This is a genomic window from Pseudaminobacter salicylatoxidans, assembly GCF_003148475.1.
GTDB classification, from domain to species: domain Bacteria; phylum Pseudomonadota; class Alphaproteobacteria; order Rhizobiales; family Rhizobiaceae; genus Pseudaminobacter; species Pseudaminobacter salicylatoxidans.
The window spans coordinates 112474-168691 of the sequence record NZ_QGGG01000011.1; the positions used below are offsets into that span (position 1 = coordinate 112474).

A 56218-nucleotide genomic window follows, 5' to 3' on the forward strand; every position below is an offset into this window, starting at 1 on the left:
CCCTCGCGCCCGCCCCACAGCACATAGTTCTCGCCGTTCAGGCGCTTGGTGACGTCGATACAGTGCTTGACCGTCGCGGCGGCATAGGCAAACACATCCGGGTCTGGATTGGTCGCCGCGCCCGCCATGTAGCGGCGGTTGGAGAAGAGGTTGGCGGTACCCCACAAGAGCCTGACGCCCGTCTCGCTCATCTTGCCGGCAAAATAGTCGGCGATCTCGTCGAGGCGCGCAGCACTTTCGGCGAAGGTATCGGCCTCGGGGCGCACATCGGCATCGTGGAAGCAGAAATAGGGAGCACCGAGCAGCGAGAACATCTCGAAGGCGACATCGGCCTTGCGCTTGGCCTGCTCCATCGTGTCGCCGAACCACGGGCGCTCGAAGGTCTGCCCGCCGAACGGATCGCCGCCCGGCCAGGTGAAGGAATGCCAGTAGGCGACAGCGAAGCGCAGATGGTCCTCCATGCGCTTGCCGAGCACGATCTCGTCGGGATTGTAGAAGCGATAGGCCAGCGGATTGGTGCTCTCCGGGCCCTCATACCCGACAGGCTTGATGTCGCCGAAAAATCCGGTGCTCATGACAAAACTCCTCCCTCGCTCGAAAAGCTCACATCGTGCTCCTGACCGCCGGATAGAGGGCGCGATAGCGCCCATAGGCCTCGGCATAGGTATCGGCCAGCGCCGTGTCGGGCTCGATGGTTTCGGCCGTCGCCGGCGCGGTGCAGACCGCAAAGGGGTCGGCGGCCTCGGCCGCGATCAGGCCAAGCCGCGCCGCACCGAAAGCCGCGCCGAAATCGCCATCGGCCGGAAGATCGACCGGAAGCCCGAGCGCGGTGGCAATCGCCTTCAGCCAGTAGCGCGAACGCGACCCGCCGCCGATCGCCGTCACGCGCGTCAGGGTCGTGCCGGCTGCGGCCAAGGCTTCAAGGCTGTCGCGGAAGGCGAAGGCAACGCCTTCCAGCACCGCCTGGGTGAGCGCGGCACGGTCGGACTCACGGTCGAGTCCGCTGAACACGCCACGGATGGCCGCATCATTGTGCGGCGTGCGCTCGCCGGAAATATAGGGCAGGAAGGTAACACCCGAAGGCGCGTGCAAGGCATCGCCAAGCTCGCCGGTCAGTTCGCTTGCGCTGCGGCCGATGATGCCGGCCAGCCAGTTCAGCGAATCCGTCGCGGCGAGGATGACGCCCATCTGATGCCAGGTCTCCGGCAGCGCGTGGCAGAATGTGTGCACCGCACTTTCCGGATTGGGCAGATAGGCTCCGTTGGCGGCGAACAACACGCCCGAGGTGCCGAGCGAGGCAAAGGCATGGCCGGGCCTGACCGTACCCATGCCGCAGGCGGAAGCCGCATTGTCGCCCGCGCCGCCGGCAATCACCACGCCCGAGCCCATGCCCCATTCGGCCGCCAGCTCGGCGCGAAGCTGGCCGGCCCGTTCCGACCCTTCGACCAGACGCGGCATCTGTCCCTCGTCCAGATCGGTCGCGGCCAGAAGCTCCGGCGACCAGCGCCGCCCCGCGACATCCAGCCATGAGGTGCCGGCCGAATCCGACATTTCAGAAATGTGCTCGCCCGCCAGCCACAGCCGCAGATAGTCCTTCGGCAGCAAGACCTTGGCCACCTTGGCGAAAAGCTCCGGCTCGTTGTTCTTCACCCATGCCAGCTTGGGCGCGGTGAAGCCGGGAAACACGATGTTTCCGGTGATCTTGCGAAAGCGCGGATCGGCATCGAGTTTTTCGGCTTCGGCAAAGCTGCGCGTGTCGTTCCACAGAATGCACGGGCGCAGCACTTCATCGCGCGCATCGAGCAGCGTGGCGCCATGCATCTGGCCGGAAAGGCCGATGCCCTTCACCGCCGCCAGTTCCTGTGGATGTTCGGCCTTGAGCGCGGAGACGGCCTGCCGGGTCGCGCGGATCCAATCGGCCGGCGCCTGCTCGGACCAGCCCATATGCGGGCGCGAAACGTCGAGCGCGCCATTGGCCGAGCCGACGATGCGCTGCGCATCATCCATCAGCAGCGCCTTGACGCCGGAGGTGCCGATATCGAGTCCCAGATACATTTCATTTCCCTCCCGGTCTCTGCTTCATAACAAATATGGCAGCGCAGGAAAGGTATTTTTTCGGAACTCGTAAAAAATAGAGTGCTGTCCGGCGTGCAAAGCCATGCCGGACAAAATCACATGCCGGACAAAATCAATTGCCGGAACGAACCGCCACGGTGGCAATGCCGGCGCCGACCAGAAGCGTACCGCCGGCCTTGTTGAAGAAGCCGATGGCGCGCGGATTGCGCACCAGTTCGCGCGCCCGCGCGGCCACCAGCGCGTAGCCGAAGGCATTGAGGAAGGCGAGCGTCAGGAAGGTCGCCTCGAAGATCGCCATCTGCGTCCAGAAATCGGCATGGCGGTCGATGAACTGCGGCAGGAAGGCCACGAAGAAGGTGATGCTTTTGGGATTGAGCGCCGTGACCAGCCAGGCATGCGCCATCATGCGGAGCGATGACGCGGCCGTCTTGCGCGGCTCTGCCTGCAGCGCACCGCCAGCGCGAAACAGCTTTATGCCGAGGTAGATGAGATAGGCGGCACCTATCCATTTCAGCAGGGTGAAGACGGTGGCCGAAGCCGCCAGCAACGCGCCGATGCCGAGCATGGACAGCGTCATGGCGGTGAAGTCGCCGAGCGCGACCCCGACAGACATCGGCAGGGCGGTGCGCCAGCCCTGCCCGAGCGCATAGGAAACCACCAGCAGGATGGTGGGTCCGGGGATGATCAGCAGGACCGCCGATGCGACTGCGAAAGCTGCCCAGGTTTCAAGCGGCATGGATGTCTCCTTTGCTCAAAGGAAAGGATAAATCCCTGCCAGCACGGCGAAGTAAAGTACAAAGTTTGCGGCGCCTCGGAGGCGTGCCGGGGCCGCGTCGTCATGATGCCGCCTTCGTCAAGATCGTGAATATGGTGCGCATGAAAATCCCTCTCGAACTGCGCTTCGGGAGCTATGCGAAGGGCTGGTCGAGATTGTGACCCAGGCGCGCTCTTGTCGCGTTCGCCTCCGGTTAAAAGCCGGTCATCCACAGGCCGTCCAGAGCTCGATCCCGCCAAGCCATTGCAGACAAATCGCTTTCGGCGGTTCACGCTTTATCAACCATGATTGCGGAAAATACGAATGGCGTGATCGCAGGGTTTTCGCGATTGCCGAAACGCTTCTGGTTCAACCATGGAATCGTATCCCGTGTCGCAAAACCCCGCATCGATCGACACCGTCTCCGGCGAGACGGAACAACCCGCCCAAATCTCACGTCGCACTGCCCTGCTCGGCCTCGGCTCGGCCCTGCTCGGCACCGCCGGATGCTCGCGGTCGATCGACCTTGCCGCAGTGCAGGTGGACGACTTCACCACCGGCTCGATCCGGCCGCGCATCAGCGTCGACAAGCAGGTGACGACACCCGATCTGATGTATGCCTCCCTCACCGACAGCGGCTATGCGCTGCCCGAGGTTCCCTTTGCCAAGATCAATCCGAAATTCCGCCGCCAGATCGTGGTGGATCCGACCGGCGAGCGGCCGGGCACGATCGTCGTGCATCTGCAGGAGCGCTTCCTGTTCCTCGTTCAGCCGGGCGGCGATGCCATCCGCTATGGCGTCGGCATTGGCAAGGAGGGCTTCGTCTGGTCGGGCCGCGCCAACATCCAGTACAAGAAGGAATGGCCGACCTGGACGCCGCCGGCCGAGATGATCGCCCGCAAGCCGGAGCTGGAGAAATATCGCGGCGGCCAACCGGGCGGCCTCACCAACCCGCTCGGCGCACGGGCGCTCTACATCTTCAAGGACGGTCGCGACACGCTGTTTCGCGTTCATGGCTCGCCCGAATGGTGGTCGATCGGCACGGCCGTCTCGTCGGGCTGCGTGCGCATGATCAATCAGGACGTGATCGACCTCTATAGCCGCGTGCCATCGGGAACGCCGATCGTCGTGGTGTGATCGGCTGGAAAGCCGCCTTCGAACCCTCAATTGAAAAGCGCCCGGCCGAGCTTCGACCGGGCGCTTCCTTTTTTCAGCTATCCCGCAAGCCTCAGGCGTTGGCCGCGACCAGCGCCTTCTCCAGCTTGGCCATGCCCTCGTCGAGCAGCGCGTCGGAGATGGTGAGCGGCATCAGCAGGCGTACGGTGTTGCCGTAGACGCCGCAGGACAAGAGCACCAGCCCCTCGGCGAGGGCTGCCGCCAGCACCCGCCTGGTGGCCTCGGCATCCGGCTCCTGGCCACCGCGGCTCTTTACGATGTCGAAGGCGATCATGGCGCCGGGACCACGGATGGAGGCCATCGCGACAGTGTCGTTGCGCTGGGCAAAGCGCGTCAGTTCGCCCTTGATGCGGTCGCCCAGCGCATTGGCGCGCTCGATCAGCTTCTCATCCCTGATGACGTCCAGCACGGCCAGCGCCGCCACGCAGGCAAGCGGGTTGCCGGCATAAGTGCCGCCCAGGCCGCCCGGCTCGGGCGCATCCATGATCTCGGCGCGGCCGACCACGCCCGAAAGCGGGAAGCCGCCGGCAAGCGACTTGGCGATGGTTATGAGGTCGGGCTCGACGCCGCTGTTTTCGATGCCGAACATCTTGCCGGTACGGGCAAAGCCGGTCTGCACCTCGTCGGCGATGAGCAGGATGCCGTGCTGGTCGCACAGCTTGCGCAGCGCCTCCAGCAGCTCGACCGGAGCCGGGTTGAAGCCGCCCTCGCCCTGCACGGGCTCGATGATGAAGGCTGCGACATTGACCGGATCGACATCGGCGCGGAACAGATATTCGATGGCCTTCAGCGTATCGGCGACCGTCACGCCGTCCTGCGGCATCGGGAACGGCACGTGCCAGACGCCGGCGGGCATCGGGCCGAACTTCTTCTTGTAGGGCGCGACCTTGCCCGTCAGCGCGCTGGTCATCAGCGTGCGGCCGTGGAAGGCGCCGGTGAAGGCGATGACATTGGTGCGGCCGGTGTGGGCGCGCGCGATCTTGACGGCGTTCTCGACGGCTTCGGCGCCAGTGGAGAACAGGATCGACTTGGCCGGCCCCTTGAACGGCGCGATCTCGTTCAGGCGCTCGCACAGCGCCACATAGGGTTCATACGGTACTATCTGGAAAGCGGTGTGGGTGTAGGCATCAAGCTGCTCGCGCACGGCGGCGATGACCTTCGGGTGGCGATGGCCGGTGTTGAGCACGGCAATGCCGCCGCCGAAATCGATGTAGCGCCTGTCGTCGGCATCCCACAGCTCCGAGCCTTCCGCGCGCTTGGCGAAAACCGGGTTGGCGGTCGATACGCCGCGCGGAATGGCCGCGACACGGCGCGACTGGAGGGAAGCGTTGTTTGTCATCTGAGGGGTCCTCACGCGAGACTGATTATGCGTCATCTATCCGACAAAAACAGGGTCGCAGCAACGCAATCGGCTGCAGCCAGAACGAAAGATCGCATGGCTCAGCCGCCTGTGCATGGCCACATACGAACACCGCGCCATATTGCACGAAAGCGATGGGTACGCATAAAAGCGACAACGCATGCGGAGGGAAGATCAGCCATGACAACATTCGTGATCGCGCAGGGCGGCGGGCCGACCGCCGTCATCAACCAGACGCTGGCGGGCGCGGTGCTGGAAATCCGCAAGCGGCACAAGGGTGCGCGCGTGCTTGGCGCGCGCTTCGGCGTGCGCGGCATTCGCGACGGCGACTATGTCGATCTGTCGGCGGTGCCGGAGGACGAATTGCGCCTCGTGGCGGCCACGCCGAGCGCGGCCCTCGGCAGCACGCGCGACAAGCCGGACGCGGCCTATTGCGCACAGGTTCTTGCCGGCTTGAGGAAGGAAGGCGCGGACGCCTTCATCTATATCGGCGGCAATGATACGTCCGGCACGCAGGAAATCCTCGCCGAAGCCTCGGGCGGCTCCATCGCCTTCGTGCATGCGCCCAAGACCATCGACAACGATCTGGTGGAGAACGACCACACGCCGGGCTTCATCTCGGCCGCCGATTTCGTGGCCGGCGCCTTCCTCAGCGTCGACCTGGATTTCCGCGCCCTGCCCGGCGTCTATGTCGGCATCGTCATGGGCCGCAATGCTGGCTTCCTCACCGCCGCCTCGGCCGCGTGGCGTCTCGACGACGAGAGCGGCCCGCATCTGGTCTATGTGCCTGAACGGGCATTCTCGGTGCCGCGTTTCATCGACGATGTGCGCGCCACGCTGGACAGGCACAAGCGCTGCATCGTCGCCGTCTCCGAAGGCGTGACGACGGCGGATGGGAAGCCGCTGGTGGAAAGCCTCGTATCGCCCGACCGGCTGGAGCGCGACGCGCATGGCAATCTGAAGCTTTCGGGCGGCGATCTCGGCATGGCCTTCGAACAGGCATTGCGCGACGGCCTGCCCGGCAAGCGCGCGCGCGTCGACACGCTGGGCTACATGCCGCGCGGCAATGTCGCCACGATCAGCCCGGTTGACGCCGCCGAAGCCTTCCAGGCGGGCAGCTACGCGGTCGATCTCGCGGCACGGGGCGGAGGCTCGGTGGCCTTGCAGTTCGACGGGGAAAAGACCGTCATGCGGCGCGTGCCGCTGGGCGACGTGGCCGGCAAAACCCGCCACATGCCGGACGATTTCCTGGAGCCCAAGGCAAACCGGCTTTCGCGGAAGGGCATGGCCTATCTGGAAAGGCTCGTGCCGAAAAAATTCAAGGTCGGAAAACCCTTCGTTTGACGCGTCGGGCGCGCCCCCGCTGAAGCGGCAAGCCGCGCGGGCGGCGCCGACAACACCGGACTCAAGGCCGCAGGGATCATTTCGCCTTATGCACAGCCAGCCAATCCTGAAGCTGCCTGATCTCGGCTTCCTGCGCCTTGATGATCTCCTCAGACAGCTTGCGGATTTCCGGATCCTTGCCATATTCGAGCTGCACCCTGGCCATGTCGATCGCCGCCTGATGATGCGGGATCATGCCGATGGCGAAATCGACATCCGGGTCACCCGTATATTCAGCCTTGCCCATCGCCTCGTGCATCTTGTCCATGGCTTCCGTATAGCCCTTGGCGGCGGGTGAGGACGCTTCCTTCGACATGCTCATGCCGCTCATGTCATGACCGCTGTGACTTTCCTGCGCCATCGCGATACCTGTGCTGCCGACGCCCAGGATCAAGGCCGCCGTGGCGACCGCAAGCTTGCGTTGAAGGGTCATTTCACGTTTCCTTTCTGTGGCGGGGGGATTTATGCGACGACGGGTTGCTCGCGTTCACCGGCCAGTTCCTCCAGGATCGGGCAATCCGGGCGATGATCGCCGTGGCAGCTTTTCACCAGATGGCGCAGCGTTGCGCGCAGGCTCTGCAATTCGGCGATCTTGCGGTCGATCTCGGTCAGCTTGACCTGCGCCAACGCCTTGACGTCGGCGCTCTCGCGATGCGTGTCGCCATAAAGCGACAGCAACTGCCGGCATTCCTCGACCGAGAAGCCGAGGCTGCGCGACCGTTGCAGAAAACGCAGACGATGCACGTCGCTCATCGAATAATCGCGATAGCCGTTCTCCGAGCGATCGGGTTTCAGCAATCCGATCTCTTCATAGTAGCGGATGGTCTTGGCCGGCAGGCTGGAACGTTCGGCCGCTTCACCGATATTCATGAAAAATCTCCCTTTGGATGGCAATTGTCGCCATGCCATCGACTCGTTTCCCCCTTCATATGGAGACTCAGACTAGGGTTTCCAGCAACTGGAAGGTCAAGGCACGGTTGACAAAAAGGACAACTTGCCTCTTCCAAGGAGAACCTCAAATCACCCGCGGCGCGGCCGGCCGGCGCATCAGCCTCTTGTCCGAACGTGCCCGCGCGATCTGAATTCAGCGCAGATCGTCGCTCTCAAATCTCGCGGGTGAAACGCTGGGAAAGGAGTGCCGATGAAACGCGTCGAGCTGCTTGCTCGCCTCAAGACCGCGCAGCAACACGATCTGATCAGGGGCAGGGACATCACCACCCTGACCGCCTTCATGAACAACACGGCGCTCGAAGAGCACGTAGAACACTTCGAGCAGATCATCGAAGAACATCGGAAGAAGGCGCAGGGCGGTTCGTTTTCCACCGCGTCCCACGCCAACTGAGGCTCCGCTGATCTATGCGGGGCAGCGCCTCCGTCAGGTAACGGCGGCGCGCACCGCAAAGCGCGTGTCCTGCCAGGCGCCGGTCGCGAGGATGTCGCGCAGCGTCGCCACGGCCTCCCACACGTCGCGATAGCCGACATAGAGCGGCGTGAAGCCGAAACGCATGACGTTTGGCGCGCGGAAATCGCCGATCACGCCCCGGTCGATCAGCGCCTGCATGATCTCGTAGGCGTTCTCGTGCGAGAACGAGACCTGGCTGCCACGCCGGTTGGGATCGCGTGTGCCTTCGAGCTTCACGCCGAACTCGCCGCAGGTCGCCTCGACCAGCTCGATGAACAATTCGGTCAGCTCGATGCTTTTCTTGCGCAGCGCGTTGAGATCGACCTCGTCCCACACGTCGAGCGAACCTTTCAGTGCCCTCAGCGACAGGACCGGCTGCGTGCCGCACAGGAAGCGCGTGATGCCGGCGCCGGGCTCATAGCCTTGCGTGAAGGCGAAGGGGCGCGCATGGCCCCACCAGCCCGACAAGGGCTGCCGGATCTGCTCGTGATGACGCCTTGCGGCATAGATGAAGGCCGGCGCGCCCGGCCCGCCATTCAGATATTTGTAGGTGCAGCCCACCGCCATGTCGGCATTGGCGGCGTTGAGTTCCACCGGCAGGGCGCCGGCCGTGTGGCAAAGATCCCAGACGATCAGCGCGCCGGCCGCATGCGCCTTGGCGGTGAGCGCCGCCATGTCGCGCAATATGCCCGACTTGTAGTTGACGTGGTTGACCAGAACCACGGCAACGCTGTCGTCGATCAGGTCCTCGATATTGTCGGCATCGACGCCTTCGAGGCGGATTTTCACATCCGGCCGGGTCGAGGCCACGCCCTCGGCCATATAGAGATCGGTCGGGAAGCTGTCGCCCTCGGCCACGATCACCGAGCGCCCCGGACGCATCGAAAGTGCCGCCTGCAGCGCCTTGTAGATGTTGGTGGAGGTGGTGTCGCACACCACCGTCTCGCCCGGCCCGGCACCGATCAGCCGGCCGACCTTGTCGCCCAGTTGCAGGGCGAGGTCGAACCAGCCGGCGTGGTTCCAGCTCCGGATCAACCCTTGCGCCCACTCCTCCTTCGCCGCCTTGTCAAGTTCGGCGAAGGCTTCCTTCGGTGCCGCTCCCAGCGAATTGCCGTCCAGATAGATCACGCCTTGTGGCAGCACGAAACGGTCGCGCATGTGGCGCAGCGGGTCGGCGGCGTCACGCGCCTCGATGGCGGCAAGGTCTGGCATGGCTGTCATGGTCTGCAATCCTTGGACATTATTCGCGGAAGGCTTCGCGGGCCGGGGCGGCAGCGCCGCGGCTGCGGCGCAGGCTCGGCAAGGCCAGCATGGCCAGCACGAACAGGCCCGTCGCCAGCTTGAGATCCGGGGGCGGCATCCCCGCGGCAAGGCAGAGCGAGACGAGCTGGTAATAGACGATGGCGCCGACGAAGGGCGCCAGAAGCTGGCGAAACACCGTCTGCTTGCCCACCAGCGCCTCGCCGATCATCAGCGCCGCCAGGCCGTTGATGAGGATGCCGAGGCCCATATTGACGTCGGCAAAGCCCTGCGACTGCACCATCACCGCGCCGCTGAGCGCGGAGAATGCACCCGCCAGGCCCACACCGCCGATGGTCGCGGCCCAGACATTGATACCCTGCGCCTCGGCCATGTCGGGATTGGCGCCCACGGCGCGCACGGCCGTGCCCTGTTCGGTCTTGAAGAACAGATTGAGCACGATGAACACCACCAGTGCGATCAGGCCGGCGGCCATGATCTTGCTGACCGGGAAGCCCGGCTGCACGAAGGGCACCCAGTCGAACACGGTGGGCGCGCCGAACACCGACAGGTTGGACTTGCCCATGATGCGCAGGTTGATGCTGTAGAGCATCGTCATCATGAGAATGCCGGCCAGCAGCGTGTGGATGCGGAAGCGCAGATGGATAAAGGCCGTGCAGCAGCCCGCCACGAAGCCGGCGAGCAACGCGACCGCGATAGCCACCACAGGCGAAGCCCCCGCCGCAAGCAGCACGCCGCACACGCAGCCGCCGAGCGGGAACGCGCCTTCGCTGGTCAGGTCGGGGAAGCTCAGCATGCGGAACGGGATCATGATGCCGAGCACCACGAAACTGAGGATCAGGCTCTGCGCGAGCGTGACCGGAATGAGCGAGACGAAGCTCGCGAAAGTGGTTTGAACGAAATCCATCATCGGTCAACTCGCCAGAAGCATACGGTCGGTCTTGACGGCGAAATGGCCGATGAGGTCGGCGACCGTGGTGTTCGCCTTTTCCTCGCCGGCGATCTCCAGGCGCACCTTGCCGGCATCCAGCATGATGACGCGATGACCGAAATCGACCGCGTGCTGCATGTTGTGGGTCACCATCAGCGTGGTCAGCTTCAGCGCCTCCACGGCGCGCACGGTTGCGGCCATGACGATGTCGGCCGTGCGCGGATCGAGCGCTGCCGTGTGCTCGTCGAGCAGCAGCAGGTCGGGCGAGCCGCCCACCGCCATGATAAGCGACAGCGACTGCCGCTGGCCGCCCGAAAGCAGCTCGACGCGGGTGTCCATGCGGCTTTCAAGCCCCAGCCCGAGAATGGCAAGACGCTCGCGGTAATCGGCGATGCGGGCAGGCGTGAGACCACGCCGCAGCGTGCGCTTGCTGCTGCGCAGTTCTGCCAGCAGCATGTTTTCGGCCACCGTCATCGAGGCGGCGGTGCCCTTCATCGGGTCCTGGAAAACGCGTGCGAGCCGCACCGCCCGCTTGTGGACGGGCATGTTCGACACGTCCTGGCCGTTGACGAGTATCTGCCCGGAATCGAGACTCAGCGAGCCGGAAATCGCGTTCAACATGCTGCTCTTGCCGGCGCCGTTGGAGCCGATGACGACCCCGAACTCGCCGGTGGCAAGCTTGAGGTTCAGCCTGTCGAGGGCAATCTTCTCGTCTGCCTGGCCGCGGTAGAATGTTTTTTGCGCCGACCGGATTTCCAGCACGGGCACCTCCCTTAGACCATGATGCCGAAAAGTGTGAAGCGGTTTTCGGATGACATCGTGGTCTATCTAATTGATTTTGCTGCATGTGCGGCGGCGCGAACCGCGCCGCCGCACACTGTTCGATGGCGACTAATCAGTCGACGAAGCAGTTGCAGTTTTCGAGATCCGCCGGCAGTTCGGCGCCAAAGGCCTTCAGCGTGGCCTTGTTGATCAGCGGAGCATGGTCCTGATAGGCCGGCTTGCTCGGAGCGATGGTCTTCGGGTCCGCACCCTTCAGGATCTCGACCGCGATCTTGCCGGCATTGATGCCGACCTGCGTGTAGTTGACGGCGAAGCTGGCCGGCACGATACCCTTGCGCACGGCGTCGTCGTCTGAGTTGACGATCGGGATGCCGGCCTGACGGGCGGCGGCGGCGACGGCCGGGATCGCCGGCTGCAGCAGGTTGGACGCGGGCGTGTAGATCACGTCGGCCTTGCCGGCGAGGGAAGCGATGCGCTGCTGGATGTCGTTGACGTTGTCGACGCCGACCGGAACGACTTCGAAACCGGCGGCCGGCGCGGCTTCCTTGACCTTGTCGAGCAGGGCCACGTCATTGGCCTCGCCCGGATTGTAAGGCTGGCCGAAGCGCTTGGCGTTGGGTAGCAGTTTGTGGGTGAATTCCATGACCGCGGCGATGTCCTGCAGGTCGGTGGCGCCCGTGATGCCCTCGTCGCCGGCATCCCACGACGGGACCAGCTTGGCCGCGACCGGATCGGTGACGGCAGTGAAGACAATCGGGATGCCGGAGCCGGCAAGCGCCTTCTTGGCGATCTGCGAAACCGGCGTGGTGACGGTGTAGACCAGCTTCGGGTTTTCCGCCTGCAGCTTGGCGATCATCTGCGGCACCAGCGAGGCGTCGAAATTGGTGTGGCTCTCGGTGTAAACGACGTCCTTGCCTTCGACATAGCCGGCGTCGGTCAGCGCCTTCTTGAAGCCGTCGATCGAGGCGTTGAGCTGAGGATGCTCGCCGAAATTGGCGATGCCGATCTTGATCGGGTCGGCGAGAGCGGAGCCCATACCCGCCACGAAAACGCCAGCCGCGACGATGCCGCGCAACCAGCCGGTCCTTGCCTTGTTCATGTCAATCCTCCCAGTCCTGAGACATGCCGCGACGAGCGCGGAAACGCAGCGCCCTGCTGCGATTGGGAAGGGATCATAACCGGAGCAATTTACCTGTCAAACAATTATATATAATTCTTGCGAAGAGGCTCCATGATATATAACCCTTGCTGTCGAAGGATCGTCCCAGCAAGGAGCGAGCCGGATGCAGAACGGCGAACACACGACCAAGACGGAGACCGCCTACCGCACGCTTCGTCGCGACATACTGGCGACGCGCCTGCGTCCCGGCGCGCCGTTGAAGCTGGGCGATCTGCGCACGGCCTACGGCCTGGGCTGGACGCCGCTGCGCGAGGCGCTGTCGCGGCTGGAGGCCGAACGCCTCGTCACCGCCGTCAGCAATCGCGGCTTTGCCGTCGCGCCCGTTTCGCGTGCCGAACTGGAAGACCTTACCCGCGCCCGACAGGTCGTGGAAGTCCCGCTTTTCATCGAGTCGATCGAAAATGGAGGCAGCGAATGGGAGGAGGCCGTGGTGACGGCGCACTTCCGGCTCTCACGCTGCAAGCTTGCCGTGGACGACCCCTCCGATGCCGCCGTCAACGAATGGGATGAAAAGCATCAGGCCTTCCACGCCGCGCTGCTGAGTGCCGCCCGCTCGCGCTGGCTGCTGCGCTTCCGCGAGACCATTGCCGACCAGTTGCGCCGGCACCATCGCTTCCTCGGCCTTGCGCCGACGCTGCGGGCTGCCGCCGGGCTCAAGACCGGCTATGAGGAGGCCGTGGCGGCACTGCGCGAGGCCATGGCGCTGGAGCACCATACCGCCCTGATGGAAGCCGCGCTCGACCGCGACGTGGAGCGCGCAAGCGCACTGATGGCCGAGCACATCGGCTATACGCTTCATGTCTATGTCCATGCAGAGGAAGAGCACGCCGTCGGCGCGCCCGCCCCCGCGGCCGAACTGACGACGCTCAAGGCATGACCGCGCCACGCCACCCGACCCTCGACGAAATCCGTGCCGCGCGGCAGCGGCTTGCGCCGCTTCTGGCCCGCACGCCGCTGGTGCATTTCGACCTCGGCCTGCCGGACCGGAAGATATTCCTGAAACTCGAAACCTTCTCGCCCATCGGCGCCTTCAAGATCAGGCCGGCGCTCAATGCGGTGCTGACGCGCGATCCGGCAGCGCTGCGCAATGGGGTCGCCACCATCAGCTCCGGCAACATGGCCTATGGCATGGCCTGGGCCGCGCGCCACGTCGGCGTGCCGATGGCCGCCTACATGTATGCCGATGCGCCCAGAACGAAGATCGAGGGCGTGCAGAAGCTCGGCGGCGAAGTCCGCTTCATCTCGCACGAGACCTGGTGGCAGTACATCACCGATGCTGAGCGCCCCGATATTTCCGAACTCGTCATCAACCCGGTGACGGACCAGGCCGTGCTTGCCGGCAACGGCACTATCGGCATGGAAATCGTCGAGGACCTGCCGGATGTCGATTGCGTGCTGACGCCCTATGGCGGCAGCTCACTGACCAGCGGGGTTGCCAGCGCGGTGAAGGCGATACGACCGCAAGCAAAAATCCTTGCCGTGGAAGGCGAGCATGCGGCGCCGGTCACGGCTTCGCTTGCCTCGGGGCGCGTCGAGGAGGTCGAGACAACACCGGCCTTCATCAAGAGCATCGGTGGCCCATCGCTGTTGCCGCAGATGTGGCCGCTCGTGCGCAGCCTGATCGACGGCGCGGCCGTGGTGACGCTCGCCCAGGTGGTGGAAGCCATGCAGCTCCTGTTCACGCGGGCCAAAGTCGTTGCCGAAGGCGCGGGTGCTGCGTCCCTTGCCGCGGCGCTGACGAGCCCGCACGCAACCGGCAATGTGGTCTGCGTCATCTCGGGCGGCAATATCGATGCCGAGGATTATATCCAAGTGCTGCGCGGCGAGATTCCGCCGCCCTGACCGCCGAGGCCACGGCTCAGGACATCAGCATCCGGCCGGCCGTTATCGCCAGGAAGAATGCGAAGGCCAACCGCAGATAACGCGCGTTGAGCGCGTGGGCGAGCCTTGCGCCATAAGGGGCCATCAGGAAGCTCGCCGGCGCAATGATGAGAACCGCCGGCAGGCTGACGAAGCCGAGGCTGAACGGCGGGCGGTCCGCCACGCCGACCCCGGACCAGATGAAACCCGCCGCCCCCGGCAGCGCGATCAGCAGACCGAGCGCCGCCGAGGTGCCGACGGCACGGTGAACCGGATGGGAAAAGGCGGTCATGGTGGGAACCCATAGCGTGCCGCCGCCGATGCCCATCAGCGAAGAAATGAAGCCGATGACCGATGCCATCGTCCGGTTGATCCAGCCGCTGCGGGGCAGGTGATCCGAAACCACCAGATGCCTGGGGCTCGCCATGTTCACCGCCACGAGCAGCCCGACCACACCGAAGATGGCGCGCAGCCCGCCGCCGGAAATGAAGCTGGACATGATACCCCCAATCAGCGCGCCGGTGAAAACGGCCGGCCCCCAGAGCTTCACCAGCGAACGGTCCACCGTGCCGCGCCGCGAATGCGCGCGCATCGACGAGATCGAGGTGGGGATGATGACCGCCAGCGACGTCGCCACCGCAAGATGGCTGATGATGGCGGGTGGAAAGCCGAACAGGAGCAATCCCCAATACAGAACCGGCACGATGACGATGCCGCCACCGACGCCGAGAAGCCCGGCAAGGAGGCCGGACAGGGCACCGGTGAAGCCGAGACCGGATATCAGGGCGGCAATCGTCCATCCGTCGAGCATCGACAGATCAAGCGCTGGCTGCAAAATCATATTCCTTCAGGGGATTGTACGGGAGGGCAAAACGCCGCCCGCGTTAAACGGCAGCCCGTCCCTTTGCAACAGCGGCAGGCGCCGTGCGCGCCAAAGTCACACCCCTGGAGCGCGCCGCAACTCCCCGGCGCCACTACATTGTGTGACTGGAACGATTGCCGGAAAAACTCTTCGAGGGCGCATTGGCCTCAGAGACAAACTGCCGCGAGATTTCCGCAACCCAACTCTGTATATCCGGCAGACATGAATGTCAGGCAGGATATACATAATTCCGACATCCCTGTTCTGTGCCGCTCTTGCGAAGTGCGCCACAAGGGGGTCTGCGGCGCGTTGAACGCCGACCAGCTCGTGACGCTGAGCAAGCACTCCTCGAAATACCGGGTTGCTGCCGGCGAGGAGCTGGTCGCCGACAGCGAGCACGTCAGCACCTATTCGAACGTTCTGGCCGGAGTGGTGAAGCTCAGCAAGATGCTGTCCGACGGGCGCCAGCAGATCGTCGGACTGCAGTTCGCGCCAGATTTCCTCGGCCGCCCGTTCCGCACGGAAAGTTCGCTGAACGCCGTGGCGGCGACGGAAGTGTCGCTCTGCTCCTTCCCGGCTTCGGTGATCGAGCGGATGATGGAGGAAGTGCCGGAACTGGAGCGCCGCCTGCTCAAACAGACGCTCAACGAACTCGACGAGGCGCGCGACTGGATGCTGACGCTGGGCCGCAAGACGGCGGCCGAAAAAGTGGCGAGCTTCCTGCATCTGGTCGCCGTCAATATCGATCCGGAAGCCTCGGTCGGCCGCGGGCCGGTTGCCTACGACCTGCCGCTGACGCGCGCCGACATCGCCGATTTCCTCGGACTGACCATCGAGACGGTGAGCCGGCAGATGACGAAACTGCGCAAGGAAGGCGTCATCGAGATCGAGCACAACCGGCAGATCACCATTCCCGACATCGGCAGGCTGGGCCTGCACGCCAATATCTGAAGCGCCGGCGCGGCTCAGGCCGTGGCGCCGGACAGCGACAGCATCGCCTCGCGCTCGGTGGCGATGTGGCGGCGCACGCCCGCAAAGAAGCCGCGCAGCATGTAGGCCAGCGCCTCGACATTGAGCGGGGCAAGCCCCTCGCCGATCCGGCGCAGGCCTTCGCACAGTTCGGCGGCGAATTCGGCATCCTCGATATGCTCGGCCTTCAGGCGTGCGACCAGCTCGCGGGCATGCGCCGCATGGCCCGCCGCTTCCAGACAGGCCGGAAACAGCACCTGCTCCTCATAGACATGAACGGCCTGAACCAGCGGCTCGAGCCGGCGCGACACGGACAGGCACCGATCGCGGTCGAGGCCCTCGGGCAGGCTGTCCGCGATTTCCTCCAGCTCGTCGCAGATCGCGAGCTTCTCGCCGTGAAGCAGCGCGAAGGTTTCGGAGATGGGTAACTGCCCCTCCCCGCCGTAGAGAACGGGCGGAAGCAAGGCATCTTCCGTTCGCCGCAATCGATACCCCATGAAAAGCTCCTCCTAAAGCCGGTTGGTGCGCCTTATGGCGCAAGTCTGCGTCAAAATGCACCCCCTTCAGCTTCTTCTCTTTGATCCAGATCAAGGAGCTTTGCCGGGCGGCAGCACAGTGTCCGGCCGAGAAACCGTGGGCGCGGCTTGCGGATTCGAAGCCATTTTGCCTCACAAAGGGGACCGTTCATGAAATTTGGTGTCGAAATCGTCGGCGTCACCGCCGCCGCCTTTCTGGCGCTGTTGGGGGCCGCCTTCGCGGGCGATGACCTTTTCCGCTCGCATATGTGGGTGCTGTTCTTCGCTCTGACGGGCGGCGCCATCTTGCTCATGCGCAAAACGCGCTTCGGCGCGCAAAGCGTCACGGCGCCGGCCGATCCGTCCGAATATCTCGACGGGCCGATCCGCTACGGCATGATCGCCACCGTGTTCTGGGGGGTCGTCGGCTTCCTGGTCGGCGTCATCGTCGCAGCACAGCTTGCCTTTCCCGATCTCAATTTCGAGCCGTGGTTCAATTTCGGCCGGGTGCGGCCGCTGCACACTTCGGCCGTCATCTTCGCCTTCTGCGGCAACGCGCTGATTGCGACGTCGTTCTATGTCGTGCAGCGCACCTCGCGCGCGCGGCTGTTCGGCGGCAACCTCGCCTGGTTCGTGTTCTGGGGCTACCAGCTCTTCATCATCATGGCTGCCAGCGGCTATCTGCTGGGCATCACCCAGAGCCGCGAATATGCCGAACCGGAATGGTATGTCGATATCTGGCTGACCATCGTCTGGGTCGCCTATTTCGTCGTGTTCCTCGGCACCATCCTGAGGCGCAAGGAACCGCACATCTACGTTGCGAACTGGTTCTACCTGTCCTTCATCGTCACCATCGCGATGCTGCACATCGTCAATAACCTGACGGTGCCGGTGTCCCTCCTCAGCTCCAAGAGCTATTCGGCCTTCGCCGGCGTGCAGGATGCGCTGACGCAGTGGTGGTACGGCCATAACGCGGTCGGCTTCCTGCTTACCGCCGGCTTCCTGGGCATGATGTACTATTTCATCCCCAAGCAGGCCGACCGTCCGGTCTATTCCTACCGGCTGTCCATCATCCACTTCTGGGCGCTGATCTTCCTGTACATCTGGGCAGGTCCCCATCACCTGCACTACACGGCGCTGCCCGACTGGGCGCAGACGCTCGGCATGGCCTTCTCGATCATGCTGTGGGCACCGTCCTGGGGCGGCATGATCAACGGCCTGATGACGCTTTCGGGCGCCTGGGACAAGATCCGCACCGATCCCATCATCCGCATGATGGTCATGGCCGTCGCCTTCTACGGCATGGCGACCTTCGAAGGGCCGGTGATGTCGATCAAGGCGGTCAACTCGCTCAGCCACTACACCGACTGGACCATCGGCCACGTGCATTCGGGCGCGCTGGGCTGGAACGGCCTCATCACCTTCGGTGCGGTCTATTTCCTGGTGCCCAGGCTGTGGAACCGCGAGCGCCTCTATTCGGTGCGCATGGTGTCCTGGCACTTCTGGCTCGCCACGCTGGGCATCGTCATCTACGCGGCCGCCATGTGGGTCGCCGGCATCCAGCAGGGCCTGATGTGGCGCGAATACGACGAGCAGGGCTTCCTGGTCTATTCCTTCGCCGAATCCGTCGCCGCCATGGTGCCTTACTACGTGCTGCGCATGCTGGGCGGCGTCCTCTACCTCGCCGGTGGCCTGCTGATGTGCTGGAACGTCTTCATGACCATCCGCGGCCACCAGCGCCAGGAAAAGCCGATCCCCGGCGCGACGCCCGCATTGCAGCCGGCCGAATAGGAGCTTCAAATGTCTTTGCTCGACAAGCACTCAATCATCGAGAAGAACGCGACGCTTCTTCTGGTCGGCTCGTTCCTGGTCGTCACCATCGGCGGCATCGTCGAGATCGCGCCGCTCTTCTATCTCGACAACACCATCGAGAAGGTGGAGGGCATGCGGCCCTACTCGCCGCTGGAGCTGGCCGGTCGCAACATCTACGTGCGTGAAGGCTGCTACACCTGCCACAGCCAGATGATCCGCCCCTTCCGCGACGAGGTGGAGCGCTACGGCCACTACAGCCTGGCGGCGGAATCGATGTACGACCATCCGTTCCAGTGGGGCTCCAAGCGCACGGGGCCGGACCTCGCGCGCGTCGGCGATCGCTATTCCAACGAATGGCACGTCCAGCACCTGATCGAACCGCGCTCCGTGGTGCCGGAATCGGTGATGCCCACCTACGCCTTCCTCAAGACCACCCGGCTGGAGGTGAAGGACATCAAGTACCACCTCGAGGCCAACAAGGCGGTCGGCGTGCCCTATTCGCAGGAGATGATCGACAACGCCGAGGCCGACCTGAAGGCACAGGCCGACCCGAACGCCAGCACCTCCGATCTTCTGGCCCGCTACCCGAAGGCCAAAGTCGGCGACTTCGACGGCGATCCGGCGGTGCTGACGGAAATGGACGCGTTGGTCGCCTATCTCCAGATGCTCGGCACGCTGGTCGACTTCTCGACCTACGACGAAGCCGCTGGCTATCGCTGAGGGAGGACGCGATGGAAACCTACACCGCGATGCGCCACTTCGCCGATAGCTGGGGCCTCCTGTTCATGGTGCTGTTCTTCATAGGCGTGGCCCTTTTCGCCTTCCGCCCCGGCAGCCGCAAGCAGGCCGATGAAGCCGCCCGTATCCCGCTCAAGGACGACTGACAATGACGAAGAGAGAGATCGACGAAGTTTCCGGCGTCGAAACCACCGGGCATGAATGGGATGGCATCAAGGAGCTCAACAACCCGATGCCACGCTGGTGGCTGTGGACCTTCTACGCAACCATCGTGTGGGCGGCCGGCTACACCATCGCCTATCCTGCCTGGCCGATGATCAGCTCGGCCACCAGCGGCGTGCTCGGCTTTTCCAGCCGCGGCGACCTGAAAGCCGAGATGACGGCGGCGGAGACGGCGAAGCAGGATTATGCCCAAACCATTGCCGCGAAATCCGCGGACGAGATTCTCGCGGACGACCAGTTGCGCGAATTCGCCACGGCCGCGGGTGCCGCCGCCTTCAAGGTGAATTGCATCCAGTGCCACGGCTCCGGCGCCGAGGGCTCCGCCGGCTTCCCCAACCTCAATGACGACGACTGGCTATGGGGCGGCAGCGCCGATGCAATCTATCACACCATTGCGCATGGCATCCGCTTCGAAGGCGACCCCGACACGCGCTATTCGGAAATGCCCGCCTTCGGCGACATGTTGAGCAAGGATGAAATCCGTCAGGTCTCGTCCTATGTCGCCAGCCTCACCGGCAATTCGACCGATGAGCAGGCGGCGGCCGCAGGCAAGCAGGTCTTTGCCGACAATTGCGCAAGCTGCCACGGCGACGATGGCACTGGCGATCGCGAATTCGGCGCACCCAACCTTGCCGACGCCATCTGGCTCTACGGCTCCAGCGAGGCCGAAATCGCCCGTCAGGTGCGCACGCCGCGCCACGGCATGATGCCCGCGTGGTCTGCGCGCCTTGGCGACACCACGGTCAAGGAACTGGCGGTGTACGTCCACTCGCTGGGCGGCGGAGAATAAATTGGAGCACGAGGTCATGGAGCGTAGTGCCGTCGAACGGCTCGAGGCCGAAGCGGTAAACTCGGCCAAGAGCCGGCAACCGCTCTATGCGCCGCGCAAGAAGATCTTCCCGAAGCGCGCTTCGGGAAGTTTCCGGCGTTTCAAATGGCTGGTCATGGTGGTGACGCTCGGCATCTACTACCTGACGCCGTGGCTGCGCTGGGACCGCGGGCCGCACGCGCCCGACCAGGCCGTGCTGCTCGACCTGGCCAACCGCCGCTTTTATTTCTTCATGATCGAGATCTGGCCGCAGGAGTTCTTCTTCGTCGCCGGGCTGCTCGTCATGGCCGGCATCGGCCTGTTCCTCATCACCTCGACGGTGGGCCGCGCCTGGTGCGGCTATACCTGCCCGCAGACCGTGTGGGTGGACCTGTTCCTCGTCATCGAACGCGCCATCGAGGGCGACCGCAACGCCCGCATCAAGCTCGAGGCCGCGCCCTGGTCGTTCGCCAAGCTCTGGAAACGGATAACCAAGCACCTGGTCTGGATCCTGATCGCGGTAGCGACGGGCGGCGCCTGGGTCTTCTACTTCGCCGACGCGCCGTCCTTGCTGAGGGATCTGTTCACGCTGGAGGCGGCCCCGGTGGCCTACATCACCGTCGCCCTCCTCACCGTCACCACCTATGTGTTCGGCGGGCTGATGCGCGAGCAGGTGTGCACCTATATGTGCCCGTGGCCGCGCATCCAGGCGGCCATGCTCGACGAGAACTCGCTGACCGTCACCTACAATGACTGGCGCGGCGAGCCGCGCTCGCGCCATGCCAAGAAGACCGCCGCCGCCGGCGAGAGCGTGGGCGATTGCGTGGATTGCAACGCCTGCGTGGCCGTCTGCCCGATGGGCATCGATATCCGCGACGGCCAGCAGCTCGAATGCATCACCTGCGCGCTCTGCATCGACGCCTGCGACAGCGTCATGGACAAGCTGGGCAAGGAGCGCGGCCTGATCTCCTACGCGACGCTCAACGACTATCAGGCCAACATGGCGGTTGCGACCGGCAACGGCACGCATGCCATCGACCCGGCAAAGGTCCGCGCGCCTTCCGGAAAGCTGTCCGACCGCATCGCCCATTTCCACCTCCGCAAGCTCTTCCGTCCGCGCACTTTGGCCTATTTCGGTGTCTGGTCCCTTGTCGGAATAGGTCTCTTCTATGCACTGCTCATCCGCGACCGGCTGGAGATCAGCGTTCTGCACGACCGCAATCCGCAATTCGTGACGCTCTCGGACGGCTCGATCCGCAACGGATATACGGTTAAGCTCTCGAACATGATCCCCGAACCGCGTACAGTAACGCTCAGGGTGGAGGGTCTGAGACGCGCCACCATGACCATATCCGGCATGACCGAGCACGCCCCCGACTCGGCCGAGGTCGAGCTGGCGCCGGACCGGGTGAAGACGCTGAAGGTATTCGTCGCCCTGCCGAAATACGCAACCGCGGTGGAAGCCATGTCCTTCCGCTTTGTGGTTGAGGACCCCGACGGCGGCGAAACCGCCCAGGGCAATGCCAAGTTCCAGGTTCCGGGGAGAAGGTGATGACCTCCAGGCTGTTTCGTTTCAAGGAATTCACCGGCTGGCACATGGCGGCCGTGATGGCCGCCTTCTTCGGCACCATCATCACCGTCAACACCGTGATGGCGATCTATGCCAACACGAGCTGGACCGGGCTGGTGGTGCAGAACGCCTATGTCGCGGGCTTGCAGTTCAACGAAAAGGCGGAGGCGGGCCGCGCGCAGGCCGCGCTGGGCTGGAAGGACGAGCTGAAGATCGGATCGGGCATGGTGCGCTTCACCCTCGCCGACGCCTCCGGCAGCGCCATTCATGCCAAGGGGGTGACGGTTGCCTTGCGCCGTCCCGCCTATGAAGCGGAGGACGAAACCTTCAAGCTCGATCCGTTGCCCGGCGGCGCGTTCGAAGCCGCACACGCGGTGCGCGACGGTATCTGGATCGTGGAAGTCGATGCCGACGTCGGCGAGCCCTTGCCCTATCGCGTGGTTCGCCGCGTCGTGGTGAAGGATGGAGCCCTGGAATGAGTTGCTGCGCCCCCACGGAAATCGTCTCTGACCTCGAGCGCGTCGAGCGCGCAGCGCCTTCGCCCGAAGAGGTACGGCTGGCCAGCCGCGCCCTGGGCGACGGCATCCGCCAGAGCGATCTTTCCGTGCCGGGCATTCATTGCGGCGCCTGCATCCAGAAGATCGAAAGCGCGCTCTCGAAGCTGGATGGCGTGGCCGCCGCGCGGGTGAACCTCTCGACCCGGCGCGTCAGCGTACGCTGGTATGAGGAGCAGGTGCCGGCACTCGTCGAGACGCTGGACCGGATCGGCTACGAGGCGCATCTTTTCGACGCCGACGCCGACAAGAAGGATGAAACGCTGGCCGAGCTTATCCGTGCGCTCGGCATTTCCGGCTTTGCGGCGATGAACATCATGCTGCTGTCGGTATCGGTCTGGTCGGGTGCGGAAGGCGCAACCCGCGACCTGTTCCACTGGATCTCGGCGCTGATCGCCATACCGGCGCTGGCCTTTGCCGGCCGCATCTTCTTCCGTTCCGCCTGGAGCGCACTGCGGCGCGGCCGCACCAATATGGACGTGCCGATCTCGCTCGGCATCATTCTTGCCTATGGCATGAGCCTCTACGAGACCATCCATCACGCCGAACACGCCTATTTCGACGCGTCGGTGACGCTGCTGTTCTTCCTGCTGATCGGCCGCACGCTCGACCATGTGATGCGCGAGCGCGCCCGCGAGGCGGTGAAGGGGCTGGCGCGGCTGGCCGCGCGTGGCGCCATGGTGCTGCGCCCCGACGGTTCGCGCGACTATCTGCCGGTCGAGGAGATCGAGCCGGGCATGCGCATGCTGCTGGCCGCAGGCGAGCGCGTGCCGGTCGACGCCGAGGTCGAGACGGGGACCTCCGACCTCGACTGCTCGCTGGTGTCGGGCGAAAGCGCGCCGCAGCCTGTGGCGCCGGGCGCGACGCTGCGCGCCGGGACGCTCAACCTCACCGGCCCGCTCGCCATCCGCGCGCTGGCCGCCGCAAAGGACTCCTTCCTCGCCGAAATGGTGCGGATGATGGAAGCGGCCGAGGGCGGCCGCAACATCTATCGCCGCATCGCCGACCGCGCTGCGGCGCTCTATTCGCCCGTCGTCCATCTCACCGCCTTCCTCACCTGCCTCGGCTGGATTGCCATGACGGGCGACCTGCATCGCTCGATCACCGTCGCTATCGCCGTGCTCATCATCACCTGCCCGTGCGCGCTGGCGCTGGCGGTGCCGATCGTGCAGGTGGTGGCTGCGCGCCGCCTGTTCGAAAACGGCATCATGGTCAAGGACGGCTCGGCCATGGAGCGGCTGGCGCAGATCGACACCATCGTGTTCGACAAGACCGGCACGCTGACCGTCGGCACGCCAAAGCTGGTGAATGCAGGCGCACTCGCACCGCGCACCCTGGCGCTTGCCGCCGCCATGGCCGCGCACTCGCGCCATCCGCTGTCGAAGGCAATCGCGCTGGCCGGCGCTTCCGCGCCGCATCTGGCGCTGGCCGACATCCGCGAATTGCCTGGCTACGGCGTGGAAGCGCGCGCCGGCGAAGACCTCTACCGGCTGGGCCGCGCCGACTGGGCCGTCACCGACGGCAGCGTCGATGCGCAGGCCGGCACGGTGCTGAGCCGGAACGGCGAGCTTCTGGCCCGGTTCGAATTCGAGGACCGACTGCGCGACGGCACGACCGAAGCCGTGCGCGAGCTTGGCCGGCGCGGACTGAATCTGGAAGTGCTGTCGGGCGACCGGCCGGCGGCCGTGGCCTCGCTCAGCGCCACGGTCGGCATCGATAGGTTCCGCGCCGGTGTCCTGCCGGGCGACAAGGCCGCGCGCATGGCCGACCTTGCCGCCGAAGGACGCAAGGCGCTGATGGTCGGCGACGGTCTCAACGACGCGCCGGCGCTGATTGCCGCGCATGTGTCCATGGCTCCGGCCACCGCCGCCGATGTCGGGCGCAACGCGGCCGATTTCGTCTTCCTGCGCGAAAGCCTGTCGGCGGTTCCGCTGGCGCTGCGCATCTCGAAGGATTCTGGCCGCCTCATCCGGCAGAACCTGGCGCTCGCGGTCATTTACAACGCCATTGCCGTGCCGATCGCCATTCTCGGCTATGTCACGCCGCTGGTGGCGGCTATCGCCATGTCACTGTCTTCCGTGCTTGTCGTTGCCAATGCGCTGCGCCTGAGGGGCGCCCGCCGCAGTCGCGCCGCCGATCCACGCGGCACTGCCGCCAAAACGGGCCGCATCGGCCCCATGGAACCGGCGCAATGACGACGCTGCTCTATCTCATCCCCATCGCACTGTTCCTCGGCGGCCTTGGCCTCGGCGCTTTCATCTGGTCGCTGCGCAGCGGCCAGTATGACGACCTCGACGGCGCCGCCTCGCGCATCCTGATCGACGACGAGAACAAGCCCAAGTGACGCCTGCAGGGCGGCAAACAGCCGTCCGCTCTTGACTTCGGGGCCGCGACGCTTACGTTGCGGCCACCATGATGTGGATGATACCGAACCTTTTCCGGCGAGAGCCGCAACGCATCAAAGCGGGCAGCTAGCCCGGACGCGATCGAAGCCTGGCTCGCGTTCGGGGGTGCCAGGGTTGTATGGCGGCAGGAAATGCGGCATCGCATTTTGCGGCCCAAGACGAACTTCGACACCGAACCGTTTCCCACAGCCGCCGGCCCTGCCGGTACGATTGGCCCCCAAAACGCTTGAGATTGCACACGGCAGTTCCTAAAAGGACCCGGAAAAATCTCCCGCAATGCTCGACCGATCTCAGGACGCCTGACCGGCGAGCGCCAGATATTTGAACCGAAAATCCAGCGCTGAGCCACGATGATCCAGACGCCCTACTATCTTATCGACAAGTCCCGCCTTCTGCGGAACATGGAAAAGATCGCCTATGTGCGCGAGCACTCCGGCGCCAAGCTGCTGCTGGCGCTCAAATGCTTCGCCACCTGGTGCGTGTTCGACCTGATGCGCGACTACATGGACGGCACCACCTCTTCCTCGCTCAACGAGGTGCGACTGGGCCGCGAGAAGTTCGGCGGCGAGACGCACGCCTATTCGGTCGCCTATGCCGATTACGAGATCGACGAGGTGATCGCCAATGCCGATAAGATCATCTTCAACTCCATCGGCCAGCTCGAACGCTTCGCCGACAAGGCGAGCGGCCTTACGCGCGGCCTGCGGCTCAATCCGCAGGTCAGCTCCTCCAGCTTCGATCTCGCCGATCCGGCCCGCCCCTTCAGCCGGCTGGGAGAATGGGACGTGAAGCGCATCGAAACCGTAATGGATCGCATCAACGGCTTCATGATCCATAACAATTGCGAGAATGCGGATTTCGATCTGTTCGACCGCATGCTGACGCAGATTGAGGAAAAATTCGGCGAGCTGATCGCCCGCGTGGAGTGGGTGAGCCTCGGCGGCGGCATCCACTTCACCGGCGAAGGCTACCCGCTCGACAAGTTCTGCGCGCGGCTCAAGGCATTTGCCGAGCGCCATGGCGTGCAGGTCTATCTGGAGCCCGGCGAGGCCTCGATCACGAAGAGCACCACGCTGGAAGTGACGGTGCTCGACACGCTGAACAACGGCAAGGACCTTGCCATCGTCGACAGCTCCATCGAAGCGCATATGCTCGACCTGCTGATCTATCGCGAAACCGCCAAGGTCGAGCCCAATGCCGGGCCGCACAGCTATATGATCTGCGGCAAGTCCTGCCTTGCGGGGGACATCTTCGGCGAATTCAGCTTTGAAAAGGAACTCAAGGTAGGCGACCGCATTTCGATCCAGGACGCCGCCGGTTACACGATGGTCAAAAAGAACTGGTTCAATGGCGTGCGCATGCCCTCCATCGCGGTGCGCGAACTGGACGGTTCGGTGCGCGTGGTGCGCGAGTTCGGTTTCGAGGATTACGTGGCGAGCCTTTCGTAGGGTTCGCCGGATTTGGCTGACGGGAAAAGGAGACAAACGCCCGAAATGAAGAAGAACGTACTGATCATCGGCGCGGGCGGAGTGGCCCAGGTGGTGGCTCACAAATGCGCGCAACACAACGATCTGCTCGGCGATATCCATATCGCTTCACGCACGGTCGCGAAATGTCGTGCGATCGTCGAGTCGGTCCGGGAAAAGAAGGCCCTGAAGAATCCGAACGGCATCCTTGAGGCCCATGCGCTCGACGCGCTGGACATCGAGGCCACCAAGGCGCTGATCGAGAAGACGAACAGCCGGATCGTCATCAATGTCGGCTCGGCCTTCCTCAACATGTCGGTGCTTTCGGCCTGTATCGGAACGGGCGCGGCCTATATCGACACGGCCATCCACGAAGATCCGGCCAAGATCTGCGAGACCCCGCCGTGGTACGAAAACTACGAGTGGAAGCGCCGTGAGGAATGCGAGAAGGCTGGCGTCACCGCCATTCTGGGCGCCGGCTTCGACCCCGGTGTGGTGAACGCCTATGCCAAGCTCGCTTTCGACGAATATTTCGACCGCGTCGATTCCATCGACATCGTCGACATCAACGCCGGCAGCCACGGCAAGTATTTTGCCACGAACTTCGACCCGGAAATCAATTTCCGCGAGTTCACCGGCCAGGTCTGGTCGTGGCAGGACAGCAAGTGGGTTTCGAACAGGATGTTCGAGGTCGGCAAGGAGTGGGACCTGCCGGTCGTCGGCAAGCAGAAGGCCTACATGACCGGCCATGACGAGGTCCATTCGCTGTCGCAGCGCCTGGGCGTGCCCAATGTCCGCTTCTGGATGGGTTTCGGCGACCACTACATCAACGTCTTCACCGTCCTGAACAATCTCGGCCTCCTGTCGGAAAAGCCGGTCAGGACGGCCGAGGGCCTCGAGGTCGTGCCGCTGAAGGTGGTCAAGGCCGTGCTGCCCGATCCCTCATCGCTCGCGCCCGACTACACCGGCAAGACCTGCATCGGCGATCTGGTGAAGGGCGTGAAGGACGGCAAGGAGCGCGAGGTCTTCATCTACAACGTCGCCGACCACAAGCAAGCCTATGAGGAAGTGGGCAGCCAGGGCATCTCCTACACCGCCGGCGTGCCGGCCGTGGCGGCTGCCATGCTGGTCGCGCTCGGCGACTGGGACGTCAGGAAGATGGCCAATGTGGAAGACCTGCCGGCGCAGCCCTTCCTCGGCCTGCTCAACGAGATCGGCCTGCCCACACGCATCAAGGATGCCGACGGCGACCGCGCGCTCGAATTCGAGAACCCTGCGCTCATCGCCGCAAGCTGATACGGCGCGACTTCAGTTCGCTGCTTCGACGCCCCCTTCCTCACCGGAGGGGGCGTTTTCGTTTGAAACTACCCTACCCGCCCGACACGGCGCTTTCATTGGCATAGAGCGTGTTTTCCAGCGGCGCGGGCGCGGCCGCGTTGGCTTCGCCGCGTATCCAGTCGAGAAAGGCCGCGACCGACTGCTTCATCGCGCCATGCTTGAGCACGACATAATAGGCCGAGCGCGGCCGCAGCGTTTCCACCGACACGCGCACAAGCTGACGCCGCTGCAACAGGTCGTCCACCAGCCGGTGCCAGCCCAGCGCAATTCCCTCCCCGCGCATGGCCGCATAGAGGGCGTCGGTGTAGAAGTTGCAGCTCAGCGTGATGTTCCTGGGATTGTTGCCATGGCCGAAGGCTGCCAGCCATTGCTCCCAGCCGATCCAGCCCGGCCCCATCGAGTCGCTGGCGATGAGGTTGTGGCGTGCCAGATCGGCAACGCAGTCGGGAGAGCCGCGCGCCGCCAGATAGTCCGGGCTGCACACCGGAAACACATCGTCCCCGAACAGCATGATCGCCTTGCCGTCCGGCCAGGTGCCGTCGCCATAGCGGATGGCGACATCGACCTCGTCGCGCTGGAGATCGATATGGCTATCCTGCGTGACGATCTTCAGCCTGATGTCGGGATCGGCCTGCCGGAAACTCGACACTTTCGGCAGAAGCCAGAAATGCGAGAAGGCGACGGTGGCCGAAATGGTGAGCTCGTTCGCCGCCTTGGCGCTGGTGATGGTGCGCACGGTCTGCGCCACGATGCCCAGCGCCTCCGACATGGAGGCCGCAAGCGCCCGGCCGGGCTCCGTCAGTTCGATCGTGCGGTGCAGGCGGCGAAACAGCGGGAAGCCCAGGCTGGCTTCCAGCGCCTGCACCTGCCGGCTCACCGCCGCCTGGGTGATGCCCAGTTCGGCCGCGGCACGGGTGAAGCTGGCCTGCCGGGCGGCCGCCTCGAACACCACCAGCGCCGTCATCGAAGGGAGTTGGCGACGAAAACCACCCATTACCAGACCTCATGCGAAGTGCATCAAAAATGCCGTTGACGCTGTTATCGCATAATGAATGCTTATGCGCAGCAATATCCGCGCACGCGCTTCGACGGCGTCCTGCGGGAGGAGATCGCAACCGGGACATGACCGACGCGGACGTAACCGCGCGTTCCCGTTACACAGCAGTTTGAGGACCGGAATTCGCCATGACCACCCCTGCCACGTCCACCGCCCCAACAGAACAGAGATCCGGCGGCCGCGAGGCGCGCCGCCGCGCCCGCACGGGGCGCGCAACCGGCGCGGTGCACCGGCCCTATATCGTGCGCGGCATTCCGACTTATGACGTCATGTCGGAAGAAAACCTGCTGCGCATCGAGCAGACCGCCGACCGCATCCTCGCCGAAATCGGCATCGAGTTCCGCGACGATCCGGTCGCGCTCGACCATTGGAAGCGCGCCGGCGCCCATGTGGACGGCGTGCTGGTCAAGTTCGAACCGGGCATGTTGCGCGAGATATTGAAGACGGCGCCGGCCGAGTTCACGCAGCATGCGCGCAACCCCGCCAATGCGGTGCGGATCGGCGGCAGGAACGTCGTGTTCTCGCCGGCCTATGGCTCGCCCTTCGTCATGAACATCGACCAGGGCCGCCGCTACGGCACGATCGAGGATTTCCGCAACTTCGTGAAGCTGGCGCAGTCCTCGCCCTGGCTGCACCATTCCGGCGGCACGATCTGCGAGCCGGTGGACGTGCCGGTCAACAAGCGCCATCTCGACATGGTCTACGCCCATATCAAATATTCCGATCGCGGCTTCATGGGCTCGGTGACGGCCGAAAGCCGCGCGGAGGATTCCATCGACATGGCGCGCATCGTCTTCGGCGAGAAATTCACGGACGAGAATTGCGTCATCCTCGGAAACGTCAACGTCAATTCACCGCTGGTGTGGGATGCCACGATGACGACCGCGCTGCGCGCCTATGCCCGCGCCAACCAGGCGGCGGTGATCGTGCCCTTCATCCTGGGTGGGGCCATGGGTCCGGTGACGAATGCGGGCGCCATTGCGCAGTCGCTGGCTGAAACCATGGCCGGCTGCGCGCTGACGCAGCTCGAGCGGCCGGGCGCGCCGGTCATCTTCGGCAACTTCCTGTCGTCCATGTCGCTGCGCTCAGGCTCGCCGACCTTCGGCACGCCGGAGCCGGCGATCGGCTCGATGGTGGTGGGGCAGCTGGCACGCCGGCTCAACCTGCCGCTGCGCTGTTCGGGCAATTTCACCACCTCCAAGCTGCCCGACGCCCATGCGATGAACGAGGGCACCATGTCGATGCTGGCGGCGGTGCATTGCGGGGCAAACTTCATCCTGCATTCAGCCGGCTTCCTCGACGGGCTCTTGTCCATGTCCTACGAGAAATTCGTCATGGACACCGATTTCTGCGGCGCGCTTCACACCTATCTCGACGGCGTGAAGGTGGACGACAACCAGCTCGCGCTGGACGCTTTCCGCGAGGTCGGACCGGGCAACCACTTCTTCGGCTGCGCCCACACCATGGGCAATTACGAAACCGCCTTCTGGGATTCGGAAATCGCCGACAATGAGGCGTTCGAGAAGTGGGAGGCAGCCGGCTCCGAAGATGCCGCCGTCCGCGCCAACAAGCGCTGGAAGAAGGCGCTGGCCGAATATGAAGCGCCCGCGCTTGACGAAGGCATCGACGAAGCGCTTCAGGACTTCATGGCGCGGCGCAAATCTTCCATGGAGGATGCCTGGTATTGAGGCCAGCACGGCGATGCGGCTGCTTCGCCGCTCACCTTCGGATGCAAGAGGCCATGCCAGAGCCAGACGACGTTTCCCCGAATTGTCGTTAGGCTCTATCTATTTGTTTTAGCATGATCTTTCCCGAAAACTGACCTCCACTTTTCAGGATCATAATCTAGACTAAAGTCATAAAACCAAAGCAGCGATGGTTCCTCCCGTGGCTCAGGCGTAGAATCCACCCTACCGAAATGGGCAGCAGGCGCGGACATTGCGCGCCCCCGGCCGCGGTGAAAACGTCTGGGAGGACATCTTATGGTTATGGCAGCGAGCGCGGGCTCGGCCCCGCGAGGCATGACGCGTGAGGAAAAGAAGGTCATCTTCGCCTCATCGCTCGGTACCGTCTTCGAATGGTACGATTTCTATCTCTACGGTTCGCTCGCCGCCTTCATCGGCGCGACCTTCTTCAGCGAATATCCGGAAGCCACCCGCAACATCTTCGCGCTGCTCGCCTTCGCGGCGGGCTTCCTGGTGCGCCCGTTCGGCGCATTGGTGTTCGGCCGCATCGGCGATCTTGTCGGTCGCAAATACACCTTCCTCATCACCATCCTGATCATGGGCAGTTCCACCTTCCTGGTCGGCCTCCTGCCCGGCTCGGCGTCCATCGGCATTCTGGCGCCCATCATCCTGATCGTGCTGCGCATGCTTCAGGGACTCGCGCTCGGCGGCGAATATGGCGGCGCGGCGACCTATGTGGCCGAACACGCCCCCAACGAGCGGCGCGGCTATTACACGTCGTGGATCCAGACCACCGCCACGCTTGGCCTGTTCCTGTCGCTGATCGTCATCCTGGCGGTGCAGAGCTGGCTCGGACCCGACGCCTTCAAGGCCTGGGGCTGGCGCATTCCGTTCATCATCTCGGTGGTACTGCTGGGCATCTCGGTGTGGATTCGCCTGTCGCTCAGCGAATCCCCGGCCTTCAAGCGCATGAAGGCCGAAGGCAAGGGCTCCAAGGCGCCGCTCAAGGAAGCCTTCGGCCAGTGGAAGAACGCCAGGATCGCGCTTCTGGCGCTGTTCGGCCTCACCGCCGGTCAGGCCGTGGTCTGGTACAATGGCCAGTTCTATGCGCTGTTCTTCCTGCAGAACGTGCTCAAGGTCGATGCCTTCTCGGTCAACGTCATGATCGCGATCGCGCTGGCCATCGGCTCGATCTTCTTCGTGGTGTTCGGCTGGCTGTCGGACAAGATCGGCCGCAAGCCGATCATCATGGCCGGCCTTCTGCTTGCCGTCGTCACCTACTTCCCGCTGTTCAAGGCGCTGACCTGGGCCGCCAATCCGGCACTGGCCACCGCCCAGCAGAATGTGAAGGCGCATGTGACGGCCGCTCCGGGCGACTGCAAGTTCCAGTTCAACCCGACCGGAACCGCCAAGTTCACCACGTCCTGCGACATCGCCAGCGCGTTCCTGACCAACAACTCGGTGCCTTATGACGTGGTCAGCACCGCTGCCGCCGGCACGCCCGCCGTGGTCAAGGTCGGCGATGCGACGATCCAGTCCTACGACGCGGTTGCCGCTGGTGACGACGCCAAGGCCAGCCAGGCGGCCTTCGCGAAGGCAGTCAACATCGCGCTGCACGATGCCGGTTATCCGCTGGTGCGCGAAACTTCCAAGGTTCCCGACGCCAAGCTCGACGCCTTCGCGGCCGCCAATCCCGAACTGAAGCTCGACCCGGCCGCCATCCGTGCCGGCGAAAAGACCATGGTTCCGGTTTCCGAACTTGTCGCCGGCAAGGCGCTGACCCAGGAAGAAGCCGGCGGCGCCACCGAAATGCCGGTCTACAGCATCGCCGACAGCGGCGCCTTCAAGATGGTCGCCGATCCGGCAGCGGTGAACTGGCCGCTGACGATCCTGATCCTGTTCATCCTGGTGATTTATGTCACGATGGTCTACGGGCCGATCGCGGCGATCCTGGTCGAGATGTTCCCGACCCGCATCCGCTACACCGGCATGTCGCTGCCCTACCACATCGGCAATGGCTGGTTCGGCGGCCTGCTGCCGGCGACCGTCTTCGCCATGAGCGCCTTCGAGGGCGACATCTACTACGGTCTCTGGTACCCGATCGTGATTGCGGGGATGACGTTCATCATCGGCATGATCTTCGTGCGCGACACCAAGGGCGTCGATCTCAACGCCATCGAATAGGCTTGCGGGACGGGCAAGCGAAACACCCGGCGGGGCAACTCGCCGGGTGTTTTTGATTTTCGGATAGCCATCAATCCCGATGGCGCGGCACGACGGAAGCTGCCTGACTAATGCTTCCGCTGCTTCGGCCCACCGGGAATGGAGGTGGACGTCACCGACACCGGATCGCTTGCCGGGAACGTATCTTCCAGACCCTCCTCGAGCTTCTGCTCGTCCTCGTCCTTGGCCTGCTTGCGCTGCTCGCGTTCAAGCGAACGCACCGCAGGCGATTTCTTCGCGGGATGGCTCGGATGCTGAACTGGTCGGGGCATAGGCTCTTCCTTGGTTTCGGGCAGATGAAACGCCCCCTTGCGCCGATGGTTCCCCAAAACAAAGCCCGCCCGGCCTGGAAGGCGGAGCGGGCTTCATTCTTGTCAGATTCTCTCCCGGCGGCTTATGCCGCCGCGTCGGTCGCCGCCTGACACAGGAAGGCAAAGGCATAGTCCGAAAACGAACGCCAGCACTCGACGCGGAACGCATCCTCGGCCGTGCGCAGCAGCACGACCTCGGACTTGCCCAGAATCGTGCGCGAGCAGGCGCCGACCGGGAACGCCGCAAGCGACAGGTCCTGCGGGCAGCCCGCATTCAGGCAGACGGCGGCGGCCGGTCCCGTGACCGAAATCGCGACATTGCGATGCGAGATGCCGACCGCCGAATGCAGTTGCTTGACCTTCGCGCAATCGGCCAGCGGGTCGCCACCCGCCTCATCGATAACCATCCATTCGTCCGGGCCGAGCCACATGGCGGTGCGCGCCCCCTTGCCGGCGGAGGTTTTGGGTGCCTTGGGAAGCGTCACCCCAAGCGCCTTGGAGAGAGCGGCGAGCGATGCTTCCGGCGCGCGCAGCGCCATGCGCTCGGCCGGTGCGAGCACGGCAAGCCTGACGCCCTTTGCCGAGAAATCGCGGCCGGCCAGTGCCGGCGCACGCGCCACGGTCGGCGCAGCGGATTTGGTCGCAGCCTTAGCCATTGAGGCGCTCTCCCTTCTCGTCGAAGAACACGGTTCCGCTCACTTCCACCTCGATCACCCGGTCCGGCATCGGCACATAGAGCGTCTGCCCCATCAGGTCGCGCCCGCCGGCCACCAGCGCCAGCGCAATCGAACGGCCGCAATTGTCAGACCAGTAACTGGACGTGACGTGGCCAATCATCTTCATGGGGATCGGCTGCTTCGGGTCGGCGACGATCTGGGCGCCCTCTTCCAGCACCACGTTCGGGTCCCTGGTCTTGAGGCCGACGAGCTGCTTGCGGCCCTTTGCCACGAGATCGGGGCGCGTCATGCCGCGAATCCCGACGAAGTCAGTCTTCTTCTTGCCGACCGCCCAGTCGAGGCCCGCGTCGTTGCAGGTCACCGTGCCATCGGTGTCCTGACCGACGATGATGTACCCCTTTTCGGCCCGCAGCACGTGCATGGTCTCGGTGCCGTAGGCGCAGGCGTCGTGCTTCTGGCCCTCGGCCCACAGCGCTTCCCACACCGCCTGGCCGTAGTCGGCCGGCACGTTGACCTCGAAGCCGCGCTCGCCGGTAAAGGACATGCGGAACAGCCGCGTCGGCACGCCGCAGATCTTGCCCTCGCGCACCGACATATGCGGCATCGCCGCGTCCGACAGGTCGATGCCTTCGACCAGCGGCTCGATGATCTTGCGCGAATTCGGCCCCTGCACGGCAATCACCGCCCACTGCTCGGAAATCGAGGTGAGCCACACATTCAGATGCGGGAATTCGGTCTGGAGGTAATCCTCCATGTGGTTCATGACGCGGGCGGCGCCGCCCGTCGTGGTCGTCACATGGAAACGGTCCTCGGCGAGCCGGCCCACCACGCCGTCGTCATAGATGAAGCCGTCCTCGCGCAGCATGATGCCGTAGCGGCAACGGCCGGGCTCCAGCTTCTGCCACGGATTGGTGTAGAGCAGCTCCATGAATTTGGCCGCATCCGGCCCGACCACCTCGATCTTGCCGAGCGTGGAGGCGTCGAACAGGCCCGCCGTCTTGCGCACGGTCACGCATTCGCGGTTGACGGCCGCATGCATGTCCTCGCCGGCTTTCGGAAAATACCAGGCACGCTTCCACTGGCCGACATCCTCGAACACGGCGCCATGCGCCTCGGCCCAGCCGTGCATGGCGGTCCTGCGGGTCGGATCGAACAGCGCGCCGCGACCATGGTTGACGATCGCGCCGAACGTCACCGGCGTGTAGGGCGCGCGGAAGGTGGTAAGGCCCACCTGCGGGATGGGCTTGTCCAGCGTCTCGGCCGCGATTGCCAGACCGTGCATGTTGGAGGTCTTGCCCTGATCGGTCGCCATGCCGTTGGTGGTGAAGCGCTTGACATGCTCGATGGAGTGCATGCCCTCGCGCACGGCCTGACGGATGTCCTTTGCGGTGACGTCGTTCTGGAAGTCGATGAACGCCTTGACCGTGGTCTCCGGACCGGCGCCGGGGCCAGCGCCCAGCATGCCGCGCGACCAGCTTTCGCTCGCCTCGACCTTGGGCTTTGTGCCCCTGGCAGCCTTCGCGCCGGCGTCCTTCGCCGCCTTCGCGCCCGCCGCATAGGCTTCCTCGACGCTGGCCGAAAGCCCGTCGGTGCCGTTGCAGGCGCCGACCGACACGCAGTCCTGCGCATAGGTGCCGGGCAGGAAGCGGCGCGTCTCCTCGTCGAACGCGACCTTGCCGCGCGACTGCGAGAACAGATGCACCGAAGGCGTCCAGCCGGCCGACATCAGGAGCGCGTCGACGGGAATGGTGCGCTCGCCGCCGCCATTCTTGGGCTGGATGGTCATGGACGACACGCGCAGCCGCCCGCCGGTGCGGATGACGGCGCGGCCGTGATTGATCTCGATGCCGAGCGCGCGCGCCTCCTCGACCAGATCGCCCGCCGGATTGTCGCGCAGATCGACGATGGCCGCGATGTCGACGCCCGCCTTCTTCAGGTCGATCGCCGCCGCATAGGCGCTGTCATTGGCCGTGTAGACGCCGATATTCTTGCCCACGGCAACGCCGTAGTGGTTGAGATAGGTGCGCGCGGCGGAAGCCAGCATCACGCCCGGACGGTCATTGTCGGCAAACACCATGTGGCGCTCGATGGCGCCGGTGGCCAGCACCACGCGTCGGGCGCGCACCTGCCAGAGGCGCTCGCGCGGCAGGTCGCGGTCGGGATTTGCCAGATGGTCGGTCACGCGTTCCGCGAGGCCGATCAGGTTCTGCGCATAGTAGCCGAAGGCCGTGGTGCGCGCCAAAAGCCGCACATTGTCCATGGCCGCGAGTTTGGCCACGCTTGCCTGCGCCCAGCTCCAGCCGTCAGTGCCGTCAACGGTCGCACCGGTTTCGAAGCGAAGCGCACCACCGAATTCGGCCTGCTCGTCGGCGAGGATGACGCATGCACCGGTTTCAGCCGCCGCAAGGGCCGCCGCGATGCCTGCCGCGCCGCCGCCCAGAACCAGCACGTCGCAATGCGCGTAGCGTGCCGAATAGTGGTCGGAATCGGGTTGGTCGGGCGCAACACCGAGGCCGGCCGCGGCCCGGATCTTCGGCTCGTAGACATTCTTCCAGGCCGTCTTCGGCCACATGAAGGTCTTGTAGTAGAAACCGGCCGAGAACATCGGCGACAGGAGGTTATTGACCGCGCCGACATCGAAGGACAGCGACGGCCAGCGGTTCTGCGAGGTCGCGTTCAGCCCGTCATAGAGCTCCTGAACGGTCGCGCGCACATTGGGCGTCTTGCGGGTGGCGTCGCGCTCGATGCCGACCAGCGCATTCGGCTCCTCGGCGCCGGCCGAGAGGATGCCACGCGGGCGGTGATATTTGAACGAGCGGCCGACGAGATGGATGCCATTGGCAAGCAGCGCCGAAGCCAGCGTGTCGCCGGCTATGCCGCTCATCTGCTGTCCGTCGAAGGTGAAGCGGAGCGTCTTTGCCGGGGTCAGTCGGCCCTGGCCTGCAATGCGGTGCGTGGCGGCCATCACGCGTCTCCCTTCTTTGCGGCGGCGCGCCTGGCGGCCGGCTTCTTCGGTTTGTCTTCCGTGGCATCGTCCGACGCGGCCGGGGCGGCTGCCGGAACGCTCTTCATGATCTTTGCAAGGTCAGGCTTCGGCTCGCCGGCCTTGTAGGTCATGAAGAACTTGTCGCTGACGGTGTCGCGCACCGCGTTGAAAAAGCGCGCGCAGCCATGCACATGGCGCCAGCGCTCGAAGGTGATGCCCTTGGGGTTCGCGCGGATGAAGAAGAATTTCTCGAAATCCTCGTCGCTTTCGGCGGCGATGTCGGCCGAGCGCACGACATGGGCCTCGCCGGCGTTGCGAAACTCCAGTTCCGGACGTTCTTCCTCGCAATAGGGGCAGCGGATCAGAAGCATGTTTGTCCCTTCCTCAGAGCATGATCCCGAAAAACGGAAGCCGGTTTTCGGACAAGATCGCGCTCAAACAAGATCAGTGGGCCACGGCGGCGGCTGCCGCCTCGTCGATCAGGCGGCCGGTGCGGAAGCGTTCCAGCGTGAACGGCGCGTTGATCGGGTGCGGTTCGTCGCGGGCGATGGTGTGGGCGAACACATGGCCAGAGCCCGGCGTGGCCTTGAACCCGCCCGTGCCCCAGCCGCAATTGACGTAGAGCCCCTGCACCGGCGTCTTGGCCAGGATCGGCGAGCGGTCCGGCGTGACATCGACGATACCGCCCCACGAACGCAGCATCTTCATGCGCGTGAACATGGGGAACATCTCGCAAATGGCGTCGAGCGTGTGATTGAGGATATGGAGCCCGCCCGTCTGCGAATAGGAGGTGTACTGGTCGGTGCCCGCGCCGATGACCAGCTCGCCCTTGTCGGACTGGGAGATATAGGCGTGCACCGTGTTCGACATCACCACGCAGGGGAACACCGGCTTGACCGGCTCCGACACCAGCGCCTGCAGCGGATAGCTTTCCAGCGGCATGCGCACGCCCGCCATGTCCATCAGCACCGACGTATGCCCGGCCGCCACCACGCCGACCTTCCTTGCGCCGATGAAGCCGCGCGACGTTTCCACGCCAGTGACAGCGCCGCCCGGTGCGCGGCGGATGCCTGTGACCTCGCAATTCTGGATGATGTGGACGCCGCGCGCCGAAGCGCCGCGCGCATAGCCCCAGGCCACCGCGTCGTGACGGGCCGTGCCGCCGCGCCGCTGGAGTGCCGCCCCGATGACCGGATAGCGCGCATCCGTGGAGATGTTCAGCGGCGGGCAATATTCCTTCGCCTGTTCGGGTGTCAGCCACTCATTGTCGATACCGTTCAGGCGGTTGGCATGGATGTGGCGCTGGAAGCTCTGCTTGTCGTTCACATTGTGCGCCAGCATCATCACGCCGCGCGCCGAATACATGACGTTGTAGTTCAGCTCCTGGGAAAGCCCGTCCCACAGCTTCACGGCATGGTCGTAGATGCCGGCGGATTCGTCATACAGGTAGTTGGAGCGGATGATGGTGGTGTTGCGCCCCGTATTGCCGCCGCCCAGCCAGCCCTTTTCCAGCACCGCCACATTGGTGATGCCGTGCTGGCTGGCAAGATAATAGGCCGTGGCGAGGCCATGCCCGCCCGCACCGACGATGATGACATCGTATTCCGCCTTCGGCTCGGGCGAGGACCATTGCGCTTCCCAACCCTTGTGGCCGCGCAAGGCTTCGCGGGCGATGGCAAATACCGAATATTTCCGCATGGGCTCTGGCCTCGTGGATGCCGGAAGAAACTGTTTCCCGATTCAAGGAAGCGAGGTGTAGCACTAGCGAAAAGCCGGAGCCAGCCTTGCACTGTTTGCGACGGCAAGTGCCGCTTTGCGCCGCGCAGCCGGGCGAGCCGACATCGCCCCGCAAAAGAGATCCGGAGCAATTCGGCTTGACCTTCCCGCGCGCGCGTCCATAGTGGTGCCACGATCATTCGCTGCTGTGGTTCGCGTCTGTTGAGCCATGTTCCGGGGCAGGTTTTCGTACCTTTTGCCCCGCGGCCCCTCGACATCTGCTCTTGATTCTGCTATTTGCCGCCCCAATTCGCGGTGGTGACCGCTGCGAAAGCAGTGGCTATTGGCCCCGTATCATTGAATTCGAACCGGAAAGACAGGATCGCCCGTGCAGGTACTCGTCCGCGACAACAACGTTGATCAGGCGCTTCGCGCGCTCAAGAAGAAGATGCAGCGCGAAGGCATCTTCCGTGAAATGAAGATGCGCGGCCACTATGAGAAGCCTTCGGAAAAGCGCGCCCGCGAAAAGGCCGAAGCCGTTCGCCGCGCCCGCAAGCTGGCCCGCAAGCGCGCCCAGCGCGAAGGCCTGCTGCCGATGGCCCCGCGTCCGGCGCGCGCAGCGCGTTAATCTCGCCAATATTTCGTCCTTTTCCGACGATAGCGGAAGGTGGGGTGACACGCAGTCACCACCACCTTTTTGTTTTGTTCAGAAAATGAACTTTATGCTGCCGGTGCGCGGACGGGGCGTTCCGGCGGTCTGAAAGGGAATCGGCAATGGAATCAGTCATCGGCGGCCGAATGGTTTTCTGGCGTGGCCCGGCCATGGTCGCATCGGTACTTTCCGGCCTGATGCTGGCCGCCTGCCAGTCGAGCGCCGTCAACCAGATTTCCAGCATCGACACCGCACAGGCTTCCAGCGAAAACATCTCGTCGCTGTCGTCGGTGATCTCACGCAACCCGCAAGACCCCGAAGCCTACAATGTTCGCGGCTCCGCCTACGGTCGCGGCGGCCGCTACAATGAGGCGCTGAAGGACTTCAATACCGCCATTCAGCTCCGCCCGGACTATTACCAGGCCTATTCCAACCGTGCGCTTATCCAGCGCTCACTCGGCAACCAGGATGCCGCCCTTGCCGACTACAACAAGGCCATCCAGCTCAATCCGAGCTACGATGCAGCCTATATCGGCCGCGGCAATCTCTATCGCAGGGCGGGCCGCACGCAGGACGCCTTCAACGATTTCCAGAAGGCCATCCAGCTCGACACGACCGATCCGCGCGCCTATCACAATCGCGGCCTGATCTATCAGTTGCAGGGCCAGCACGCCTACGCCATCGAGGATTTCTCGAAGGCCATCTCGCTGGCGCCCGATGCCGCCGAGCCCTATAACGGCCGCGGCCTCTCCTACCTCGCCATGAATGACGAGGACAACGCATTCACCGATTTCAACATGGCAATCCGGCTCGACGACAAGATCGCCGAAAGCTGGGCCAACCAGGCGCTGATCTATGAGCGCCGCGGCGACAAGGCCAAGGCGGCGCGCGCCTATTCGCGCGCAGCCCAGCTTGACCCCAACTACAAGCCGGCCACCGAAGGGCTTGCCCGCACGCGCGGCTGAAGCTCCCGCCGACAATCCATTTTCCAGGAACCGCCCGGCGCATCATCTGCCGGGCGTTTTCGTTGACGTCGGATCCACGGGCCGTCACGGCGATTTTTGCCGCCGCCAGCGGCAACGCCGGAACCTTGCATGCCGTCGCCGGGTTATCCCTGCAACCGGCATCGCGATGCCGGGGTTTGACCGATCATGGATTTTTACAGAAGGGATGACGTCGATGAAAACCCCTCTCATTGCAGCAACGCTTCTGGCCGCCTCCATGGCCATCCCCACCTTGACCACCCAGGCGCATGCCAACGGTATCAGGGTCGGCACGCTCAGTTGCGCCATCGGCGGCGGCGCGGGCTTCATCATCGGATCGAGCAAGAACGTGACCTGCACGTTTCGCAGCATCGACCGGAATTTTCCGGTCGAGACCTATTATGGCAGCATCAACAAGCTCGGCATCGATGTCGGCATGACCGATCAGGCAGTGCTGGTCTGGTGCGTGATCGCGCCGACATGGAACGCTTACGAGCCCGGCCGGCTGGCCGGCAACTATCTCGGGGCCACGGCCGAAGCGACCGCCGGCGTCGGGGTCGGCGCCAACGCGCTGGTCGGCGGCCTGTGGAACACGTTCGCCCTGCAGCCGATAAGCGTTCAGGCGCAGAGCGGCATCAATGCCGCCGTCGCCGTCTCCAGCCTGAGATTGCGCAGCGAAATCTAGGGGCTCGGCCCCGGCGAAAGCGCAGACTTCGCGCTCTGCGGCACGGCCGGTGCTTGCCGGTCGTGCCGTCCTGTTTGGAACCACGAGCCCGTCGAACGGGTTTAGTCCTGCGGACAAGACAGGGGCCGCAGGCTTCCACATCCGCGGCCCCGCCGAAAGGCGCGAGGGCAAAATGAAAACTTCAGTCATCATCGCGGCGGCATGCGCCGCAGCCATTTTCACCACCGCTTTCGTGAACCCGGCAGCGGCACAGACAGCCGTGGAAATCGGCACGCTGGACTGCGCCATCGGGCCGGGCGTGGGCTTCATCGTCGGGTCGAGCAAGGATTTGACCTGCACCTTCCAGGACATCGCCAAGAGGCTTCCGGCCGAGACCTATTTCGGCCATGTGAACAAGTTCGGACTCGATATCGGCGCGACAGAACAATCACTGATGCAATGGCTTGTGCTGGCTCCCACCCGTGACGCCTACCGGCCCGGCGCGCTGGCCGGAAGCTATGTCGGGGCAAGTGCGGAGGCCACGGTTGCCGTGGGCGCGGGCGCCAATGTTCTGGTCAGCGATTCCAACCGCACATTCACCCTGCAACCGGTGAGCGTGCAGGAGCAGACCGGGCTCAATCTGGCGCTCGGCGTCTCCAGTTTCGTGCTGCGCACCGTGGCCATGAGGTAGGCCGGTTGCCCGACGCTGCATCGCCTGCAGCGATCGATCCGGCGCCAAACAAGGGTGAGTGGTGCGTTGTGGCCGTGCCATGTGACAGGCGCGGCCGGGAAAGGTCAGCGCTTGTAGCCTTTTCCGTAATGCGCTTCGAGCCTTGCCTGCACCATCTCGAACATGAAGGACAGAATCCAGTAGATCAGCGCCGCCGTCGTCAGCATCTCGATATAGCGATAGCTGGCGCGGCCGAAGGACTGGGCCAGGAACATGATCTCCCACACGCCCATCACCGAAATGAGCGAGGAATCCTTCAGCATGGCGATGAACTGCGAACCGGTGGGCGGGATGACGATGCGCATGGCCTGCGGCAGCACGATCTTGCGCATGATCTGCAGCCGGTGCAGGCCGAGCGACGCGCCCGCCTCGCGCTGGCCATGCGGCACCGACAATATGCCCGAGCGGAAGATCTCGCTGAGATAGGCGCCGTAGTTGAGCGACAGCGCGATGATGCCGGAAGGCACCGCATCCGGCACCGGGCCGATCTGCGGCAGGCCAAGATAGATCAGGAAGATCTGCACCAGGAGCGGCGTGCCGCGAAAGAACGAGGTGTAGAAGGTCGAGATGCCATAGGCGACCGCGCTGTTCGACAGGCGCGCCAGGGCCGAGAGCAGCCCCAGCACGATCGACGCGATGATGCCGAAGAAGCACACGAACAGCGTGAGCGCCGCGCCCTGGATAAAGCCGTCCCTTGTCAGCCGGAAACCGGCCAGCGCCGGAAACTTGTCGACGATGAAGGGAAAATCGAGGCCGAAGCTCAGGAAGAACAGCACGAACAGCGCAAACAGCACTGCCCACACGCTCGCCACCTTCGCCTGAAAGAAACGGCCCCGCTCATCCACGATCTTGGGCGGGAGCATGGCCCCGCCCTCGGTCGTCCCGATCGTTTCTGTGGTCACGCGACTACTGCTTGCTGGAGATGTCTTTGCCGGTCCACTTTTCGGACAGCTTGGTCAGGGTGCCGTCGCCTTCCATGTCCTTGAAGATTTCCTTGATCCTGGCTTCCCATTCGGGGTCGCCCTTGTCGACCGAAACCCAGATAGGCTCGGCAAACAGCGTGTCACCGACGATCTTGAACTTGCCCTCCGCCTTCTCGACGCGCTCCCTGGCGGTCAGATAGCCGCTGACGATGGCGTCGAGGCGCTTGCCGCTGCCGAGCGCCAGGTCCTGGAAGGCCGTGTCCTCGGAATCGTAGGGCACGGCGGTCGCATTGTCGAAGGGGAATTCCGGCTTCACCGGATCGACGCCCGGAACGTCGATGACGAGCTGCTTCTCGATATATTTCTCATAGGTCGTGCCGGCTTCCGCGCCGAGCTTCTTGCCGCTCAGGTCGGACGCGCCCTTGATGTCCTCATTGTCGCTGTTGACGACGATGACGGCCGGCGCGGCATAATATTCGTTGACGAAGTCCAGCACCGCGGCGCGCTCGGTGGTCGGCGTCATGGAGCAGATGCAGATGTCCCAGCGGCCCTTCCAGTTGCCGGCGGTGATGATCGCCCAGGACGGCGTCTCGACCTTCAGCTCCACACCCAGCCGCTTGGCGAATTCCTTCGCAACGTCGATATCGAAGCCGTCCATCTCGCCCTTGTCGTTCAGGAACGAGAACGGCGGATAGGCCTGGTCCGTCACCTCGACCAGCACCTTGTTCTTCATCACCCGGTCGAGGGTTTCGCCGGCCTGTGCCGAAGCCGCGCCCACCACCACGCAGCCGAGAGCGGCCACTGCTGCAACAAAACGTTTCATGTCCGATTTCCCATTGTTTGTGCTCATGGCCTGCGTTCCCACGCTCGATACCGGTCTTTGCGCTGCCGGCTTAGCCAATTTCAACCATGTCCATACAAACCCGGCAAGCGGCATTTCTTGCCCCCAAAAGAAAAAGGGCCGGCAAAGCCGGCCCTTTTGCGGATTGCGATCACTCAGTGATCCATTGCCTTGACGATTTCCTCGGTCATCTTCTTGGCGTCGCCCAGCAGCATCATGGTGCCGTCCTTGTAGAACAGCGTGTTGTCGATGCCGGCATAGCCGGAGCCGAGCGAACGCTTGACGAACAGGCAGGTGCGCGCCTTGTCGACGTCGAGGATCGGCATGCCGTAGATGGGCGAGGTCTTGTCGTCGCGCGCCGCCGGATTGGTGACGTCGTTGGCGCCGATGACATAGGCCACGTCGGCCTGCGTGAACTCGGAGTTGATGTCCTCCAGCTCGAACACCTCGTCGTAGGGCACGTTGGCCTCGGCCAGCAGCACGTTCATGTGGCCGGGCATGCGGCCCGCGACCGGATGGATGGCGTATTTCACTTCCACGCCATTGGCCTTCAGCTTGTCGGCCATTTCGCGAACGGCGTGCTGCGCCTGCGCCACTGCCATGCCGTAGCCCGGCACGATGATGACCTTCTGCGCGTTCATCATCAGATAGGCGGCATCGTCGGCCGAACCCTGCTTGACCGTACGCTCGATGCCGTCGTCAGCGCCGCCCGTCGCGGTCTCGCCGCCGAAGCCGCCGAGGATGACGGAGATGAAGGAGCGGTTCATGCCCTTGCACATGATGTAGGACAGGATCGCACCCGACGAGCCGACCAGCGCGCCGGTGATGATCAGCGCCAGATTGCCCAGCGTGAAGCCGAGAGCGGCGGCGGCCCAGCCCGAATAGGAGTTGAGCATCGACACCACGACCGGCATGTCGGCACCGCCGATCGGGATGATGAGCAGCACGCCCAGCACCAGCGACAGGATGACGATCAGCCAGAACACGCTGTAGCTCTGGGTCGTGACCAGAAGCACGATCAGCACGACCAGCGCAACACCCAGCACGATGTTGATGAAGTGACGCCCCGGCAGCATGATCGGCTTGCCCGACATGCGTCCGTCAAGCTTGAGGAAGGCGATGACCGAGCCGGTGAAGGTGATGGCGCCGATGGCCACGCCAAGGCTCATTTCCACCAGCGCCTGGCCGTGGATGGCCCCGATGGCGCCGATGCTGAAGCTTTCAGGCGCATACATCGCGGCCGCGGCCACCATGACGGCGGCAAGGCCGACGAGGCTGTGGAAGGCGGCGACAAGCTGCGGCATCGCCGTCATGGCGATGCGCTTGGCCACCACCGCGCCGACGCCGCCGCCAATGGCCAGGCCCAGCACGATCAGGCCGAAGCCGGCGAGCGAGGGTGTGGCCAGCGCCAGCGTGGTGGCGATCGCGATCGCCATGCCGATCATGCCGTAGATGTTGCCCTGCCGGCTGGTGGTCGGATGCGACAGCCCGCGCAGCGCGAGGATGAACAGGATGCCGGAAACGAGATAGAGGAAGGAAGCAAGATTCGCGTTCATGACCGGCTCACTTGTCCTTCTTCTTGTACATGGCCAGCATGCGCTGGGTGACGAGGAAGCCACCGAAGATGTTGACCGAGACCAGCACCAGCGCGACGAAGCCGAAGCCGCTGGCAAGGCTCGAGGCCGCGATGCCGACAGCCAGCAGCGCGCCCACCACGATCACCGAGGAGATGGCGTTGGTGACGGCCATCAGCGGCGTGTGCAGCGCCGGCGTCACCGACCACACGACATAATAGCCGACGAAGATCGCCAGCACGAAAATGGCGAAGCGGAACACGAACGGGTCGATCGCGCCGCCCGAGGCGGCATGGGCGATCGAGCCGGCCGCTTCGGCGCCGCCTTGCGAGGTCACCAGATCCTGGACGCCGAGCCTGACCGCCGCAACCGCGCGATCAAGCTGGTCCAGCGCCTGTTCAAGAGAAGTTTTGTCCATCATGCATCCCCCTTGGACTTGCTGGCTGCTGGCTTTTTGGCAGCCGCCGGTTTCTTCGCCGCGGGTTTGGCCGGTTTCTCGTCGGTATCCGCAGCAGGCTGCGCCGCCGCTTTGGCCGCGGCTTCCGCAAAGGCCGGATGCACCACCTTGCCGGCGTCGGTCAGCATGGTCGCCTTGACCAGTTCGTCGTCGCGATTGATGGCAAGCTGCTTCGTCTCCTTGTCGACCATCGTCTCCAGGAATGCGTAGAGGTTCTTGGCATAGAGCAGCGAGGCGGACGCCGCGACGCGGCCCGCGACATTGACGTGGCCGACGATCCTGACGCCGTTGGCGGTGGTGACGACCTTGCCGGCCTCGGCGCCTTCGACGTTGCCGCCGCGCTCGACCGCGAGATCGACCAGCACCGAACCCGGCTTCATCGAAGCGACCATGGCCGCCGACACCAGCCTGGGCGCCGGGCGCCCGGGAATGAGCGCGGTGGTGATGACGATGTCCTGCTTGGCGATGTGCTCGGCGGTCAGCGCCGCCTGCTTGGCCTGGTACTCCTTGGACATCTCCTTGGCGTAGCCGCCGGCGGTCTCGGCCTGCTTGAACTCCTCGTCCTCGACGGCAATGAACTTGGCGCCCAGCGAGGCGACCTGCTCCTTGGCCGCCGGGCGAACGTCGGTCGCGGTGACGACCGCGCCAAGACGGCGCGCGGTGGCGATGGCCTGCAGGCCGGCGACGCCGACGCCCATGATGAATATCTTGGCCGCCGGCACGGTGCCGGCCGCCGTCATCATCATCGGCAGGGCGCGATCATATTCGGCAGCCGCATCGATCACCGCCTGATAGCCGGCGAGGTTGGCCTGGCTGGAGAGCACGTCCATCACCTGCGCGCGGGTGATGCGCGGCATGAACTCCATGGAGAAGGCGGTAACGCCTGCCCGGGCCATCGAGGCCACGGCGGCATCGTTGCCGTAGGGGTCCATGATGGCGATCACGGCAGCGCCGGGCTTGTAGCCCTTGAGCTCGGCATCGGTCGGGCGGCGCACCTTCAGCACGACATCGGCGCCGGCGGCGTCGGACACCTTGCCGATTTTCGCGCCAACCGCCTGATAGTCGGCGTCGGTGATGCGCGAGTTCAACCCCGCCCCAGCCTCGACGACCACGTCAAAGCCAAGACCGGCCAGCCGTTTCACCGTTTCGGGAGAGGCCGCCACGCGCGGCTCGGAAGCATCGACTTCCTTCGGAACAAAAATAGTCTGTGCCAAGGCACCCCCCTACGGCTGAAAACGAGGGACGCCTACCCGGCCGCATGCCGGGCCGACGTCTCAGGAATATGGAAGTCTGTGCTGCTTAACGCAGGAGGAAGCCCCCGAGGGCACAGACGATCAGGAACACAACGGCGGCGGAGAAGAAGCCCGCGCTGGAAACGAAGAAGCCGAACGCCATGGCAATGAGAATTGCAATACAGACGAGCGAGCCGTATTTGACGACGGTGAGAAAGAGCCTGTAGGTGTGCTCATGCTCCCGGTAGTCCATATCCGCGCCCGTTTCCACCGGTGCGACGTGGGAGTGGTCTGCCATAAAAACCTCCAGATGCTGTTTCTGCGCACATAGCGAAAAGCAGCGGCAAGGGCAATGGTCGTGATGTCGCTCCCCCCGACCATTCGACGCCCTATCCTTGAAGCACTTTCAGTAACCCGTCGAAAACTGGAATACAATATACCAGTTGCCTTTGCGGGCGAACACGAATTGTTACAGCAGGTATTTTTCCGTTGGCCCATCAGGGCGACACTGGTAGAAAGCGCCATCCCCTGAAGAACCCCGCGCCTCTCCAACTCCGTTTCGGAGTGCGCGCCGCTTGGAACGGATGGACACATGACCGAACGGAGATTTCGCGGCCCGATATGCGCGCTTTTGCTGGCGCTGGCGGCCGCCCTGCCCACCGCCACGATGGCACGGGCGACCGAAAAGCCGCTGATCTGGACGCCGATGCAGACGTCCGCGACCTCCTATGCCATGCGCATGGGCAGCCGTCTGCCGACCGATCTGGAGGCGAGCGCCGGTGCCGAACTCAGCTTCGCGGGCAGGCAGGCCGGACGCGCGCCGCAGCGTGTGGCCAATCCGGTGCGGTTCTGGGGTTCGGTCCAATTGCCTGCATCGCGCGCCAAGACGCGCAGCGCCCGGCTCGATATGAATCTCAACGCCGTTACCGGCAATCGCTCGGTAGCGCTCAGCCGGTCGCGGTCGCTCGACCTGACGCCCGACATCAGCGCACAGATCGAGGATCTCTACAGCGTCGATTATGACCGCGGCGCGGCAAGGCATGTCGGCGCACGCGCCTCCAGCACGCTGCGGCTGCGCGCGCACAGCACGTCAACCTCGCTTTTCGCGCGCGGCGCCCGTTCGAGCCGGGACCAGGAATGGCAGGCGAGCGTCGGGGTCGAGCAGAAAATCTCGGGAAACCTGAACCTCAGCGCCGGCATCGACAACCTTGCGGCGCCAAGCCCCACGGGCAGCATCCGCGCCGGCTATGCGCACCGATGGTAGGAAATCCCCAGGCGGTTGAGGCGAGCTATCCCGCCAGATGCGGGAACAGGCCGAGAAGACCGATGATGATCAGATAGAGCGCGACGATGTAATTGAGCAGGCGCGGCATCACGAGGATCAATATGCCCGCAACCAGGGCAACGAGCGGCGTGATGGCAAGGGTCGATACGGTCATATGGATGTCCTTTCAGGGCAACGCGCATGAGGGCCTTCAGCGGCCGATGCCGAAACGGCAGATCGACACGCATGCAAGCTGAACGCAAAAGCTGCCCCGAAGGTTCACGATCGGGACCGGAGCCGAATTTCTAGAGCCGCGCCCTTGTGCTGCGCGGGGTTGCCAGCAGCAGGTTGGTCTCGCTGTTGGTCACGCCGGGGATCAGGCGGATGCGGCGCAGCACCGCATCGAGGTGGGTCAGGGTCGCGGTGCCAAGTTCCACGATCAGGTCCCAGCGGCCATTGGTGGTGTGGATGACCGACACTTCCGAAAGACCGCCCAGCGCCTGGACCACCTTGTCGGCGGCATGCCCCTCGATCTCGATCATCATGATGCCGCGCACCGGCTGATCGACCGCATCGGCGCGCAGGATCACCGTGTAGCCCAAAATGTCGCCGGAGCGCTCCAGCTTCTCCAGTCGTGCCCGCGCGGTGGCGCGCGAAACGCCCAGGTCTATGGCCAGATCGGAAATGCTGCGACGTGCGTCATGGCGCAGCAGCTTGATCAGCCTTTCATCCAGATCGTCCATCGAGGATCCATTCCGGCATTATCAATCTACCATTTTGCTAACTCAAATGGATAGATTTGCCAATTCAATCCGTTCAATCCGCCACCACAATCTGCCAAGTATAGGGGCGAAAAACAGACAATTCGGGCGGGCAGACATGCATTGCAGGATTTTGGGCGCGCCGGTTCAGGACGGAGCCGGTCGCAAGGGATGCGAAATGGGACCGAGCGCGCTGCGCGTGGCCGGTCTCGTGGAGGCGCTGACCGACCTCGGCCACACGGTGGACGACCTCGGCACCGCCGCCCCGGCTCCCGTCGCCCCGATCAGCCATCCGAATACGGCGCTGAAGGCGCTGCCCGAGATCGCCGCCTGGACCGCGGCACTCGCCGAGGCCAGCTACCGGGCAAGCGACAACGCCATGCCGATCTTCCTCGGCGGCGACCACGCGATTTCGGCGGGTACGCTTGCCGGCATTGCGCGGCGCGCGGCCGAGAACCGGCGGCCGCTTTTCGTGCTCTGGCTCGACGCGCACACCGATTTCCACACGCTCGACAGCACCACCAGCGGAAACCTGCATGGCGTGCCGCTCGCCTATGCGACCGGGCGGCCGGGCTTCGAGGGCTATTTCCCGCCGCTCGCCGCCGCGATCGACCCGGCGCGGGTCTGCGCGCTCGGCATCCGCAGCGTCGATCCGGCCGAACGCATTGCGCTCAACGAAGCCGGCGTGACGCTGTATGATATGCGCGCGATCGACGAACACGGCATCTCGCCGCTGCTGCGCGCGTTTCTGGAACGGGTCGCCGAGGCCGAAGGCATGCTGCATGTCAGCCTCGACGTCGATTTCCTCGACCCGTCCATCGCGCCGGCGGTCGGCACCACCGTGCCGGGCGGCGCGACGCTGCGCGAGGCGCATCTGGTGATGGAGATGCTGAGCGACAGCGGCCTGGTGACCAGCCTCGACCTGGTCGAGCTGAACCCTTTCCTCGACGAGCGCGGCCGCACCGCCACCCTCATGGTCGATCTGACGGCAAGCCTGATGGGACGCCGCATCATGGACCGCCCCACACGGAGCTATTGAGATGACGCAGCCAGACCTCAACATCGTTCCCTTCGTCAGCGTCGACAACATGATGACGCTGGTGCTGAAGATCGGCGTGGAACGCTTCCTCGTCGAACTCGCCGGCTATATCGAGGAGGATTTCAAGCGCTGGCCGACCTTCGACAAGACACCGCGCGTCGCCTCTCACTCGAAGGAAGGCGTCATCGAGCTGATGCCGACCAGCGACGGCCAGCTCTACGGCTTCAAATATGTCAACGGCCACCCCAGCAACACGCGCGACGGCCGCCAGACCGTCACCGCCTTCGGCGTGCTGGCCGACGTCGGCAGCGGCTACCCGATGCTCCTGACGGAGATGACCATACTGACGGCGCTGCGCACGGCGGCGACCTCTGCGGTGGCTGCCAAATATCTCGCGCCGAAGGGTTCGGACTGCATGGCCATCATCGGCAACGGCGCGCAGTCGGAGTTCCAGGCGCTCGCCTTCCAGGCGCTGCTCGGCATCGACAAGCTGCGCCTTTTCGACATCGATGCTTCCGCCAGCCGCAAATGCGCCGGCAACCTTGCCGGCAAGGGTTTTGACATAAAAATCTGCGGTTCGGGCCAGGAGGCGGTGGAAGGCGCGCAGATCATCACCACCGTCACCGCCGACAAGCAGTACGCCACGATCCTCACCGACAACATGGTCGGCAGCGGCGTGCACATCAATGCCGTGGGTGGCGATTGCCCCGGCAAGACCGAACTGCACCGCGACATCCTGCTGCGCTCCGACATTTTCGTGGAATATCCGCCGCAGACCCGCATCGAGGGCGAAATCCAGCAACTCGATGCGCAACACCCGGTTACCGAACTGTGGCAGGTGATGACGGGCGAGACGCAAGGCAGGCGCGCCCCGCGCCAGATCACCCTGTTCGACTCGGTCGGCTTCGCCACCGAGGATTTTTCGGCGCTGCGCTATGTGCGCGATCAATTGCAATCGACCGGCCTCTACGAAAAGCTCGACCTGCTCGCCGACCCGGACGAGCCGCGCGACCTGTTCGGCATGCTCCAGCGCCATGCGGCCAGGCAGGCGAAGGTTGCATAAGGGGTGATGGTCTCTCGGGCGCGGTGTACACACCACCGCTGACAGCCACTCCGCCGTCATCCCGGCCAAGGAAGCGAAGCGACCGCTGGGCCAGGACCCATTGGCCGCAACATCATCGAGCACAGCCTGGTGCCGGCCTCACGCTTCCCGTCGGCCGGACGCTACCCGCCACCCGGCCACGCCTCTCAATGGGTCCCGGATAGCCTGCGCTTCGCTTCGGCTTCCGGGATGACGCGGCGGGGGGGGCAAAAAAACTACAGCGCAAACACCTGGTCGTGGGTGGCTACGAAGAACTTGCCCTCGGCCGTGACCCAGCCGCGGAACATGCCGTCGGTGTTGTAGGGCGCGGAAATATTGCCCATGGCATCGACCGCCACGAGCCCGGCGCCGATGCCATAAGGCTTGAAGTCCTCGATGATGACCTTGGAGGCCGCCTGCTCGAGACTCTCGCCGAGATAGGCCACGCGCGAGGCGACTTCGTGGCCCACCGCATGCAGGATGAAGAACTCGCCCTTGCCGGTGCCCGAAACCGCGCAGACGCCGTCGCGCGCATAGGTGCCGGCGCCGATGACCGGTGAATCGCCCACACGGCCCTCGGGCTTGTTGTTGTAGCCGCCTGTCGACGTCGCGGCCGCGAGATGTCCCTTGGCGTCGAGCGCCACGGCGCCCACTGTGCCGTGCTTTTCCGACTCCGAAGCCCCGGCGGCCGTGCCCTTGCGCTCATGTTCCTTCATGGCGGCCAGCGCCTTCACGCGCCGCTCGGTGGTGAAATAGTCGTTGGGCACGGTTTCGAGCCCGCCGGCCTCGGCGTATTCGTCCGCCGCCTTGCCCGCGACCAGCACCATCTCGCCGCGCTCCATGACCATGCGGGCCGCCTTGACCGGGTTGCGGATGTGCCGGCTGCCGGCCACCGCACCGCCGGTCTGCGTGGTGCCGTCCATGATGGAGGCGTCGAGCTCATGATAGCCGGCCGCGTTGAGCGCCGCGCCATAGCCGGCGTTGAAGTGCGGCGAATCCTCCATGACGACCACCGCCGCCTCGACCGCATCGAGCGCGCGGCCGCCCGCCGACAGAACCGCCCAGCCGGCTTCCAGCGAGCGGCGCAGATCGACGCGGGCGGCGGCCCATTCCTCTTCGCTCAGGTCGAGCTTGGCCATGACGCCGCAGCCGCCATGGATCGCCAGTGCAACAGGTCCCATTCCGTTTCTTTCCCTAAAGGAGATTCGGCCGCCCCGGAGGGCGACCGCTCGGTGCGTGCGTTCAGATCACTCGGCCGGACGGATGTTCATGGCCAGCGTGTCCTCGTCGGAACGCGGCTTGATCGTCAGCCCCTTCTTCAGCCCCCAGGCCGAAACCGTCGAAGCGATCGGCAGCAGCGGCCGTTCCCTGGCGACAAGGGCGTTGGCCTCCTGCAAGAGCTTCTCGCGCTTGGCCGTGTCCATCTCCACGGCGGCGGCTTCGGTCAGCTTGTCCATCTCCGGGTTGGAGTAGAAGTGGACGTTGAAGGCGCCGAGCTTGGTGGCCGGATCGTTGGTGTGCGCCAGCGCGCCCAGCGTGTAGTTGGCCTCGCCCGTCAACGTGCCCCAGCCGGACATGCCAAGGCTGTAGTCGCCGCGGGTGTTGGCCGGGAAGTAGACAGCGCCCGGCTGGGCGGCGGCCTCGACCGTCACATTGATGGCGGCCAGCATCTGGGCGATGGTGGTGCCCACTTCCTTGTCGCTCGGCAGGCGGTCGTTGGTGAAGTTGAACACAACCTTGAAACCGTCCGGATAACCGGCATCGGCCATAAGCTGCTTGGCCTTGTCGAGATCGGGCTGCGTGACCTGGATGTCGGGATTATAGCCGAAGATGTTCGGCGTCACGATCTGCGACTGGGACTTGCCCATGCCTTCCATCGCCACCTCGGTGATCGCCTCGCGGTCGATCGCCAGATCGAAGGCCTCGCGCACGCGCGGATCGAGGAACGGGTTTTTCGGCAGGGCCGCGCCGTCATTGCCCTTCACCTGCGGCGTCTGCTCGCGGAAGTCGAAATAGATCAGGAAGGAATAGACGCTGTCGATGCGGGCGATGGAGAGCGAGGAATCCTGCTCCAGCGTGGGAATGTCGGACGCCGGAATGCGGGCGGCGACATCGACCTGACCGGCCTTGAGCTGGGCGACGCGCGCGGCATCGTTCGGGATTTCCTTGCGGATCACCTTTTCCCACGGCTCCTTGCCGCCCCAGTAGTCGTCGAAACGCTCCAGAACGAGCTGTTCCTTCGGCGTCCAGGAGACGAACTTATAGGGGCCGGTGCCGATTGCCGCCTTGCCGGAGTTGAAGCCTTCGGTCGCGTTTTCGGGCGAGGCGGAATAGTCCTTGGCCGCCACATGCGAGACGACGAACAGGCGGATGAAGTCGTTCGGCAGCGTCGGCGCCGGGCCGTCGGTCATGATGCGGATGGTGTAGGGATCGACGATCTCGATGCCCTGCACGCGACGCACATAGACCGTCGTCGGGTTGGGGCCGGTGACATGCGGAATGCGCTCGATGGAGAATTTCACGTCCTCGGCGGTGAACTCGGAACCGTCATGGAACTTCACGCCCTTGCGCAGCTTGAATTCCCAGGTGCTGTCGTCCAGCGCCTCCCAGCTCTCGGCAAGGCCGGGTTCGAGCTGCAGATTGTCGCCGGATTTGATCAGCGTGTCGTAGATGTGCTTCATCGCCTCGGCCTGCGTGCCCGTAGCGGTGAAGTCGGGGTCGATCGATGACGGACCGGCGCGAACGGCGATCGTCAGATCGGCCGCCAGTGCCATGGTGGAAACGCTGGCCGAAAGGCCGAGGGCAAGTGCGAGCCCCGTGGTTGCGCGCAACAGATTCATACCTCTTCCATCTCCTCTGAAGTGTCGGTTTCTTGATTGGACTTGCTGTTTGACGGCCAGGTTTCCGGCCATTTTCGCGACTCGCGGACGACTTTTGCCAGCAGCTCGGACAACATCAGCTTTTCCGCCGGGCTAAGCCCCGACAGCATGATCTGCTCGCGTTCCTGCATGGGCTGCATGGCCTCGTCAACGATGCGCCTGCCTTCGTCGGTGAGATAAAGGACGAAGCTCCGGAGGTCGTTGGAATCGACTTCGCGCCGGATGATGTTCTTGTCGATCAGCTTCTGGATCGCGCGGCTGATGGTGTTGCGCGGGAAGCCGGAGGAATTGCAGATCGCGCTGGCGGTGACGCCGTTCTTCAGCGCCAGCGAATAGAGCACGACGAACTCGACCCGCTGGAGCCCGAACTCGGTCTCGATCCAACGATAGACCGGCACGTTGAACTGCAGCGCCAGGAAATTGATCCGGAAGGAAAACCAGCAGGGATTCTGCCACAGCTTGACAGTGACGAGCTCATCGACCGCGCCGTCCGGCACGTCCTGTCGCCCTGCCTCCATGAGCAGCATATCCAGAGTCATCGACTCGCTTTCAGGCGACGCCACGAGCTGCCCTCCTCTGCCCGCTGTTTGTTCCGTATGGAACTTGACTTAGCGGAAAACCACTGTCAATTTCTTTTTTTAGTTCCTAATAGAACAATATTGAACCATTGCGACGGGAACGCCGACCAAGCTTTTTGCGCGCGCTGGCGTTCACGCGGAACACGGGTTCTGCAATTCGGGAAGAGATGGAATGAACATTGCCGACATGAACTGGATACAGGTGGAAGAGCGCGCCGCACATGACGACCGCTGCATCCTTCCCATCGGCAGCGTCGAGCAGCACGCCTATCTCAGCCTGTGCACGGACATGATCCTTGCCGAAAAGGTTTCCGCCGACGCGGCCGCGCCGTCCGGCGTGCCGGTCTTCCCGGTCGTGCCCTATGGGCTGGCGTCGTCCTTCGCCACCTATCCGGGGACGATGACGCTGAAGCTGTCGACCTATATCGCCCTGATCGGCGACCTGCTCGACAGCATGTACCGTTCGGGCTTCCGCCGCATCCTCATCGTCAACGGCCATGGCGGCAACACGCCGATCACCGCCCTGATCTCGGAATGGCTGAACGCGCATCCGGCCGCCCGCGTGAAGATGCACGACTGGTGGCGCGCGCCGCAGACCTGGGCCAAGGTGATGGAAATCGATCCGGCCGCCTCGCATGCCTCGTGGATGGAGAATTTCCCGTGGACCCGGCTTGCCGGCGTGGAGCAGCCGGCCGGGGCCAAGCCGCGCATCGACTTCGCCCGGCTGGCGCGGGTGGATGCCGCCACCAAGCGCGAGATGCTGGGCGAAGGCAATTATCACGGCCTGTTCCAGCGCCCCGACGAAGACATGCTGGCGATCTGGGACGTGGCTGTCGCCGAGACGCGCGCGCTTCTGGAATCCGATTGGGACTGAAACCGCATAAAGCCTGACCTACCGGAGCGTGATCCCGAAATGTGGGAACCGGTTTTCGGAAAAGATCACGCTCCAACAAATAGACAGAGCCTGGTGGCAATTCGAGAAAACGTCATCAGACCCTAGCAACAACGGCAAGACGACGCCCGCGAAGGGCGCAGCAGGGGAGCGATGTTCTCATTCATCTTCCAACGCTTGTTCCAGGCGGGGCTCGTGGTCATCGCGATGTCCGTCCTGGTCTTTTGCGGGGTGTTCGCCGTCGGCAATCCGATCGACGTGCTGATCTCGCCCGACGCCACGCAGGAAATCCGCGCGCAGGTGATCGCGCGCTACGGCCTCGACCTGCCGCTGTGGCAGCAATATCTGCAATTCGCCAGCCGCCTGCTGCATGGCGATTTCGGCACCTCCTTCATCTATGGCATGCCGGTGGGCTCGCTGATCCTGTCGCGTCTGCCCGCCACGCTGGAGCTGACCATTTTCGCGGTGCTGCTTGCGTCCTGCATCGGCATTCCGCTCGGCGTCTATGCCGGCTACAAGCCGCAAAGCCCGGCCGCGCGCATCATCATGGGCGCGTCGATCCTCGGCTTCTCGGTGCCGACTTTCTGGTTCGGCCTGATGCTGATCATGGTATTTGCCGTGCAATGCGGCTGCATGCCGGCCGGCGGGCGCGGCGATACGGTGTCGCTGTTCGGCGTCGAATGGAGCTTCCTCACCGCCAACGGCATGAAGCACCTGCTCTTGCCGGCGATCAATCTGGCGCTGTTCAAGCTCTCCATGATGATCCGCCTGGCGCGCGCCGGCACCCGCGAGATCATGCTGAGCGACACGGTGAAATTCGCCCGTGCGGCCGGGCTCAGCGAGCGCACCATCCTGACGCGGCACGTCATGAAGCTGATCTCGATCCCGCTCGTCACCGTCTTCGGTCTCGAATTCGGCTCGACGCTGGCCTTCGCGGTCGTGACCGAGACGATCTTTTCCTGGCCGGGTCTGGGCAAGCTCATCATCGACAGCATCACCTCGCTCGATCGCCCGGTGATGGTCGCCTATCTGATGCTGGTCGCCCTGCTCTTCATCATCATCAATCTGTCGGTGGACCTCGTCTACGCGCTGCTTGATCCGCGCCTGAGAAAGGGACGGGCATGACCAACGCTTCCTCACCCTGGCGCGACTTCTTCGTCGAGTTCTCGCGCAACCGCGTGGCGCTCGCCGCCGGCATCGTCACGCTGCTGATCGTGGTGGTGGCGCTGGCCGCACCGCTGATCGCGCCGCAGGACCCCTACGACCTCGCCCGTCTGGCACTGCGCGATGCGCGCCGCGCGCCCGGCTTTGTCGGCAGCGGCGGCTACGTCCATCTGCTCGGCACGGATTCCCAGGGGCGCGACCTGCTCTCGGCCATCCTCTACGGCCTGCGCATCTCGCTCCAGATCGGCGCCATCTCGGGCGCCGTCGCCTTCACCGTCGGCGCGCTGGTGGGCACCAGCGCCGCCTATATCGGCGGGCGCGTGGAAAGCCTGCTGATGCGCATCGTCGACCTGCAGCTCTCCTTCCCGGCGATCCTGCTGGCCTTCGTGATCGCCGCGATCCTCGGCCAGGGCCGCTACCAGCTC

The 56218-nt window shown here is 64.3% G+C and carries 57 protein-coding genes (2 of these 57 running past the window's edge); 28 read left to right on the forward strand and 29 right to left on the reverse strand.

What is annotated here, in order from left to right:
* The 3 genes from xylA to C7441_RS15865 form a co-directional block, all read right to left on the reverse strand.
* On the reverse strand, positions 1-575 hold the 5' end (the start) of the coding sequence (gene xylA, locus C7441_RS15855) for a xylose isomerase (protein ID WP_109613717.1). The gene continues 736 nt to the left of window position 1, outside the view; the window shows 575 of its 1311 coding nt (coding positions 1-575); it begins with the start codon at positions 573-575; its stop codon lies off the left edge, out of view.
* 28 nt (positions 576-603) lie between these two features.
* A complete protein-coding gene (gene xylB, locus C7441_RS15860; RefSeq protein ID WP_109613718.1) occupies positions 604-2055 on the reverse strand; it encodes a xylulokinase in 1452 nt (483 codons plus the stop codon).
* 133 nt (positions 2056-2188) lie between these two features.
* Positions 2189-2812, reverse strand: coding sequence for a LysE family translocator (locus C7441_RS15865; RefSeq protein ID WP_109613719.1), 624 nt, complete (start codon positions 2810-2812; stop codon positions 2189-2191).
* Between the two features lie 393 nt (positions 2813-3205).
* Between C7441_RS15865 and C7441_RS15870 the strand changes: the two genes are divergently transcribed.
* Positions 3206-3967, forward strand: a complete 762-nt coding sequence (locus tag C7441_RS15870) for a L,D-transpeptidase (protein WP_109613720.1) — start codon at positions 3206-3208, stop codon at positions 3965-3967.
* 91 nt (positions 3968-4058) lie between these two features.
* On the opposite strand, the gene gabT is transcribed toward C7441_RS15870, so the two are convergent.
* Positions 4059-5345 (reverse strand): 4-aminobutyrate--2-oxoglutarate transaminase, encoded by a 1287-nt coding sequence (gene gabT, locus C7441_RS15875; protein WP_109613721.1) that lies wholly within the window; start codon positions 5343-5345, stop codon positions 4059-4061.
* A 201-nt stretch (positions 5346-5546) separates the two neighbouring features.
* On the opposite strand from gabT, the gene C7441_RS15880 reads away from it, so the two are divergent.
* Complete coding sequence (locus C7441_RS15880) at positions 5547-6710, forward strand: diphosphate--fructose-6-phosphate 1-phosphotransferase (RefSeq protein ID WP_109613722.1); 1164 nt, start codon at positions 5547-5549, stop codon at positions 6708-6710.
* A gap of 76 nt (positions 6711-6786) precedes the next feature.
* Here the strand turns inward: C7441_RS15880 and copM are convergent, their stop codons facing one another.
* Complete coding sequence (gene copM / locus C7441_RS15885; RefSeq protein ID WP_109613723.1) at positions 6787-7182, reverse strand: CopM family metallochaperone; 396 nt, start codon at positions 7180-7182, stop codon at positions 6787-6789.
* A gap of 29 nt (positions 7183-7211) precedes the next feature.
* Positions 7212-7619, reverse strand: coding sequence for a Cu(I)-responsive transcriptional regulator (gene cueR / locus C7441_RS15890; protein WP_019171886.1), 408 nt, complete (start codon positions 7617-7619; stop codon positions 7212-7214).
* Between the two features lie 271 nt (positions 7620-7890).
* Here cueR and C7441_RS15895 point away from each other — a divergent pair, with 271 nt between their 5' ends.
* Positions 7891-8091 (forward strand): hypothetical protein, encoded by a 201-nt coding sequence (locus C7441_RS15895; protein ID WP_109613724.1) that lies wholly within the window; start codon positions 7891-7893, stop codon positions 8089-8091.
* Between the two features lie 33 nt (positions 8092-8124).
* Here C7441_RS15895 and kynU read toward each other — a convergent pair whose 3' ends face one another.
* The 4 genes from kynU to C7441_RS15920 all read right to left on the reverse strand — a co-directional run bounded on the left by kynU (position 8125) and on the right by C7441_RS15920 (position 12224).
* Positions 8125-9372 carry a kynureninase gene (gene kynU / locus C7441_RS15900; RefSeq protein ID WP_109613725.1) on the reverse strand — a complete coding sequence of 416 codons (1248 nt, stop codon included), beginning with the start codon at positions 9370-9372 and terminating at the stop codon, positions 8125-8127.
* A 19-nt stretch (positions 9373-9391) separates the two neighbouring features.
* Positions 9392-10318: an ABC transporter permease gene (locus C7441_RS15905; protein WP_026060339.1), complete on the reverse strand. Its 927-nt coding sequence runs from the start codon at positions 10316-10318 to the stop codon at positions 9392-9394.
* Positions 10319-10324: 6 nt separating this feature from the next.
* A complete protein-coding gene (locus C7441_RS15910) occupies positions 10325-11104 on the reverse strand; it encodes an ABC transporter ATP-binding protein (protein WP_019171889.1) in 780 nt (259 codons plus the stop codon).
* A gap of 133 nt (positions 11105-11237) precedes the next feature.
* Positions 11238-12224, reverse strand: a complete 987-nt coding sequence (locus C7441_RS15920; protein WP_109613727.1) for an ABC transporter substrate-binding protein — start codon at positions 12222-12224, stop codon at positions 11238-11240.
* 184 nt (positions 12225-12408) lie between these two features.
* Here C7441_RS15920 and C7441_RS15925 point away from each other — a divergent pair, with 184 nt between their 5' ends.
* Together C7441_RS15925 and C7441_RS15930 are read left to right on the forward strand one after the other, a co-directional pair.
* Positions 12409-13182 carry a GntR family transcriptional regulator gene (locus C7441_RS15925; RefSeq protein ID WP_109613728.1) on the forward strand — a complete coding sequence of 258 codons (774 nt, stop codon included), beginning with the start codon at positions 12409-12411 and terminating at the stop codon, positions 13180-13182.
* The gene (locus C7441_RS15930; RefSeq protein ID WP_109613729.1) at positions 13179-14147 is read left to right on the forward strand and encodes a pyridoxal-phosphate dependent enzyme; all 969 of its coding nucleotides are present in this window, start codon (positions 13179-13181) and stop codon (positions 14145-14147) included. The genes C7441_RS15925 and C7441_RS15930 overlap by 4 nt, the downstream gene beginning before the upstream one ends.
* A 16-nt stretch (positions 14148-14163) precedes the next feature.
* Here the strand turns inward: C7441_RS15930 and C7441_RS15935 are convergent, their stop codons facing one another.
* On the reverse strand, positions 14164-15006 hold the full coding sequence (locus C7441_RS15935) for a sulfite exporter TauE/SafE family protein (protein ID WP_109613730.1): 843 nt from the start codon (positions 15004-15006) through the stop codon (positions 14164-14166).
* A 243-nt stretch (positions 15007-15249) separates the two neighbouring features.
* Between C7441_RS15935 and C7441_RS15940 the strand changes: the two genes are divergently transcribed.
* Positions 15250-15978 (forward strand): Crp/Fnr family transcriptional regulator, encoded by a 729-nt coding sequence (locus C7441_RS15940; RefSeq protein WP_019171894.1) that lies wholly within the window; start codon positions 15250-15252, stop codon positions 15976-15978.
* A gap of 14 nt (positions 15979-15992) precedes the next feature.
* On the opposite strand, the gene C7441_RS15945 is transcribed toward C7441_RS15940, so the two are convergent.
* The gene (locus C7441_RS15945) at positions 15993-16460 is read right to left on the reverse strand and encodes a hemerythrin domain-containing protein (RefSeq protein ID WP_244916173.1); all 468 of its coding nucleotides are present in this window, start codon (positions 16458-16460) and stop codon (positions 15993-15995) included.
* 222 nt (positions 16461-16682) lie between these two features.
* On the opposite strand from C7441_RS15945, the gene ccoN reads away from it, so the two are divergent.
* From ccoN to C7441_RS15995, 10 genes are all read left to right on the forward strand, one after another.
* Positions 16683-18302, forward strand: a complete 1620-nt coding sequence (gene ccoN / locus C7441_RS15950) for a cytochrome-c oxidase, cbb3-type subunit I (RefSeq protein WP_019171896.1) — start codon at positions 16683-16685, stop codon at positions 18300-18302.
* Positions 18303-18311: 9 nt separating this feature from the next.
* On the forward strand, positions 18312-19043 hold the full coding sequence (gene ccoO, locus C7441_RS15955; RefSeq protein WP_019171897.1) for a cytochrome-c oxidase, cbb3-type subunit II: 732 nt from the start codon (positions 18312-18314) through the stop codon (positions 19041-19043).
* A gap of 11 nt (positions 19044-19054) precedes the next feature.
* A complete protein-coding gene (locus C7441_RS15960) occupies positions 19055-19207 on the forward strand; it encodes a CcoQ/FixQ family Cbb3-type cytochrome c oxidase assembly chaperone (RefSeq protein ID WP_019171898.1) in 153 nt (50 codons plus the stop codon).
* A gap of 2 nt (positions 19208-19209) precedes the next feature.
* Entirely contained in the window at positions 19210-20073 is an 864-nt protein-coding gene (gene ccoP / locus C7441_RS15965; protein ID WP_109613732.1) for a cytochrome-c oxidase, cbb3-type subunit III, read from the forward strand.
* A gap of 16 nt (positions 20074-20089) precedes the next feature.
* Positions 20090-21643, forward strand: coding sequence for a cytochrome c oxidase accessory protein CcoG (gene ccoG / locus C7441_RS15970; protein WP_109613733.1), 1554 nt, complete (start codon positions 20090-20092; stop codon positions 21641-21643).
* The gene (locus tag C7441_RS15975; RefSeq protein WP_109613734.1) at positions 21643-22140 is read left to right on the forward strand and encodes a FixH family protein; all 498 of its coding nucleotides are present in this window, start codon (positions 21643-21645) and stop codon (positions 22138-22140) included. Before ccoG ends, C7441_RS15975 begins: the two co-directional genes overlap by 1 nt.
* Positions 22137-24410 (forward strand): cation-translocating P-type ATPase, encoded by a 2274-nt coding sequence (locus tag C7441_RS15980; RefSeq protein WP_109613735.1) that lies wholly within the window; start codon positions 22137-22139, stop codon positions 24408-24410. The genes C7441_RS15975 and C7441_RS15980 overlap by 4 nt, the downstream gene beginning before the upstream one ends.
* Complete coding sequence (gene ccoS / locus C7441_RS15985; protein WP_019171903.1) at positions 24407-24559, forward strand: cbb3-type cytochrome oxidase assembly protein CcoS; 153 nt, start codon at positions 24407-24409, stop codon at positions 24557-24559. Before C7441_RS15980 ends, ccoS begins: the two co-directional genes overlap by 4 nt.
* A gap of 411 nt (positions 24560-24970) precedes the next feature.
* The gene (gene nspC / locus C7441_RS15990) at positions 24971-26068 is read left to right on the forward strand and encodes a carboxynorspermidine decarboxylase (RefSeq protein ID WP_019171904.1); all 1098 of its coding nucleotides are present in this window, start codon (positions 24971-24973) and stop codon (positions 26066-26068) included.
* 45 nt (positions 26069-26113) lie between these two features.
* A complete protein-coding gene (locus C7441_RS15995) occupies positions 26114-27382 on the forward strand; it encodes a saccharopine dehydrogenase family protein (protein ID WP_109613736.1) in 1269 nt (422 codons plus the stop codon).
* Between the two features lie 73 nt (positions 27383-27455).
* On the opposite strand, the gene C7441_RS16000 is transcribed toward C7441_RS15995, so the two are convergent.
* The gene (locus C7441_RS16000; RefSeq protein WP_109613737.1) at positions 27456-28418 is read right to left on the reverse strand and encodes a LysR substrate-binding domain-containing protein; all 963 of its coding nucleotides are present in this window, start codon (positions 28416-28418) and stop codon (positions 27456-27458) included.
* 191 nt (positions 28419-28609) lie between these two features.
* On the opposite strand from C7441_RS16000, the gene C7441_RS16005 reads away from it, so the two are divergent.
* Both C7441_RS16005 and C7441_RS16010 read left to right on the forward strand, forming a co-directional pair.
* Positions 28610-30169, forward strand: a complete 1560-nt coding sequence (locus C7441_RS16005) for a trimethylamine methyltransferase family protein (protein ID WP_109613738.1) — start codon at positions 28610-28612, stop codon at positions 30167-30169.
* 294 nt (positions 30170-30463) lie between these two features.
* Positions 30464-32350, forward strand: coding sequence for an MFS transporter (locus C7441_RS16010; protein WP_109613739.1), 1887 nt, complete (start codon positions 30464-30466; stop codon positions 32348-32350).
* Positions 32351-32457: 107 nt separating this feature from the next.
* Here C7441_RS16010 and C7441_RS16015 read toward each other — a convergent pair whose 3' ends face one another.
* The 5 genes from C7441_RS16015 to C7441_RS16035 all read right to left on the reverse strand — a co-directional run bounded on the left by C7441_RS16015 (position 32458) and on the right by C7441_RS16035 (position 38061).
* Positions 32458-32661 (reverse strand): hypothetical protein, encoded by a 204-nt coding sequence (locus tag C7441_RS16015; protein ID WP_109613767.1) that lies wholly within the window; start codon positions 32659-32661, stop codon positions 32458-32460.
* 122 nt (positions 32662-32783) lie between these two features.
* On the reverse strand, positions 32784-33356 hold the full coding sequence (locus tag C7441_RS16020; RefSeq protein WP_109613740.1) for a sarcosine oxidase subunit gamma: 573 nt from the start codon (positions 33354-33356) through the stop codon (positions 32784-32786).
* Positions 33349-36342 carry a sarcosine oxidase subunit alpha gene (locus tag C7441_RS16025; protein WP_109613741.1) on the reverse strand — a complete coding sequence of 998 codons (2994 nt, stop codon included), beginning with the start codon at positions 36340-36342 and terminating at the stop codon, positions 33349-33351. The genes C7441_RS16020 and C7441_RS16025 overlap by 8 nt, the downstream gene beginning before the upstream one ends.
* Positions 36342-36734: a sarcosine oxidase subunit delta gene (locus C7441_RS16030; RefSeq protein ID WP_109613742.1), complete on the reverse strand. Its 393-nt coding sequence runs from the start codon at positions 36732-36734 to the stop codon at positions 36342-36344. Before C7441_RS16030 ends, C7441_RS16025 begins: the two co-directional genes overlap by 1 nt.
* A 73-nt stretch (positions 36735-36807) precedes the next feature.
* Entirely contained in the window at positions 36808-38061 is a 1254-nt protein-coding gene (locus tag C7441_RS16035; RefSeq protein WP_109613743.1) for a sarcosine oxidase subunit beta, read from the reverse strand.
* Between the two features lie 406 nt (positions 38062-38467).
* Here C7441_RS16035 and rpsU point away from each other — a divergent pair, with 406 nt between their 5' ends.
* The 4 genes from rpsU to C7441_RS16055 all read left to right on the forward strand — a co-directional run bounded on the left by rpsU (position 38468) and on the right by C7441_RS16055 (position 41069).
* Positions 38468-38707, forward strand: a complete 240-nt coding sequence (rpsU, locus tag C7441_RS16040; protein ID WP_019171913.1) for a 30S ribosomal protein S21 — start codon at positions 38468-38470, stop codon at positions 38705-38707.
* A gap of 146 nt (positions 38708-38853) precedes the next feature.
* Positions 38854-39696, forward strand: a complete 843-nt coding sequence (locus tag C7441_RS16045) for a tetratricopeptide repeat protein (RefSeq protein WP_109613744.1) — start codon at positions 38854-38856, stop codon at positions 39694-39696.
* A gap of 205 nt (positions 39697-39901) precedes the next feature.
* The gene (locus C7441_RS16050; RefSeq protein WP_019171915.1) at positions 39902-40399 is read left to right on the forward strand and encodes a DUF992 domain-containing protein; all 498 of its coding nucleotides are present in this window, start codon (positions 39902-39904) and stop codon (positions 40397-40399) included.
* Positions 40400-40571: 172 nt separating this feature from the next.
* Complete coding sequence (locus C7441_RS16055; protein WP_109613745.1) at positions 40572-41069, forward strand: DUF992 domain-containing protein; 498 nt, start codon at positions 40572-40574, stop codon at positions 41067-41069.
* A gap of 104 nt (positions 41070-41173) precedes the next feature.
* Here the strand turns inward: C7441_RS16055 and C7441_RS16060 are convergent, their stop codons facing one another.
* From C7441_RS16060 to C7441_RS16085, 6 genes are all read right to left on the reverse strand, one after another.
* Positions 41174-42010, reverse strand: coding sequence for an amino acid ABC transporter permease (locus tag C7441_RS16060; RefSeq protein WP_019171917.1), 837 nt, complete (start codon positions 42008-42010; stop codon positions 41174-41176).
* A 4-nt stretch (positions 42011-42014) separates the two neighbouring features.
* The gene (locus C7441_RS16065; protein WP_109613746.1) at positions 42015-42854 is read right to left on the reverse strand and encodes a transporter substrate-binding domain-containing protein; all 840 of its coding nucleotides are present in this window, start codon (positions 42852-42854) and stop codon (positions 42015-42017) included.
* A gap of 173 nt (positions 42855-43027) precedes the next feature.
* Entirely contained in the window at positions 43028-44428 is a 1401-nt protein-coding gene (locus C7441_RS16070; protein ID WP_019171918.1) for an NAD(P)(+) transhydrogenase (Re/Si-specific) subunit beta, read from the reverse strand.
* Between the two features lie 7 nt (positions 44429-44435).
* Complete coding sequence (locus tag C7441_RS16075) at positions 44436-44864, reverse strand: NAD(P) transhydrogenase subunit alpha part 2 (RefSeq protein WP_019171919.1); 429 nt, start codon at positions 44862-44864, stop codon at positions 44436-44438.
* A complete protein-coding gene (locus C7441_RS16080; RefSeq protein WP_109613747.1) occupies positions 44864-46117 on the reverse strand; it encodes a Re/Si-specific NAD(P)(+) transhydrogenase subunit alpha in 1254 nt (417 codons plus the stop codon). The genes C7441_RS16075 and C7441_RS16080 overlap by 1 nt, the downstream gene beginning before the upstream one ends.
* Positions 46118-46202: 85 nt before the next feature.
* Entirely contained in the window at positions 46203-46433 is a 231-nt protein-coding gene (locus C7441_RS16085) for an aa3-type cytochrome c oxidase subunit IV (RefSeq protein WP_019171920.1), read from the reverse strand.
* Positions 46434-46727: 294 nt separating this feature from the next.
* Here C7441_RS16085 and C7441_RS16090 point away from each other — a divergent pair, with 294 nt between their 5' ends.
* Positions 46728-47399: a hypothetical protein gene (locus tag C7441_RS16090; protein WP_146201505.1), complete on the forward strand. Its 672-nt coding sequence runs from the start codon at positions 46728-46730 to the stop codon at positions 47397-47399.
* A gap of 25 nt (positions 47400-47424) precedes the next feature.
* Here the strand turns inward: C7441_RS16090 and C7441_RS16095 are convergent, their stop codons facing one another.
* On the reverse strand, positions 47425-47574 hold the full coding sequence (locus tag C7441_RS16095; protein ID WP_019171922.1) for a DUF3096 domain-containing protein: 150 nt from the start codon (positions 47572-47574) through the stop codon (positions 47425-47427).
* Positions 47575-47704: 130 nt separating this feature from the next.
* The gene (locus C7441_RS16100; RefSeq protein ID WP_019171923.1) at positions 47705-48142 is read right to left on the reverse strand and encodes an Lrp/AsnC family transcriptional regulator; all 438 of its coding nucleotides are present in this window, start codon (positions 48140-48142) and stop codon (positions 47705-47707) included.
* Between the two features lie 136 nt (positions 48143-48278).
* Here C7441_RS16100 and rocF point away from each other — a divergent pair, with 136 nt between their 5' ends.
* Positions 48279-49199 (forward strand): arginase, encoded by a 921-nt coding sequence (rocF, locus tag C7441_RS16105; protein ID WP_109613749.1) that lies wholly within the window; start codon positions 48279-48281, stop codon positions 49197-49199.
* A gap of 1 nt (position 49200) precedes the next feature.
* Positions 49201-50262, forward strand: coding sequence for an ornithine cyclodeaminase (locus tag C7441_RS16110; RefSeq protein WP_109613750.1), 1062 nt, complete (start codon positions 49201-49203; stop codon positions 50260-50262).
* Positions 50263-50516: 254 nt separating this feature from the next.
* Here the strand turns inward: C7441_RS16110 and C7441_RS16115 are convergent, their stop codons facing one another.
* The 3 genes from C7441_RS16115 to C7441_RS16125 form a co-directional block, all read right to left on the reverse strand.
* The gene (locus C7441_RS16115) at positions 50517-51461 is read right to left on the reverse strand and encodes an isoaspartyl peptidase/L-asparaginase family protein (protein WP_109613751.1); all 945 of its coding nucleotides are present in this window, start codon (positions 51459-51461) and stop codon (positions 50517-50519) included.
* A gap of 66 nt (positions 51462-51527) precedes the next feature.
* Positions 51528-53120, reverse strand: a complete 1593-nt coding sequence (locus C7441_RS16120) for an ABC transporter substrate-binding protein (RefSeq protein WP_109613752.1) — start codon at positions 53118-53120, stop codon at positions 51528-51530.
* Positions 53117-53722, reverse strand: coding sequence for a MarR family winged helix-turn-helix transcriptional regulator (locus C7441_RS16125; protein WP_244425303.1), 606 nt, complete (start codon positions 53720-53722; stop codon positions 53117-53119). Before C7441_RS16125 ends, C7441_RS16120 begins: the two co-directional genes overlap by 4 nt.
* Before the next feature lie 187 nt (positions 53723-53909).
* Here C7441_RS16125 and C7441_RS16130 point away from each other — a divergent pair, with 187 nt between their 5' ends.
* The 3 genes from C7441_RS16130 to C7441_RS16140 all read left to right on the forward strand — a co-directional run.
* Positions 53910-54611 (forward strand): creatininase family protein, encoded by a 702-nt coding sequence (locus tag C7441_RS16130; protein WP_109613753.1) that lies wholly within the window; start codon positions 53910-53912, stop codon positions 54609-54611.
* A 171-nt stretch (positions 54612-54782) separates the two neighbouring features.
* Positions 54783-55754, forward strand: a complete 972-nt coding sequence (locus tag C7441_RS16135) for an ABC transporter permease (RefSeq protein WP_109613754.1) — start codon at positions 54783-54785, stop codon at positions 55752-55754.
* A protein-coding gene (locus C7441_RS16140) for an ABC transporter permease (RefSeq protein WP_019171930.1) crosses the window boundary here: on the forward strand, positions 55751-56218 show its 5' portion. It continues 414 nt past the right edge of the window; the window shows 468 of its 882 coding nt (coding positions 1-468); the start codon lies at positions 55751-55753; the stop codon falls past the right edge of the window. The genes C7441_RS16135 and C7441_RS16140 overlap by 4 nt, the downstream gene beginning before the upstream one ends.

Coding starts and splice junctions, on each gene's coding strand:
- xylB (WP_109613718.1), bottom strand. CDS start 2,055: ATGTATCTGGGACTCGATATCGGCACCTCCGGCGTCAAGGCGCTGCTG.
- C7441_RS15865 (WP_109613719.1), bottom strand. CDS start 2,812: ATGCCGCTTGAAACCTGGGCAGCTTTCGCAGTCGCATCGGCGGTCCTG.
- C7441_RS15870 (WP_109613720.1), top strand. CDS start 3,206: ATGGAATCGTATCCCGTGTCGCAAAACCCCGCATCGATCGACACCGTC.
- gabT (WP_109613721.1), bottom strand. CDS start 5,345: ATGACAAACAACGCTTCCCTCCAGTCGCGCCGTGTCGCGGCCATTCCG.
- C7441_RS15880 (WP_109613722.1), top strand. CDS start 5,547: ATGACAACATTCGTGATCGCGCAGGGCGGCGGGCCGACCGCCGTCATC.
- copM (WP_109613723.1), bottom strand. CDS start 7,182: ATGACCCTTCAACGCAAGCTTGCGGTCGCCACGGCGGCCTTGATCCTG.
- cueR (WP_019171886.1), bottom strand. CDS start 7,619: ATGAATATCGGTGAAGCGGCCGAACGTTCCAGCCTGCCGGCCAAGACC.
- C7441_RS15895 (WP_109613724.1), top strand. CDS start 7,891: ATGAAACGCGTCGAGCTGCTTGCTCGCCTCAAGACCGCGCAGCAACAC.
- kynU (WP_109613725.1), bottom strand. CDS start 9,372: ATGACAGCCATGCCAGACCTTGCCGCCATCGAGGCGCGTGACGCCGCC.
- C7441_RS15905 (WP_026060339.1), bottom strand. CDS start 10,318: ATGGATTTCGTTCAAACCACTTTCGCGAGCTTCGTCTCGCTCATTCCG.
- C7441_RS15920 (WP_109613727.1), bottom strand. CDS start 12,224: ATGAACAAGGCAAGGACCGGCTGGTTGCGCGGCATCGTCGCGGCTGGC.
- C7441_RS15925 (WP_109613728.1), top strand. CDS start 12,409: ATGCAGAACGGCGAACACACGACCAAGACGGAGACCGCCTACCGCACG.
- C7441_RS15930 (WP_109613729.1), top strand. CDS start 13,179: ATGACCGCGCCACGCCACCCGACCCTCGACGAAATCCGTGCCGCGCGG.
- C7441_RS15935 (WP_109613730.1), bottom strand. CDS start 15,006: ATGATTTTGCAGCCAGCGCTTGATCTGTCGATGCTCGACGGATGGACG.
- C7441_RS15940 (WP_019171894.1), top strand. CDS start 15,250: ATGAATGTCAGGCAGGATATACATAATTCCGACATCCCTGTTCTGTGC.
- ccoN (WP_019171896.1), top strand. CDS start 16,683: ATGAAATTTGGTGTCGAAATCGTCGGCGTCACCGCCGCCGCCTTTCTG.
- ccoO (WP_019171897.1), top strand. CDS start 18,312: ATGTCTTTGCTCGACAAGCACTCAATCATCGAGAAGAACGCGACGCTT.
- C7441_RS15960 (WP_019171898.1), top strand. CDS start 19,055: ATGGAAACCTACACCGCGATGCGCCACTTCGCCGATAGCTGGGGCCTC.
- ccoP (WP_109613732.1), top strand. CDS start 19,210: ATGACGAAGAGAGAGATCGACGAAGTTTCCGGCGTCGAAACCACCGGG.
- ccoG (WP_109613733.1), top strand. CDS start 20,090: ATGGAGCGTAGTGCCGTCGAACGGCTCGAGGCCGAAGCGGTAAACTCG.
- C7441_RS15975 (WP_109613734.1), top strand. CDS start 21,643: ATGACCTCCAGGCTGTTTCGTTTCAAGGAATTCACCGGCTGGCACATG.
- C7441_RS15980 (WP_109613735.1), top strand. CDS start 22,137: ATGAGTTGCTGCGCCCCCACGGAAATCGTCTCTGACCTCGAGCGCGTC.
- ccoS (WP_019171903.1), top strand. CDS start 24,407: ATGACGACGCTGCTCTATCTCATCCCCATCGCACTGTTCCTCGGCGGC.
- nspC (WP_019171904.1), top strand. CDS start 24,971: ATGATCCAGACGCCCTACTATCTTATCGACAAGTCCCGCCTTCTGCGG.
- C7441_RS15995 (WP_109613736.1), top strand. CDS start 26,114: ATGAAGAAGAACGTACTGATCATCGGCGCGGGCGGAGTGGCCCAGGTG.
- C7441_RS16000 (WP_109613737.1), bottom strand. CDS start 28,418: ATGGGTGGTTTTCGTCGCCAACTCCCTTCGATGACGGCGCTGGTGGTG.
- C7441_RS16005 (WP_109613738.1), top strand. CDS start 28,610: ATGACCACCCCTGCCACGTCCACCGCCCCAACAGAACAGAGATCCGGC.
- C7441_RS16010 (WP_109613739.1), top strand. CDS start 30,464: ATGGTTATGGCAGCGAGCGCGGGCTCGGCCCCGCGAGGCATGACGCGT.
- C7441_RS16015 (WP_109613767.1), bottom strand. CDS start 32,661: ATGCCCCGACCAGTTCAGCATCCGAGCCATCCCGCGAAGAAATCGCCT.
- C7441_RS16020 (WP_109613740.1), bottom strand. CDS start 33,356: ATGGCTAAGGCTGCGACCAAATCCGCTGCGCCGACCGTGGCGCGTGCG.
- C7441_RS16025 (WP_109613741.1), bottom strand. CDS start 36,342: ATGGCCGCCACGCACCGCATTGCAGGCCAGGGCCGACTGACCCCGGCA.
- C7441_RS16030 (WP_109613742.1), bottom strand. CDS start 36,734: ATGCTTCTGATCCGCTGCCCCTATTGCGAGGAAGAACGTCCGGAACTG.
- C7441_RS16035 (WP_109613743.1), bottom strand. CDS start 38,061: ATGCGGAAATATTCGGTATTTGCCATCGCCCGCGAAGCCTTGCGCGGC.
- C7441_RS16045 (WP_109613744.1), top strand. CDS start 38,854: ATGGAATCAGTCATCGGCGGCCGAATGGTTTTCTGGCGTGGCCCGGCC.
- C7441_RS16050 (WP_019171915.1), top strand. CDS start 39,902: ATGACGTCGATGAAAACCCCTCTCATTGCAGCAACGCTTCTGGCCGCC.
- C7441_RS16055 (WP_109613745.1), top strand. CDS start 40,572: ATGAAAACTTCAGTCATCATCGCGGCGGCATGCGCCGCAGCCATTTTC.
- C7441_RS16065 (WP_109613746.1), bottom strand. CDS start 42,854: ATGAAACGTTTTGTTGCAGCAGTGGCCGCTCTCGGCTGCGTGGTGGTG.
- C7441_RS16070 (WP_019171918.1), bottom strand. CDS start 44,428: ATGAACGCGAATCTTGCTTCCTTCCTCTATCTCGTTTCCGGCATCCTG.
- C7441_RS16075 (WP_019171919.1), bottom strand. CDS start 44,864: ATGGACAAAACTTCTCTTGAACAGGCGCTGGACCAGCTTGATCGCGCG.
- C7441_RS16085 (WP_019171920.1), bottom strand. CDS start 46,433: ATGGCAGACCACTCCCACGTCGCACCGGTGGAAACGGGCGCGGATATG.
- C7441_RS16090 (WP_146201505.1), top strand. CDS start 46,728: ATGACCGAACGGAGATTTCGCGGCCCGATATGCGCGCTTTTGCTGGCG.
- C7441_RS16095 (WP_019171922.1), bottom strand. CDS start 47,574: ATGACCGTATCGACCCTTGCCATCACGCCGCTCGTTGCCCTGGTTGCG.
- C7441_RS16100 (WP_019171923.1), bottom strand. CDS start 48,142: ATGGACGATCTGGATGAAAGGCTGATCAAGCTGCTGCGCCATGACGCA.
- rocF (WP_109613749.1), top strand. CDS start 48,279: ATGCATTGCAGGATTTTGGGCGCGCCGGTTCAGGACGGAGCCGGTCGC.
- C7441_RS16110 (WP_109613750.1), top strand. CDS start 49,201: ATGACGCAGCCAGACCTCAACATCGTTCCCTTCGTCAGCGTCGACAAC.
- C7441_RS16115 (WP_109613751.1), bottom strand. CDS start 51,461: ATGGGACCTGTTGCACTGGCGATCCATGGCGGCTGCGGCGTCATGGCC.
- C7441_RS16120 (WP_109613752.1), bottom strand. CDS start 53,120: ATGAATCTGTTGCGCGCAACCACGGGGCTCGCACTTGCCCTCGGCCTT.
- C7441_RS16130 (WP_109613753.1), top strand. CDS start 53,910: ATGAACATTGCCGACATGAACTGGATACAGGTGGAAGAGCGCGCCGCA.
- C7441_RS16135 (WP_109613754.1), top strand. CDS start 54,783: ATGTTCTCATTCATCTTCCAACGCTTGTTCCAGGCGGGGCTCGTGGTC.